General features: G+C 38.1%; 51 protein-coding genes and 1 pseudogene (2 of these 52 cut by a window edge). 17 read left to right on the forward strand and 35 right to left on the reverse strand.

The window, feature by feature from the left end:
• The 3 genes and pseudogenes from ACSBRB_RS03890 to opp3b (ACSBRB_RS03900) all read right to left on the reverse strand — a co-directional run.
• A protein-coding gene (locus tag ACSBRB_RS03890; RefSeq protein ID WP_435031698.1) for an ABC transporter ATP-binding protein crosses the window boundary here: on the reverse strand, positions 1-275 show its 5' portion. 676 nt of this gene lie to the left of the window's left edge; 275 of the gene's 951 nt are visible here — the first part of the coding sequence; it begins with the start codon at positions 273-275; its stop codon lies beyond the left edge, outside the window.
• Between the two features lie 17 nt (positions 276-292).
• Positions 293-1,354 (reverse strand): oligopeptide ABC transporter permease, encoded by a 1,062-nt coding sequence (opp3C, locus tag ACSBRB_RS03895; protein ID WP_435031699.1) that lies wholly within the window; start codon positions 1,352-1,354, stop codon positions 293-295.
• Positions 1,354-2,280 (reverse strand): annotated as a pseudogene (gene opp3b / locus ACSBRB_RS03900) (oligopeptide ABC transporter permease). The gene opp3C (ACSBRB_RS03895) and the pseudogene opp3b (ACSBRB_RS03900) overlap by 1 nt, the downstream one beginning before the upstream one ends.
• Positions 2,281-2,499: 219 nt before the next feature.
• Here opp3b (ACSBRB_RS03900) and ACSBRB_RS03905 point away from each other — a divergent pair.
• Positions 2,500-2,865, forward strand: coding sequence for a DUF3899 domain-containing protein (locus ACSBRB_RS03905; RefSeq protein WP_435031700.1), 366 nt, complete (start codon positions 2,500-2,502; stop codon positions 2,863-2,865).
• Between the two features lie 114 nt (positions 2,866-2,979).
• On the opposite strand, the gene ACSBRB_RS03910 is transcribed toward ACSBRB_RS03905, so the two are convergent.
• The 7 genes from ACSBRB_RS03910 to ACSBRB_RS03940 form a co-directional block, all read right to left on the reverse strand.
• Positions 2,980-4,641, reverse strand: a complete 1,662-nt coding sequence (locus tag ACSBRB_RS03910; protein ID WP_435031701.1) for a peptide ABC transporter substrate-binding protein — start codon at positions 4,639-4,641, stop codon at positions 2,980-2,982.
• An 18-nt stretch (positions 4,642-4,659) separates the two neighbouring features.
• On the reverse strand, positions 4,660-5,601 hold the full coding sequence (locus ACSBRB_RS03915) for an ABC transporter ATP-binding protein (RefSeq protein WP_435031702.1): 942 nt from the start codon (positions 5,599-5,601) through the stop codon (positions 4,660-4,662).
• Positions 5,591-6,673 (reverse strand): ABC transporter ATP-binding protein, encoded by a 1,083-nt coding sequence (locus tag ACSBRB_RS03920; protein WP_435031703.1) that lies wholly within the window; start codon positions 6,671-6,673, stop codon positions 5,591-5,593. Before ACSBRB_RS03920 ends, ACSBRB_RS03915 begins: the two co-directional genes overlap by 11 nt.
• 17 nt (positions 6,674-6,690) lie before the next feature.
• Positions 6,691-7,752: an oligopeptide ABC transporter permease gene (gene opp3C / locus ACSBRB_RS03925; protein WP_435031704.1), complete on the reverse strand. Its 1,062-nt coding sequence runs from the start codon at positions 7,750-7,752 to the stop codon at positions 6,691-6,693.
• Positions 7,752-8,678, reverse strand: coding sequence for an oligopeptide ABC transporter permease (opp3b, locus tag ACSBRB_RS03930; RefSeq protein ID WP_107392498.1), 927 nt, complete (start codon positions 8,676-8,678; stop codon positions 7,752-7,754). The genes opp3C (ACSBRB_RS03925) and opp3b (ACSBRB_RS03930) overlap by 1 nt, the downstream gene beginning before the upstream one ends.
• A 593-nt stretch (positions 8,679-9,271) precedes the next feature.
• Positions 9,272-10,516 (reverse strand): beta-ketoacyl-ACP synthase II, encoded by a 1,245-nt coding sequence (gene fabF, locus ACSBRB_RS03935; protein WP_435031705.1) that lies wholly within the window; start codon positions 10,514-10,516, stop codon positions 9,272-9,274.
• Between the two features lie 11 nt (positions 10,517-10,527).
• Positions 10,528-11,469, reverse strand: coding sequence for a beta-ketoacyl-ACP synthase III (locus ACSBRB_RS03940; RefSeq protein ID WP_435031706.1), 942 nt, complete (start codon positions 11,467-11,469; stop codon positions 10,528-10,530).
• Between the two features lie 305 nt (positions 11,470-11,774).
• On the opposite strand from ACSBRB_RS03940, the gene ACSBRB_RS03945 reads away from it, so the two are divergent.
• Complete coding sequence (locus ACSBRB_RS03945) at positions 11,775-11,963, forward strand: DUF2929 family protein (protein ID WP_059106455.1); 189 nt, start codon at positions 11,775-11,777, stop codon at positions 11,961-11,963.
• Between the two features lie 169 nt (positions 11,964-12,132).
• Here the strand turns inward: ACSBRB_RS03945 and clpB are convergent, their stop codons facing one another.
• The 3 genes from clpB to ACSBRB_RS03960 all read right to left on the reverse strand — a co-directional run bounded on the left by clpB (position 12,133) and on the right by ACSBRB_RS03960 (position 17,381).
• Positions 12,133-14,745: an ATP-dependent chaperone ClpB gene (gene clpB / locus ACSBRB_RS03950; protein ID WP_435031707.1), complete on the reverse strand. Its 2,613-nt coding sequence runs from the start codon at positions 14,743-14,745 to the stop codon at positions 12,133-12,135.
• A 240-nt stretch (positions 14,746-14,985) separates the two neighbouring features.
• Positions 14,986-16,791 (reverse strand): acyltransferase family protein, encoded by a 1,806-nt coding sequence (locus ACSBRB_RS03955; protein WP_435031708.1) that lies wholly within the window; start codon positions 16,789-16,791, stop codon positions 14,986-14,988.
• Positions 16,792-17,072: 281 nt separating this feature from the next.
• Positions 17,073-17,381 carry a metal-sulfur cluster assembly factor gene (locus tag ACSBRB_RS03960; RefSeq protein WP_435031709.1) on the reverse strand — a complete coding sequence of 103 codons (309 nt, stop codon included), beginning with the start codon at positions 17,379-17,381 and terminating at the stop codon, positions 17,073-17,075.
• A 111-nt stretch (positions 17,382-17,492) separates the two neighbouring features.
• On the opposite strand from ACSBRB_RS03960, the gene ACSBRB_RS03965 reads away from it, so the two are divergent.
• Positions 17,493-18,329 (forward strand): Cof-type HAD-IIB family hydrolase, encoded by an 837-nt coding sequence (locus ACSBRB_RS03965; RefSeq protein WP_435031710.1) that lies wholly within the window; start codon positions 17,493-17,495, stop codon positions 18,327-18,329.
• A gap of 51 nt (positions 18,330-18,380) precedes the next feature.
• The gene (locus tag ACSBRB_RS03970) at positions 18,381-19,703 is read left to right on the forward strand and encodes a CoA-disulfide reductase (RefSeq protein ID WP_435031711.1); all 1,323 of its coding nucleotides are present in this window, start codon (positions 18,381-18,383) and stop codon (positions 19,701-19,703) included.
• A 45-nt stretch (positions 19,704-19,748) separates the two neighbouring features.
• Here ACSBRB_RS03970 and ACSBRB_RS03975 read toward each other — a convergent pair whose 3' ends face one another.
• The 8 genes from ACSBRB_RS03975 to ACSBRB_RS04010 all read right to left on the reverse strand — a co-directional run bounded on the left by ACSBRB_RS03975 (position 19,749) and on the right by ACSBRB_RS04010 (position 32,037).
• Entirely contained in the window at positions 19,749-20,135 is a 387-nt protein-coding gene (locus ACSBRB_RS03975; RefSeq protein ID WP_107392357.1) for a YisL family protein, read from the reverse strand.
• Positions 20,136-20,357: 222 nt separating this feature from the next.
• Entirely contained in the window at positions 20,358-21,260 is a 903-nt protein-coding gene (locus tag ACSBRB_RS03980) for a fumarylacetoacetate hydrolase family protein (protein ID WP_435031712.1), read from the reverse strand.
• A 256-nt stretch (positions 21,261-21,516) separates the two neighbouring features.
• The gene (gene addA, locus ACSBRB_RS03985; protein ID WP_435031713.1) at positions 21,517-25,173 is read right to left on the reverse strand and encodes a helicase-exonuclease AddAB subunit AddA; all 3,657 of its coding nucleotides are present in this window, start codon (positions 25,171-25,173) and stop codon (positions 21,517-21,519) included.
• Positions 25,151-28,636, reverse strand: coding sequence for a helicase-exonuclease AddAB subunit AddB (addB, locus tag ACSBRB_RS03990; protein ID WP_435031714.1), 3,486 nt, complete (start codon positions 28,634-28,636; stop codon positions 25,151-25,153). Before addB ends, addA begins: the two co-directional genes overlap by 23 nt.
• Positions 28,637-28,784: 148 nt before the next feature.
• Positions 28,785-29,363, reverse strand: coding sequence for a signal peptidase I (gene lepB, locus ACSBRB_RS03995; protein ID WP_435031715.1), 579 nt, complete (start codon positions 29,361-29,363; stop codon positions 28,785-28,787).
• 10 nt (positions 29,364-29,373) lie between these two features.
• Entirely contained in the window at positions 29,374-29,898 is a 525-nt protein-coding gene (lepB, locus tag ACSBRB_RS04000) for a signal peptidase I (RefSeq protein ID WP_435031716.1), read from the reverse strand.
• A gap of 4 nt (positions 29,899-29,902) precedes the next feature.
• Entirely contained in the window at positions 29,903-30,481 is a 579-nt protein-coding gene (locus ACSBRB_RS04005; protein WP_435031717.1) for a TVP38/TMEM64 family protein, read from the reverse strand.
• Between the two features lie 224 nt (positions 30,482-30,705).
• Positions 30,706-32,037: a glucose-6-phosphate isomerase gene (locus ACSBRB_RS04010; protein ID WP_435031718.1), complete on the reverse strand. Its 1,332-nt coding sequence runs from the start codon at positions 32,035-32,037 to the stop codon at positions 30,706-30,708.
• 285 nt (positions 32,038-32,322) lie between these two features.
• Here ACSBRB_RS04010 and ACSBRB_RS04015 point away from each other — a divergent pair, with 285 nt between their 5' ends.
• Positions 32,323-33,339, forward strand: a complete 1,017-nt coding sequence (locus ACSBRB_RS04015; protein WP_435031719.1) for a glycerophosphodiester phosphodiesterase — start codon at positions 32,323-32,325, stop codon at positions 33,337-33,339.
• A 179-nt stretch (positions 33,340-33,518) separates the two neighbouring features.
• Here ACSBRB_RS04015 and ACSBRB_RS04020 read toward each other — a convergent pair whose 3' ends face one another.
• The 7 genes from ACSBRB_RS04020 to ACSBRB_RS04050 all read right to left on the reverse strand — a co-directional run bounded on the left by ACSBRB_RS04020 (position 33,519) and on the right by ACSBRB_RS04050 (position 41,021).
• A complete protein-coding gene (locus tag ACSBRB_RS04020) occupies positions 33,519-34,763 on the reverse strand; it encodes a Glu/Leu/Phe/Val family dehydrogenase (protein WP_107392350.1) in 1,245 nt (414 codons plus the stop codon).
• Positions 34,764-34,865: 102 nt separating this feature from the next.
• Positions 34,866-36,062: an ornithine--oxo-acid transaminase gene (locus tag ACSBRB_RS04025; protein WP_435031720.1), complete on the reverse strand. Its 1,197-nt coding sequence runs from the start codon at positions 36,060-36,062 to the stop codon at positions 34,866-34,868.
• Positions 36,063-36,244: 182 nt separating this feature from the next.
• Positions 36,245-37,789 carry an L-glutamate gamma-semialdehyde dehydrogenase gene (pruA, locus tag ACSBRB_RS04030; RefSeq protein ID WP_435031721.1) on the reverse strand — a complete coding sequence of 515 codons (1,545 nt, stop codon included), beginning with the start codon at positions 37,787-37,789 and terminating at the stop codon, positions 36,245-36,247.
• Between the two features lie 346 nt (positions 37,790-38,135).
• Positions 38,136-39,269: an NADH-dependent flavin oxidoreductase gene (locus ACSBRB_RS04035; RefSeq protein ID WP_435031722.1), complete on the reverse strand. Its 1,134-nt coding sequence runs from the start codon at positions 39,267-39,269 to the stop codon at positions 38,136-38,138.
• A 264-nt stretch (positions 39,270-39,533) separates the two neighbouring features.
• Positions 39,534-39,914 carry a S1 domain-containing post-transcriptional regulator Ygs gene (ygs, locus tag ACSBRB_RS04040; protein ID WP_435031723.1) on the reverse strand — a complete coding sequence of 127 codons (381 nt, stop codon included), beginning with the start codon at positions 39,912-39,914 and terminating at the stop codon, positions 39,534-39,536.
• Positions 39,915-40,144: 230 nt separating this feature from the next.
• Positions 40,145-40,402, reverse strand: a complete 258-nt coding sequence (locus ACSBRB_RS04045; RefSeq protein WP_435031724.1) for a DUF1871 family protein — start codon at positions 40,400-40,402, stop codon at positions 40,145-40,147.
• Between the two features lie 22 nt (positions 40,403-40,424).
• The gene (locus ACSBRB_RS04050; RefSeq protein WP_435031725.1) at positions 40,425-41,021 is read right to left on the reverse strand and encodes a peptidylprolyl isomerase; all 597 of its coding nucleotides are present in this window, start codon (positions 41,019-41,021) and stop codon (positions 40,425-40,427) included.
• A gap of 67 nt (positions 41,022-41,088) precedes the next feature.
• Between ACSBRB_RS04050 and ACSBRB_RS04055 the strand changes: the two genes are divergently transcribed.
• The 10 genes from ACSBRB_RS04055 (at position 41,089) to ACSBRB_RS04100 (ending at position 49,362) form a co-directional block, all read left to right on the forward strand.
• Positions 41,089-41,475, forward strand: coding sequence for a kinase-associated lipoprotein B (locus ACSBRB_RS04055; protein WP_435031726.1), 387 nt, complete (start codon positions 41,089-41,091; stop codon positions 41,473-41,475).
• 122 nt (positions 41,476-41,597) lie between these two features.
• Positions 41,598-44,012: a Na+/H+ antiporter subunit A gene (locus tag ACSBRB_RS04060; protein WP_435031727.1), complete on the forward strand. Its 2,415-nt coding sequence runs from the start codon at positions 41,598-41,600 to the stop codon at positions 44,010-44,012.
• Complete coding sequence (locus ACSBRB_RS04065) at positions 43,996-44,424, forward strand: Na(+)/H(+) antiporter subunit B (RefSeq protein ID WP_059106432.1); 429 nt, start codon at positions 43,996-43,998, stop codon at positions 44,422-44,424. The genes ACSBRB_RS04060 and ACSBRB_RS04065 overlap by 17 nt, the downstream gene beginning before the upstream one ends.
• A complete protein-coding gene (mnhC1, locus tag ACSBRB_RS04070; RefSeq protein WP_435031728.1) occupies positions 44,424-44,771 on the forward strand; it encodes a Na+/H+ antiporter Mnh1 subunit C in 348 nt (115 codons plus the stop codon). The genes ACSBRB_RS04065 and mnhC1 overlap by 1 nt, the downstream gene beginning before the upstream one ends.
• Complete coding sequence (locus ACSBRB_RS04075; protein ID WP_435031729.1) at positions 44,758-46,254, forward strand: Na+/H+ antiporter subunit D; 1,497 nt, start codon at positions 44,758-44,760, stop codon at positions 46,252-46,254. Before mnhC1 ends, ACSBRB_RS04075 begins: the two co-directional genes overlap by 14 nt.
• A gap of 1 nt (position 46,255) precedes the next feature.
• The gene (gene mnhE1, locus ACSBRB_RS04080; protein ID WP_435031730.1) at positions 46,256-46,738 is read left to right on the forward strand and encodes a Na+/H+ antiporter Mnh1 subunit E; all 483 of its coding nucleotides are present in this window, start codon (positions 46,256-46,258) and stop codon (positions 46,736-46,738) included.
• Positions 46,735-47,028 carry a Na(+)/H(+) antiporter subunit F1 gene (locus ACSBRB_RS04085; RefSeq protein WP_059106428.1) on the forward strand — a complete coding sequence of 98 codons (294 nt, stop codon included), beginning with the start codon at positions 46,735-46,737 and terminating at the stop codon, positions 47,026-47,028. Before mnhE1 ends, ACSBRB_RS04085 begins: the two co-directional genes overlap by 4 nt.
• Entirely contained in the window at positions 47,006-47,362 is a 357-nt protein-coding gene (locus ACSBRB_RS04090; protein WP_435031731.1) for a Na+/H+ antiporter subunit G1, read from the forward strand. Before ACSBRB_RS04085 ends, ACSBRB_RS04090 begins: the two co-directional genes overlap by 23 nt.
• 155 nt (positions 47,363-47,517) lie before the next feature.
• Positions 47,518-48,675: an FAD/NAD(P)-binding protein gene (locus ACSBRB_RS04095; RefSeq protein ID WP_435031732.1), complete on the forward strand. Its 1,158-nt coding sequence runs from the start codon at positions 47,518-47,520 to the stop codon at positions 48,673-48,675.
• A gap of 333 nt (positions 48,676-49,008) precedes the next feature.
• Positions 49,009-49,362 (forward strand): DUF3139 domain-containing protein, encoded by a 354-nt coding sequence (locus ACSBRB_RS04100; RefSeq protein WP_435031733.1) that lies wholly within the window; start codon positions 49,009-49,011, stop codon positions 49,360-49,362.
• Positions 49,363-49,409: 47 nt separating this feature from the next.
• On the opposite strand, the gene ACSBRB_RS04105 is transcribed toward ACSBRB_RS04100, so the two are convergent.
• The 6 genes from ACSBRB_RS04105 to ACSBRB_RS04130 all read right to left on the reverse strand — a co-directional run bounded on the left by ACSBRB_RS04105 (position 49,410) and on the right by ACSBRB_RS04130 (position 55,266).
• The gene (locus tag ACSBRB_RS04105) at positions 49,410-49,787 is read right to left on the reverse strand and encodes a PaaI family thioesterase (RefSeq protein WP_278926431.1); all 378 of its coding nucleotides are present in this window, start codon (positions 49,785-49,787) and stop codon (positions 49,410-49,412) included.
• 47 nt (positions 49,788-49,834) lie between these two features.
• Complete coding sequence (locus tag ACSBRB_RS04110; protein WP_435031734.1) at positions 49,835-51,151, reverse strand: Na+/H+ antiporter family protein; 1,317 nt, start codon at positions 51,149-51,151, stop codon at positions 49,835-49,837.
• 139 nt (positions 51,152-51,290) lie between these two features.
• Positions 51,291-52,763, reverse strand: a complete 1,473-nt coding sequence (locus tag ACSBRB_RS04115; RefSeq protein WP_435031735.1) for a M17 family metallopeptidase — start codon at positions 52,761-52,763, stop codon at positions 51,291-51,293.
• 129 nt (positions 52,764-52,892) lie between these two features.
• Positions 52,893-54,107, reverse strand: coding sequence for an NAD(P)/FAD-dependent oxidoreductase (locus tag ACSBRB_RS04120; RefSeq protein ID WP_059106422.1), 1,215 nt, complete (start codon positions 54,105-54,107; stop codon positions 52,893-52,895).
• 505 nt (positions 54,108-54,612) lie between these two features.
• The gene (locus tag ACSBRB_RS04125; RefSeq protein ID WP_435031736.1) at positions 54,613-54,972 is read right to left on the reverse strand and encodes a HesB/IscA family protein; all 360 of its coding nucleotides are present in this window, start codon (positions 54,970-54,972) and stop codon (positions 54,613-54,615) included.
• A gap of 57 nt (positions 54,973-55,029) precedes the next feature.
• On the reverse strand, positions 55,030-55,266 hold the full coding sequence (locus ACSBRB_RS04130; protein WP_059106420.1) for a YuzB family protein: 237 nt from the start codon (positions 55,264-55,266) through the stop codon (positions 55,030-55,032).
• A gap of 483 nt (positions 55,267-55,749) precedes the next feature.
• Between ACSBRB_RS04130 and ACSBRB_RS04135 the strand changes: the two genes are divergently transcribed.
• Positions 55,750-56,814: an NAD(P)/FAD-dependent oxidoreductase gene (locus ACSBRB_RS04135; protein ID WP_107392335.1), complete on the forward strand. Its 1,065-nt coding sequence runs from the start codon at positions 55,750-55,752 to the stop codon at positions 56,812-56,814.
• 92 nt (positions 56,815-56,906) lie between these two features.
• Here the strand turns inward: ACSBRB_RS04135 and ACSBRB_RS04140 are convergent, their stop codons facing one another.
• The gene (locus tag ACSBRB_RS04140) at positions 56,907-57,233 is read right to left on the reverse strand and encodes a YuzD family protein (RefSeq protein WP_435031737.1); all 327 of its coding nucleotides are present in this window, start codon (positions 57,231-57,233) and stop codon (positions 56,907-56,909) included.
• A gap of 217 nt (positions 57,234-57,450) precedes the next feature.
• Here ACSBRB_RS04140 and ACSBRB_RS04145 point away from each other — a divergent pair, with 217 nt between their 5' ends.
• On the forward strand, positions 57,451-57,671 hold the 5' portion of the coding sequence (locus tag ACSBRB_RS04145; RefSeq protein WP_059106417.1) for a NifU family protein. The gene runs 22 nt beyond the window's last position; 221 of the gene's 243 nt are visible here — the first part of the coding sequence; it begins with the start codon at positions 57,451-57,453; its stop codon lies off the right edge, out of view.

The raw sequence follows: 57,671 nt of genomic DNA on the forward strand, positions 1-57,671 counted from the left end.
TTACCCCGTAACTGCGTGAGTTCTTTTTCAGATTTAGTAGCTAAATCTTCCCCTAAAAAGAGAATCTCACCTTTCTTAATTCTACCTTCGTCTTTTTGGAACAGTTTGGTAATTGCTTTAGTCGTTACAGATTTACCAGAACCGGATTCCCCTACAATCGCTAAGGTTTCACCTTTGTTTAAGTAAAAGTCTACGCCGCGTACTGCTTGCACTTCACCTGCGTGAATATCAAAAGAAACATGTAAATCTCTCACTTCTAATATACGTTCTGTCATTTCCATTCACCCCTTTGTTATTTACGCATTTTCGGATCGAATGCGTCTCGTAAACCATCACTAAATAAATAGAAGAATAAGATTAATAAACTCAAAATAGTAGCTGGTATAAATAATTCATGTGGGTGAATTAATAACATTTGTCGACCATCGTTTACGAGTGAACCAAGCGATGTTCTTGGTGCAGGTACCCCGATACCAATGAAGCTTAAGAACGCTTCGAAGAATATTGCTCTTGGTACAGTAAACATTGATGTTACGACAATTGGACCTAAAGCATTCGGTAAAATATGTTTAAAGATTTGTTTTAATTTTGATGTTCCGAGTGTACGAGAAGCGAGTACAAATTCTTGGTTTTTCAACTTCAAGAACTCACCACGCACGATACGGCTCATACCAATCCATCCTGTAATAGACAGTGATAAGATAATCGTCCAGATTGATGGTTCGAAAATGATTACAAATAAGATAACAATAATCAAGTTTGGTATAGAGGCGATAATTTCAATAAAACGCTGCATGAAGTTATCTATTCGGCCCCCGAAGAATCCGGAGACGGCCCCATATACAACCCCTATAAAAATATCTAGTAAAGCTGCGATAATACCAATGAATAATGAAATTTGAGCACCCTGCCATGTTCTAGCCCATAAATCACGGCCTAGCTGATCGGTACCGAACCAGTAATTTTCTTTAGCGCCAGCTTCTTTATAAGCATCGACATCACCGTCGTGACCATTAAACGGAAGGAATGGCACTTTATCTAACACTGGTATTTTAGCTGGTAAGTTACGGTGTTCGATGTTTTGCTCATCATAGGTATGACTGCTAATTAATGGACCTACGAGTGCGAGTACAATAATTAATATAAGACCGATTAAACCAACAATTGCTAATTTATTCTGCTTTAACTGAATCCAAGCATCTTGCCAGAAGCTCTTACTCTCTCTTTGTAACTCCGGTTCGACCTCGATATCATAGTTACTTTGCACAAAATCAGCGTCAGTGATGGTATCCGCAGTGTGTGTCATCACGGCATTTGAGGGTTCGATGTCTTTGTTCAAATGTTTGTTAGTCATTAATTTTTACCCCCTTGAACACGAATTCTTGGGTCGATAAGACCATATAAAATATCCACGATGAAAATTGAAACGATAAATAATGTACTGAATAGCAATGTTGTTGCCATGATCACAGAGAAGTCATTCGTTTGAATCGATCTTACGAATTGGTCCCCGAGTCCAGGTACACCAAAGATATTTTCAATGGTTAACGTCCCTGTTAAAATTCCTGCTAACATCGGTACAATAATCGTAATGACTGGAATGAGCGCGTTACGTAAAGCGTGACCAAATAACACGCGTAACGTCGAGTTCCCTTTAGCTCTCGCAAGTAAAATATAGTCAGAACTCAACACTTCAATCATTTCCGCTCGAATATATCGAGTTACAGTCGCTAATACACCGGCTGATAAAGCAAGTGACGGTAATATGGCTGTAGATAGGCCTTCCCATCCTGCAACTGGAACCCATTGGAGTTTAACTGCAAATACATATTGTAATAACACCGCTAATACGAATGATGGTACTGATACAGCAACTACAGAAATCACTGTCGCTGTGTAGTCAACCTATGTATTTTGTTTCGTAGCAGCAGCTACACCGAGAATCACGCCGAGTATAACCCCGATAATCATCGCTGTAATACCCATTTCAATAGACGGTATTAAACGTGGACCAATCAAATCCCACACAGGCTGGTTGTTGTATTGGAAAGAGTTCCCAAAGTCACCGGTAACGACGTTCTTTATGTAATTGACGTATTGTACAATGACAGGATCGTTGAGCCCATATTTTTCATTTAAGATTTCAGTTTGTTGTGGCGTTAACTTTTCATCATTAAATGGTGAACCAGGCATGAGTTTCATGAGAAAGAATGTGATCGTCATGATGATTAACAGTGAAACTACCATGTATCCCAATCGTTTTAAAACATATCTAAGCATATTTCATCCCCCTTTTTTTTCAAAATTAACATTCTCTTTAAAATTTTCAGAAATATTTAATAATATTATAGCGGCACGGATTTCGATAATCAATATTGACTTTTTACTATTTTTGTAGTAATGAGGTGAACAACTGTATTTTTGGCATGGTTCATTATAGAAATTACACAAATCGCCCTTTTTGCGGTAAAATAAATCTAATGATTAGGGAGGTATCCTATGCAAAAAACCATCAATTGGATCATTCCAATCTTATTCACACCATTGCTTAGCCTGATCATTTGGCTAATGACTGATGCATTATTTATCAATATCGCGTTTTATGTTTCAATCATCTTATTTATCATTTCTTTTATCTTAATTATTATTCAAGATGGTGTGTTAGATGCGACAAGTTACGGCTTTAGACGCATTCGCTATCAACTCTCTAGCAAAAAACGTAGAACTGAAATTGAAAAAGATTCATTTTTCAATCCAAAAGAGGCTAAAAAGGCGCATTACCACGTCTATCCCATCTTTAAGACAGCGGCCATATGCAATGTCTGTTACTTAATCTTGAACCTGATTATCGCCTTAACATTGTAAATATTATGTGAATATAGTTGGTTACATAAACACAAAAAATCCCGTCTACCTTTACATAAGGTAAACGGGATTGTTCTTTTTTTAAACCCTCACAACTTGTGCTAACTTAGAGAATTATTCAGTTTTCTTCTTACCTGTTTCACGGTCGATAGACTTATCGATATAGACATTTTTAAGTATCAAGTTACCACCAATTTTGTGATATTTTAAACCTTTCACTTGTGGATTCGTTAAGTGCGTTTGGCCTTGTTGGAAGATCGGTGCAACGGCTGCATCGTCTAACATAATCTCTTCCGCTTCTTTTAATGCTGCATCTCGTGCATCTAGATCTGTGAGCAATTTACCGTTCGCATCTTTAACCAATTGATCATATTTTTTGTTGCTCCACTTACCGTAGTTTTGCGGATTATCTGAAGTCATGATTTCAAGGAAAGTTAATGGGTCAGCGTAATCCGGGCCCCAACCTGTCATACCGACTTCAAAATCACCAGTAAGCATCGCATTGATACGTTGTTTACCTGGCATCGTTTTAATTTTCATCGTCACACCAGGCAAGTTATTTTCTATTTGACTCTTCAAGTATTCTGCAGATACTTTATCATCAGGTGTTTCATTTGTTGTAAATGTGAACGTAATTTCATCTTTACCTAATTCTTTTTTCGCTTTTTCTAGATTTTTCTTAGCTGCTTTAGGATCATGTTGTAAATTAGATTCGATACCGTCTGTATAGTCTGAATCATCTGGAGATTTAAACGTTTCTTTTGAAGTGAATTGATCCATGGTCTTAGAACCATTATTTAACACTTCTTTAGAATACTGCTCTTTATCAATCGCTTGTGCCAAAGCGAGTCTAAATGATTTGTTTTTAAACTCTGGTTTTTCTTGGTTGAGTGTTAAGAACCATGTTGATGCAAGTAATTGTTTATCTAACGCTGGGCTATCTTTATATTTATCAACTTGTTCAGACGAAATGCCTGTGTCATCAATAGAACCTGTATCGAATAACGACGCACCTGCTTGTTGGTCTTTGATGATTTTATAGTTCACTCGTGTTAATTTTACTGCATCACTGTCCCAGTACTTGTCGTTTTTAACCATTTCAATTTTATCTTCTGGTGCCCAGTTTGTTGCTTTGAACGCACCGTTATAAATGACTTTATCGGCTGTGGTACCGTATTGTTCACCATATTTCTTGATGGCCTTTTGATTGACTGGTAAATATGTACCAAAGGCAAGTAGCTCATTGATATAAGGCAAGGGTTTCGTTAACTCGACTTGTAGTTTGTATTTGCCTAATGCTTTCACGCCGAGTGTTTCAGGTTTCTTCTTACCTTGGTTAATCGCTTCTGCGTTTTTTAAATCATACATGATATAGGCATATTCAGAGGCTGTGTCTGGATTAACGACTCTACGCCATGAATAAACGAAATCGTCTGCTGTAACTGGATCCCCATTCGACCATTTCGCATCTTTACGCAGATCAATCGTCAACGTTTTGCCGTCGTCACTTTTCTTAGGCATCCCTTTCGCTACACCTGGTTCAGCTTCGTCTTCTTCATTGAGCACGTATAAACCTTCAAACACTTGGTCCATGATTTCAAACGAGATGTTATCTGTCGCTAGTGCCGCATCAAAGGTTGTCATGTCTTGTGATAAGGCCTTACGGAACACTTGTCCTTTGTCATCATAGATGCTTTCTGCATTCGCACCACATGCTGTTGTGAGTAATACAGCAACCATTAAGATCGCTATGAGTTTAAACTGTTTAAATTTCATCGTCATCCCCCTTTCCCGTTAACTTAATACTTTGCTTTCTTCGTTTTTGAGTTGTTCCGCTTCTTCATCCGTTACAAATACATAATGTCCTGACGAAACCTCTTGTAGCGATCTATCTTTATTTTTCGTTTCGTCCTCTACATAAGTGATGCGTTTTCTTTTTTTCTCACTTTCCGGATCCGGTTGAGGTACTGCTGATAATAAAGATTTCGTATAATCATGTAATGGATGATTATAAATTTCATCTGCAGAACCAAGTTCCACGATTTTACCTTGGTTCATAACGGCAATACGGTCTGAGATGTATTTCACCATCGATAAATCATGGGCGATAAATAAAAATGTGATGTTATGTTCTTTTTGTAGTTTGAACAATAGATTCACGACTTGGGCTTGAATCGATACATCGAGTGCTGAGATAGGTTCATCAGCTATAATAAATTCTGGTTCAACTGCTAATGCACGTGCAATTCCAATACGTTGGCGTTGACCACCTGAAAATTCGTGCGGGTAACGGTTCGCATGTTCTTTGCTTAACCCTACTGTTTCTAACAAGTCATAAACCCGCTTCTTACGATCCTTTTTATTAGCCGCTAAATGGTGAATATCAATTCCCTCTGCTACAATATCCATCACTTTCAAACGAGGATTGAGTGAGGCGTACGGATCCTGAAAGATCATTTGAATTTTCTTGTTGAATTGAAGTGAGTCTTTACGATTTTTTATTTGTTGTATGTTGACCCCTTCGTATAATACTTCTCCCCCAGTAATGTCGTTTAGTTTCACAATAGCCTTACCTGTCGTTGATTTTCCACAACCTGACTCTCCGACTAAGCCGAGTGTTTCGCCTTTGTACACATTAAATGAGATGTTATCAATGGCGCGAACTTCGTTGTGTTTTCCTTCGTTAAAATATTGCTTTAAATGCTTCACTTGTAGTAAAACGTCATTATTTGTCATCGAACGTCACCCTCTCTACTTTAATCGGTTGATCGTAGTTATTTGGCATAGGTCTTAACCGTTTCTGTACCATTTGAGGCAACTTCACTTTAGGTGCTCGTTCGTCTAGTAACCATGATTTCACATAGTGAGTCGGAGAGACTCTAAACCATGGTGGCTCAACTTTGAAGTCTACATCTAAAGCATATTGACTTCGTTCTGCAAACGCATCACCTTTAGGCGGGTTCAACAAATCAGGCGGTGTACCAGGGATTGCGAGTAATTCTGTATTGATATCGGTTTCCATATCTGGCATTGATGATAATAATCCCCAAGTATAAGGGTGTTTTGGATCATAGAAGATTTCATCGACATCTCCTGATTCAATCATCTGACCCCCATACATTACTGCGACTTTATCTGCGACATTCGCAACCACCCCTAAATCATGAGTGATGAAAATGATGGATGTATCAATCTGTCCTTGCAATTCTTTCATCAAGTCTAGAATTTGCGCCTGCATTGTGACATCGAGTGCTGTCGTCGGTTCATCAGCAATTAAGATCTTCGGCTCACAAGCGAGTGCAGTTGCGATGACAATACGTTGACGTTGTCCTCCTGAAAATTGATGCGGATAGGCATTGAATCGTTCTTCTGCATGAGGTAAACCAACTAAATTCAAGATTTCTAATGCACGTTTTTTGGCATCTTTTTTACTGTAATTTCGGTGTTTGATCAAGGGTTCCATGACTTGCTTACCGATTTTCATTGTCGGATTGAGCGACGTCATCGGATCTTGGAAGATCATTGAAATCTCTTTACCACGTAATTGATTTAATTCTCGTTCAGACTTATCTGCTAAGTCTTCTCCCATAAACAAGATTTCGCCCTTTTTAATTCTACCTTCATCTTTTTGGAATAACTTAGTGATCGCTTTCGTTGTGACTGATTTTCCTGAACCAGATTCACCCACAATCGCTAAGGTTTCACCTTTGTTTAAGAAAAAATCTACACCTCGCACTGCTTGGACTTCACCAGCATGAATATCAAAGGAGACATGTAGATCTTTGACTTCTAATATACGTTCTGTCATTTCCTTTCACCCCTTTGTTATTTACGCATTTTCGGATCGAATGCATCTCGTAAGCCATCGCTAAATAGATAGAAAAATAGAATGAGTAAGCTTAAGATGGCTGCTGGTATAAACAATTCATGTGGATGAATGAGTAACATTTGTCTGCCATCGTTCACTAAAGAACCCAGTGATGTTCTAGGTGCTGGTACCCCGATACCGATGAAGCTTAAGAATGCCTCGAAGAATATCGCATTCGGTACGGTAAACATTGACGTAACCACGATAGGTCCTAGCGCATTCGGTAAAATGTGTTTGAAAATTTGTTTCATGTTAGATGTACCAAGTGTACGTGATGCGAGTACGAATTCTTGATTTTTTAATTTTAAGAATTCTCCTCGTACAACACGGCTCATACCGATCCAGCCTGTAATAGACATCGCTAAAATAATGGTCCAAATAGAGGGTTCAAAAATGAGTACAAATAAAATAACAATAATCAAATTCGGTATTGAAGCGATGATTTCAATGATACGCTGCATGATATCATCGAGCCGACCCCCGAAGAATCCAGAAATCGCACCATAGACGACTCCGATAAAAATATCGAGTAACGCTGCAATGACACCAATGAAGAGTGAAACTTGCGCGCCTTGCCAAGTTCTAGACCATAAATCACGGCCGAGTTGGTCTGTCCCAAACCAATAATTTTCTTTAGCTCCAGCCGCTTCATATGCGCCCCCTTCTGTACCTTCTCCGTTAAATGGCAAGAATGGTACTTTGTCTAAGACCGGTACTTTTGCTGGTAAGTTACGATGTTCAATATTTTGTTCTTCGTAAGTATGATTACTCAATAACGGACCCACTAAAGCTAAGATGATGATTAATACTAAACCGATCAGTCCTACAATGGCTAATTTATTTTGTTTCAGTTGTAACCAAGCGTCTTGCCAGAAACTCTTACTTTCACGTTGCATTTCTGGTTCCTTTTCAATATCATAGTCACTTCGCACAAAATCTGATTCAGTTAATGTTTCAGCCGTATGTGTCATGACTGCATTGGAGGGCTCCATTTCGTCGTTAAATTTATCTTTTGTCATTATTTTTTACCCCCTTGCAATCGAATTCTTGGATCAATCACACCGTATAAAATATCCACGATAAAAATAGATACGATAAAGAGTGTGCTGAAGAGTAGTGTCGTAGCCATGATGACTGGGAAATCATTCGTTTGTATAGATCTTACGAATTGATCCCCTAAACCAGGTACACCGAAAATATTTTCAATGGTTAATGTCCCTGTTAAAATGCTTGCGAGCATCGGTACGATGATTGTAATAACCGGTATCAATGCGTTACGTAATGCATGACCGAATAATACGCGCATTGTAGAGTTCCCTTTTGCTCTAGCGAGTAGTATGTAGTCAGAGCTGAGCACTTCTATCATTTCAGCACGAATATAACGTGCAACTGTGGCTAAGACGACCGCAGAAAGTGCCAGTGACGGTAGAATAGCCGTTGAAAAACCTTCCCATCCTGCGACAGGTACCCATTCTAATTTAACTGCGAACACATATTGGAGTAACACAGCTAACACGAATGATGGTACTGAAACAGCAATAACAGAAATCACTGTGGCTGAATAATCTACCCATGTATTTTGTTTGGTTGCTGCTGCCACGCCGAGAATAAGTCCTAATATCACGCCGATAACCATCGCAGCGATTCCCATTTCGATCGATGGTATTAATCTCGGACTGATGAGATCCCAAACAGGTTGGTTATTATATTGGAATGAGTTCCCAAAGTCCCCAGTCACGATATTCTTGACGTAATTCACATATTGAATAATGACTGGATCATTCAATCCATACTTTTCATTCACGATTGCTTTTTGATCTGGTGTTAACTTTTCATCGTTAAACGGTGAACCAGGCATCAATTTCATGAGAAAAAAAGTAATGGTCATGATGATAAATAGAGAAACCACCATATAACCTATACGTTTTAAAACATATCTAAGCATATATCCATCCCCCTTTTCACAATAAACATTCCTTTTAAAATATTCAGAAATATTTAATAATATTATACCTATTGAAAATCAGATAATCAATATTGACTTTTTTATTCTTTTGTAGTATCTAAAAATTTTATTTAAGTTTATTGATTAAGCTGAAACTACATTATTATAAATAAGTAAGGTAGATATAATAATATTTATTATATTGAGTGTATGTTTAAAAATTGTAAGGGTTTATCTGTTTATGTGCAATAACGGATGATTTTTTGAATATTCCTGCCAAAAGTATACTTAATTAGAGAAAAAGGGGAAATTCTTTCTTTACATTTTTATTTCAAAACATGTAAGTTCTCACTTAAATGATCACTTTCACTTTTTTCTAAAATCAAATATGATATCTATTCTTATAAATATTTAACCTAATGACGTGGGTTTTAAATAACAAAAGATACTTAAAATACATAGATTTTCACAAAAAATACCCCACTGCTGTCAGAGTAAATCTCTCACAACAGTGGGGATATTTGATTAATTTATATTAAAGTACATGCTTTGAATTCACATGACAACATGTCTTATTTTAAAAAACATAGCAATTAGTCTTCGTATTTTTTAAGTACCAATACGGCATTGTGACCACCAAAGCCAAGACTGTTACTCATCGCATAAGTAATATCTAAATCTTGGGCTTCATTTGGCACGATATCTAAATCACATTCAGGATCTTGATGATCTGCATGAATGGTTGGGGCGACTTTACTATCTCTAATAGAAAGTGCTGAGAAGATGGCTTCTAGACCACCTGTACCACCGAGTAAGTGACCTGTCATAGATTTTGTAGAACTTACTTTAAGTGATTGGGCCGCTGAGCCAAATGTATGTTTGATTGCTTGAACTTCGGTTAAGTCACCGACTGGCGTACTTGTACCGTGGGCGTTTAAGTATTGCACGTCTTCTGCAGTAATGCCAGCATCATCTAAAGCAGCTTGCATTGCACGTGCACCGCCTTCACCTTCTGACGCTGGAGCAGTGATATGATAAGCATCACCTGTTGAACCATAACCAACAAGTTCAGCATAAATGGTTGCACCACGTTTTTTAGCAGATTCAAGTGATTCAATGACTACGATACCGGCACCTTCACCCATGATGAAACCGTCACGTCCTTCTGAGAATGGACGGCATGCAGTTTCTTTGTCTTCATTTGTTGATAAAGCACGGCTCGCACTGAATCCTGCTATTGCCATATGTGTGATTGGTGCTTCTGTACCACCAGTAATCATCGCATCTGCATCACCGCGTTGAACGATTTTGAATGCTTCACCGATTGAGTTTGTACCTGTAGCACAGGCTGTAACTGTCGCACCGTTAGGACCTTTAGCACCTAAATCGATAGAGACTTGTCCTGTAGCCATATCTGGAATTAACATCGGTACGAAGAACGGACTCACACGACGTGGACCACGTTTTAATAATTGGTTGTGGGCATATTCAAATGTTTCCATGCCTCCGATACCTGAACCAATCCACACTCCGACACGGTCAGCTGTGTCTTCATTGATGTCTAATTTCGCATCTTCAACTGCTTGTCTTGCCGCAACAACTGCGTATTGAGTGAAACGGTCCATACGACGAGCTTCTTTTTTATCAATATAATCTTCTACATTAAAGTCTTTCAATTCACCTGCTAAGTGAACATTGAAATCATCTGTACTTACACGTGTGATGGTGTCGATCCCATTCACACCTTTTAATGCACTTTCCCATGTTGTGTGTGCGTCGTTACCAATTGGAGATAACGCGCCGACACCTGTGATTACAACACGCTGTTCTTTGCTCATGTCTTATCCTCCTATTTTCCCCATCTCAATGTTACGGCGCCCCAAGTTAGGCCACCACCAAAACCTACTAATACGAGTGTATCATCGTCTTTGATTTTACCGTTTTCGAGTTCTTGAGCAATACTTAACGGAATTGATGCCGCTGATGTATTACCATAGCGGTTCACTGACACACTCATTTTTTCTTCAGGTAAGCCAATGCGTTGGCGCGCAGATTCCATGATACGAATATTCGCTTGGTGAGGAATAAACATATCGATGTCATCTGGTGAGATATTTGCTTTATCGATCGCTTTAGATGAAGCTTCGTTCATAATGCGCACTGCGAATTTGAACACTTCCCGACCGTTCATAAATATTTTACCGTTTTCTGGATTTAGATATAAATGTTTACCGCCGCTGCCATCTGAGCCGAGTTCATAACTTAAAATACCGCGACCTTCTGATACTTCACCAAGTATGGCTGCACCTGCACCATCACCAAAGAGGACTGCAGTTGAGCGATCAGAAAGATCTGTGATTTTAGATAGTTTATCAGCTCCGACTACAAGTATATTGTGATAATCGCCTGATTGAATAAATTGTTTTGCGTTGATCAATGAATACATAAAGCCACTGCAAGCTGCAAGCTGATCCATTGAAGCTACTTTATCAATGCCTAATTTGTGTTGCAACATATTTGCTACAGTTGGGAACGCATAATCCCCTGTAGAAGTCGCAACGAGAATCATATCAATATCAGTTGCTTCAATGCCTGCGTCTTCAATTGCTTTCAAACTTGCTTTATAAGCCATGTCAGAAGTATCTTCGTCTTCTGCTGCCCAACGTCTTTCTTTAATACCGGTCATTTTAGAAATCCATTCATCTGATGTATCTAAGAATGATTCAAAGTAGGCGTTATCCACTACTCTTTCAGGTGCATATACGCCAAATCCTTTTATACCTATATTCACGGGTCGTACACCTTCTTAATTTAATATTTATTATTTAATACCAGGTATTAATTTAACATAAAAATTCTTTATAATACAAGAACTATCCCCCTTATAATGATAGGTTAACGCAAATGTTTCCAAATCTTTAGAGTCTCTTCTAACACTTTTCCCCCCACGATCACGGGAAGAGGTGCAATTCATATACATAATAATAAATGAGAAGGCACAAATTTGTTAAATTCCAACGGCTTGCGCACCTTGCTATTTAGCGTTCAGACTTTTATAATAATACTATATAGTATAAAAATTGGAGGCATATCCCTATGAAATACATCATGGTATTTGTTTGGGCTGTCCTTTTACTTGAAATGGTTGGTTTTGTTCTCAACAGTCTTAACGGTGGCGGTCCACTTAACCTAGTTGTGCCCGTAGTTATGGCAGTTGTTTTCACAATCTTTGTTGGATTATTCGATCTAGCCATTAAAGCTAAATCTGGCTCATATAACAAATAACGAATTTGACGAAAAAAGTAAGCACTTTAACGATGGATCTATATTTGAGATTACGTTAAAGTGCTTTTTTTATTGCTCACGAATATAAAAAACTGCCGGTAAACGAGATTCATTTACCGACAGCTTATATACTAAAATACTATTTAATTTTATGCACGATTCCGCTCACTTATTGCACAGTTTCTGGTTCGATTTGATCAAATGTTAAACCATCATCTGTTAAATCAATTTTGACCGTCGTACCTTCTGGCATATCTTCTCTAATCATACGACGTGCAAGTGGTGTTTCGATTTGGCGTTGTACAAAACGTTTCAATGGTCTTGCACCGAATTGTGGTTCATAAGCTTCTTCGCCCAACCATTTCTTCGCTTTGTCTGATACGTCGATAGAAATACGTTGATCCATCAAGCGAATGTTAAGTTGTGTGACCACTTTATCTACAATTAAGCTCATATCGTCTACAGTTAACGGTTTGAAGAGGACGATGTCATCCATACGGTTTAATATTTCTGGTTTGAAGTATTCGTTCACATTCGCCATGACTGCTTGTTCTGTATTTTCAGTAATTACACCGCTATCTTTCACATTTTCAAGTAAGATTTCTGATCCGATATTACTTGTCATGATAATGATTGTATTTTTAAAGTCGACGCTTCTACCTTGGGAATCTGTTAAACGACCTTCATCCAAGATTTGAAGTAGTACGTTAAACACATCCGTATGCGCTTTTTCAATTTCATCTAATAGAATGACTGAATATGGATTACGACGCACCGCTTCTGTTAATTGACCTCCTTCATCATGACCTACATAGCCTGGAGGCGCTCCGATTAAACGAGAGACAGAATGTTTTTCCATATATTCACTCATATCGATACGAATCATATGTTTTTCAGAATCGAAGAGTGTAGATGCGAGTGATTTCGCGAGTTCTGTTTTACCGACACCAGTAGGACCTAAGAAGAGGAAGCTACCAATCGGTCTATTTGGATCTTTGATACCTGCACGTGCTCTCACAACCGCATCTGAAACGAGGTCGACCGCTTTATCTTGGCCTACGACACGTTCGTGTAAAATATCTGAGAGATTCAATAGTTTTTCTCTTTCAGTTTCAACGAGTTTAGATACAGGGATACCTGTCCAAGAGCTGACGATATCGCCGATTTCTTCATCTGAAACTACTTCGCGAATGATGCGATCTTGACCATCAGGTTGTTCATCTTGGAACGCATCTTCTAATTCTCGTAATTCTTTTTCTAATTGAGGAATTTTACCGTGTTGTAATTCAGCTGCTTTTTCTAAATCATAGTTGTTTTCAGCGTCTTCTAATGCTTTTCTGCTTTCATCTAATTCTGTACGTTTATCTTGAAGTGCGCTGATTTTATCTTTTTCTTGATCTACGCGAGATTGAATTTCAGCTTGTTTTTCTTTTTCGTTTGAAAGTTCTTCTTGTAGTTCTTGTAAGCGTTGTTTACTTGCATTATCTGATTCATTTTTCAATGCACTTTCTTCAATTTGTAACTGCATGACACGACGGTTGACTTGGTCTAATTCTGTAGGGTTAGAACCCATTTCTGTACGGATCGTTGCACAAGCTTGGTCGACTAAGTCAATCGCTTTATCTGGTAAGAATCTATCAGTAATGTAGCGATCAGAAAGTTCAGCTGCAGCGACTAATGCACGGTCTTGAATACGTACACCATGATAGACTTCGTAGCGTTCTTTTAAGCCACGTAAGATAGAAATGGTATCTTCTACATTCGGTTCACTGACTTGAACTTTTTGGAAACGACGTTCCAATGCAGAGTCTTTTTCAATGTTTTCTCTGTATTCATTTAATGTTGTGGCACCGATACAGTGTAATTCACCGCGTGCTAACATCGGTTTCAACATGTTTCCGGCGTCCATAGAACCTTCTGTTTTACCTGCACCAACTAACATGTGAATTTCGTCGATGAATAAAATAATGCGTCCATCGGATTCTTTAACTTCTTTCAATACTGCTTTTAAGCGTTCTTCAAATTCACCACGATATTTCGCACCAGCAACCATGGCACTTAAATCTAATTCGAAGATTGTTTTATCAAGTAATGATTCTGGAACGTCTTTTCTTACGATACGTTGTGCTAGACCTTCAACAATGGCCGTTTTACCTACACCAGGTTCACCAATAAGGACAGGATTATTTTTCGTTTTTCGACTCAATATACGAATCGCATTTCTGATTTCTTCATCACGTCCAATAACGGGGTCCATGTTGCCTTGGCGAAATTCTTCGACTAAGTCACGGCCATATTTTTCTAAAGCTTCGTAATTCACTTCTGGATTTTGTGATGTCACGTGATTTCCCCCTCTGACTTTATTAATAATTTCTTTGACAACTTCTAATTTATTACCGATGTATTGTTTTGTTGTGTCATCGATATCATTTGCTGCTAGTAGTAAATGTTCCATTGAAATGTATTCATCTTCATAGGATGACATATAAGATTCGGCTTTATTAAATAATTCGTTTACTTTCGGACTGATATATTGTCCGTATTGTACGTTATCTACTTGTACGGTAGGATAATTTTTGAGTTTATCTGCATAGCTTTGGCCGAGTGCTTCGGTGTCTATATTCGCTCTTTCTAATATACTGTTAAATAAACTTTCATTTTCTTCTAGTGCAGCTTTTAATACTGCTTCGATTTCAATATTTTGATTTTCATAGGTTTGGGCAAGTCCAATTGCTTTTTGTAAGCTCTCTTGAACTTTGTAAGTCATTTGATTTACATCCAAATTGCTTCACCTCATTTATCAATCATCTGATCAAAGTAAATGGTATCTTTTGACTTTGACTTTCTTTGACCTTAATTATATTGTAGTCCTTTTTAGATGAAGAATCAACAGTTAAGCTTCATTTTTTCAAGAAAAATAATTAATAAAAGCGATAAGTTTGATAAACGGTGTAAACCTTGATATGACGCTTCTCAGTTTAACTACCGTATATCTCTTATCGCTTCTTTAAAAGTCCATGAACTAGTGTTTTTGTTGGGATTCTAAGGCTTTGACGATTTCATCAGTTAAAGCACGAACGCCACCTGGTTCCAAGTGAATACCGTCTGGTGCAAAGTATTCAGTGTGTCCTTCTGATCGTGCATACCAATCGACGACGTGCACATGATCATGTTTGTCAGCAGCTTCATGCATGAGTTGATTGACATGACTTTCATATTCACGTGGTACCCGCGTCGTTACAAGATAGATTTGTGCTTGACCAAATTGATCAATCAATTCATTTAACTGACCTTTCGTGAAGTCACCATTTGTACCAAGCTCTAACACTACTTGGTTTGACTTGCCGTGATAATCCTTGTAATGTTCGTTGACAATCGTTGGGACGTCGTAGAGATTTCTACCAACTTGACCATCAATTTTGGCTCTTGGAAGTTTATTCTTAACTTCGCTACCGATATCTACCATGACCGAATCGCCGATCATCAATGGTTGTAAATCCGTGTTAGGCTCTTCTTTCTTATCATGTTTGAGCCCTACCTTATCACGTACTGCATCATCAATAGGAATTGGTTTTACAATTCTATTTTCTATTTCTGACGTATTAAATGTCGTCGGTTTATTCGCAGTATCTTCTTTTCCTAAACTATCGAATGCGCCCGCAAATACGAAGATAGCTGGAACGAAAAACAACAATAATACTAGCGTTCTAAGTAACGGTGTTCTATATTGTCGTTTCAAGCTGAATGCTTTCAAACCGTGTCGACGTATCGGCGTTTCAACATAATGATAAGATAACTCTGCCATGACCACCGTAACTAAGATATCAATCACATACACATAGGCTGGTATTTGGCCACTTACATAGTAAGAATGAATGAAACTAATCACTGGGAAATGCCATAAGTATAAACTATATGAGCGTTTACCTATGTAAACAAATACCCGATTACCTAAGAGATGTGCAAATCCACCTGAAGGTAACACCGCACTCGCAATAATCAATAATGTCAGTGTAGAAATTAAATAAAAACCACCGTTATAAATCCAAGGTTGATCATCATTGACTACAAAGAACAAGATAATGAGTCCAGCTAAGCTACCAAGTCCAATCAAATCTAATCCCAATCTTAATCCATTGGGTACACGTGATTTCAGTCTAAATGGTGGCCATAAAAATGCTAAGATGACACCGAGTAACAACGTTTGTAAGCGCGTGTCAGTACCGAAGTAGACTCTGGAATGACCCGTGTGCGGTCCAGCTAGAATGATCATGATGAATAAAGAAATCAATGAAATCATCCAAAAAATCAACGTGATATTTTTAGGCTTTTTAACGAATATTAATAATAATACTAAGACTAACGGAAAAAAGATGTAGAATTGTTCTTCGATCGCTAATGACCAAAGATGTTTGAGTGGTGTAAATGCAAATTGGTCGAAATAATTTACATCTGTAGCGATATACCACCAGTTAGAAAGGTAGACGACTGCAGCGATGGCGTCGTGTTTAATGTTCACGATTTCTGCAGGTTTAAAAATAAGCGTTGCAACAATCACAACACCTACCATCACGAATACGGCTGGTATCAACCGTTTAACACGTCTTAACCAAAATGCTTTAAGTTGGATTGTACCAGTTTCCTGATATTCTTTTAATAACAAGCTTGTAATAAGATAAGCAGAGATAACAAAAAATGTATCTACCCCTAAAAATCCCCCAGTCAACCACTTTTTATTCAAGTGATATATAATAATCCCAATGACTGCAATTGCTCTTAAGCCATCGAGACCGGGCATATATCTCTTCGTATTAACCTTATTATTCATGTTTCACATACTCTCTTTTCTAAATTAATAATCTCCAATCTTTTTGGTGTAAATATGCTTTCAATCATTATAATTTTAATCCTTTTGTAACATAACTGCAATGATTTTAGTATATAGGGTCAAACATTTTGTGGTATGTATCTTCTGGCGAAACAGTGATATAGAAAGGCTTAGTCAAGGTTGGAGTTCATCCTCAAATTCATCAGACATAAAAAAGACTAAATGATCGATGACGTTCATCATCCCATCATTTAGTCTTTAATTAATAAATATACATTGTGTTAACCGATACCTAAAGCGATTTTAGCGTATCGTGACATCATATCTTTATTCCATGGTGGATCCCATACAATCTTCACTTCAGTATCTTGTATTTCAGGTATTTCTGCTAACACCATTTTAACTTGGTTAATGAGCTGTGGTCCGAGTGGGCAGCCTATTGAAGTTAAAGTCATTTCTACATTACATATACCATCATCATCAAGATTTACTTTATATACTAAACCTAAATTGACTATATCAATACCAATTTCAGGGTCAATTACCATCTCTAAAGCACCTAGAATGTTGTCCTTTAAAGCTTCCTCCATTTATTTCACCCCCTGGCAAAACATGTTAATAACAATATATCAAATATCTTACAAAACGCCAATAAAATGCTATGATATTCATACATCTAAAAAACAACGTAGGGGGCACTTATGAAACCATATTTGATTTGCCTTGACTTAGACGGCACACTTTTGAATGACGAAAAAACCATTTCTCCTTATACGAAAGCTGTATTACAGCGACTACGCTCAGAAGGCCATCAACTGATGATTGCTACCGGCCGCCCTTTCCGTGCTTGTAAACAGTATTATCAAGCCCTCAATATGACGACGCCGGTTGTTAATTTTAACGGGGCGTATGTCCACCACCCGCAAGATCCTTCTTTTGAAACGATGCATGAAACGCTCGATACGGGCATCGCTACCAGCATTATTGAATCGCTCAAAGATTTTGGTGTTTCAAATATCATCGCTGAAATTAAAGATCACGTATACATAGACAACTATGACCAACGTCTGTTTGACGGCTTTTCAATGGGAAATCCAAAGATTGAGGTTGGCAATTTGTTAACGAATATAAAACAAGCACCGACTTCTATATTAGTAGAAGCTGAAGAAAGCATCATGGTTGAAATCAAACGCATGCTGACACAATTTTACGCTGAAAATATCGAACATCGACGCTGGGGTTCTCCGTTCCCTGTCATCGAAATTGTTAATAAAGGAATCAATAAAGCACGTGGGATTGAATACGTCAAAGATTACTTAAATATCGATCGCAACCAAATCATAGCTTTTGGTGATGAAGATAACGATATCGACATGATTAAATACGCAAGACATGGCATCGTAATGGATAATGGTCTCGACTCTTTAAAAGAAATGGGAGATCACGTCACATACAATAACAATGAAGATGGTATCGGACGTTATTTGAACGCCTTTTTCGATTTAAACATGTCTTATGAAGAGCCGAAATATAGCTAACGTTTTGGCAGAAAAACAGTGTCAATAAAGTGAATGATTGGAGGATGAATGATGAATAGAATCGTAATCGTAGGTGCAGTTGCTGGCGGTGCGACCGTCGCGAGTCAAATTAGACGCATAGACTCAGAGAGCGAGATTATCATTTACGAAAAAAATCGTGACATGAGTTTCGCAAATTGCGGCTTGCCTTATTATATCGGTGACGTCGTTAAAGAACGCGATGACTTACTGCCACTGACGCCCGAAATATTCTACGATAATAAAGGTGTCAAAGTATATACTTATCATGAAGTCACTGGGATAGATACACACAACAATCGTGTTTCTGTGCATAATCGACAAGATGATGAAACGTTCACAACCACGTACGATACGTTGATTTTAAGTCCAGGTTGTAGCGCCAATGATCTCGGCCTCGATAGCGAGATGGCTTTTACACTCCGTAATATGGAAGATACAGACGCGATTGTGGATTACATCACGACCAACAATGTGAAAAACGCACTCGTGATTGGTGCTGGCTACATCAGTTTAGAAGTATTAGAAAACTTATACGCGCGTGGCGTTCAACCGACGATGATTCACCGTTCAGAGAATATTAATAAATTAATGGATCAAGACATGAATCAACCTATCTTAGATGCATTAGAAGAACGCGATATCCCCTACTATTTAAATGAAGAAGTCTCATCTGTTGAAGGCCATACGGTTTATTTCAAATCAGGTACTTCTGCACAATATGACATGATTATCGAAGGAGTCGGTGTTAAACCGAATTCCCAATTTATCCAGGATTCTGGTATCGAGATGGATGACAATGGCTACATTCCAGTCAATGAACGTTTTCAAACGAATATACCTAACATCTATGCGTTAGGTGATATCATTACATCTCATTATCGTCATGTTGATTATCCTGCACACGTTCCTTTAGCTTGGGGCGCACATCGAGCAGCCTCCATTATTGCGCAACAGCTCGCAGGTGACGATCGAATCACCTTTAAAGGTTACTTAGGAAGCAATATTGTGAAATTCTTCGACTATACTTTTGCGAGTGTCGGCGTTAATCCACAAGCTTTAGATGATTTTGACTATGAAGTTGTGGAAGTGAAGCAAGGGGCGCATGCTGGATATTACCCAGGAAATACTGAGATTCATCTACGTGTTTACTTTGAAAAAGGAACGCGTAAAATTATTAGAGCAGCTGCTGTTGGTGAAGAGGGCGTAGATAAACGTATTGATGTGTTGTCTATGGCTATGCAAAACCAAATGACGGTAGATGAACTGACTGAATTTGAAGTAACCTATGCCCCACCATATAGTCATCCAAAAGATTTAATTAATATGATTGGCTATAAAGCAAGCAATAAATAAAATAAGCGCAAGTATACGTGTTGGGTATACTTGCGCTTTTTCTTATTAGAGGCCGAACATTTTTGTGATTGGACCCCATGGTAAGATCACACCTAATGCAATAGTAATAATTGTCACAACAATGGAACTCCAGAAGAGTGCCATCGCATTTTGACCTTTTTTGCGTTTAGTAAGTGTAATTTCCATCAGTGCAACGACTGCTACACCGCCTACCATTTTCAGTGTAAGTAACATGTGCGTACCGCTTTGGCCCGTGAAAGCTTGAATCAATAGCCAGAATCCTGTAAACAGTACGAACACCATCATGAGTCTTGCAATCATATGTAAGATTGTTGCGACTTTTGATGCGCCATCTTTTGCTGAGTAGAAGTAATAACTTACTAAGAATAAGATAATTAATAAGACCCAGCTCGTAATGTGTAGATGTATCAATGTATTCCCCCCAGTCAATCTCATTTTCAACATGAACATCTAATGATTGAATTGCTCATACTAGTATAATCAATTTAGCGTTGATTTTCAAAAGAACGGCGTCTCTATCACGATAAGGCATTATTTCTCTCCTTTATTCAACTATTCAATGCTCCTTTCATATACCCATTTAAAAAGTGGAATGGTTTGCCCCATCCCACTTATATATAAATATATGATTGATTATTCAGCTATATAGTTCGTTAATGTACCGATATTATCGATCGTTACTTTGACTTCATCCCCAGGTTGAAGGTATTGGGGTTCGTCCATACCTGCGCCAACACCTGCTGGCGTACCTGTCGCAATGATATCACCTGGATGGAGTGCAACGTACTTAGAAATCGCTTCGATTAACTCATCAATTTTTAAAATCATTTGACTTGTATTACCATCTTGTCGGATGTCGTTATTGACTTTAGTCACGATATTCACATCTTCAGGTGTAGGGAGTTCATCTTTGGTTACGATGTAAGGACCCATAGGGCAACCCCCTATTAAACTTTTTGATAAGAAAGCTTGATCTTGTGCTTTTTGCGCTTTACGATCTGTAATATCATTGATGATGGTATATCCATAAACATAATCGAGTGCTAATCCTTTAGGAATTTTCTCACCAGACTTACCGATGACGATTCCAAGTTCACCTTCATAGTCTAATTGGTCAGTAATATCTTGATGGTTAGGGATTGTGGCATTATCCCCTGTTAATGATGAAGCTGCTTTTGTAAACACATAAAGTCGTTGTACCTCATGGTTTAACTCATCTGCATGGGCTTCATAGTTACGACCAAATGCGATCACATTGTTCGTTGGTGTAACCGGTGGTAAGAATTCGATGTCTGCGAATTGAACTTTATAATCTTCACCTTTACCGCTGCCTTCTGCTGCGACCACTGCTTTACGAACTTGTTCTTGAAAATCAATCAACTGATTTTGTTGTAAGCCTTCGAGTAAAGTTTTAGGATTGAATTCACCTTCTGCAAAATCTGCAAACACTTTGGTTAAATCCCAAGCCGCTTCTTCGCGTTTCACTTTTACTCCAAAAGATGTCTGATCATTATGTTTAAATGATAAGAATTTCATAAATTGTTTCAGCTCCTCATCTGTATATTATTCATATTATAACTATAGTTCTAGGTAAATCACAAATAAATAAGTACCGAAATTTCTAAAAATTCGTACGTCAAAGTGTATCAGAAGTACATATATTAAAAACAGCTCAATCAATAGGTTTTAAAAGGGTGAGATAAAAATGTCAGGTTTATCCCCATCGTTTTTATCTCGTCATTACAAAACTCGTGTTTTCCCTTTTTCTCCCTATCAATGAAATGTTTCCATCTTACTCATCAATCGATAACTGACCAAATTTGAAGAAGTATAAGTAACCATGAACTTCTTGACCTAGTATCGTTTCTAACGTATTGCGATAATACGTCATTTGGATTTGATAACGTTGACGCAGCTGTTCACCAATTTCTTCGTCTGTCATACCTCTTCTGCGGTTAAAGACGTCTGTCTTATAATCGACAAAGTTATATTTTCCATCTTCCACAAAGATAAGGTCAATCATCCCTTGAATAATAGAGACATCTCCACTTGTATCATCAAGTTGATCAACTTTCGCTTCATTGACGACAAATGGTAATTCTAGATAAATCGCATCACTATGAACGATGCGATCATAAAGTGAAGTATGTGTGAAATAAATAATATCTTCGTAACTAATATCTTTTTTATCCTCAGGTTGAAGCAATTGTCTTTCAATCATTGTATCGATATAAGCATCGAGTGATGATGCGTTATAACCACCTTCAACGAATGGTAAATGTTGCATGACAAAATGCATTAACGTACCGACTTCATTTGCTCGACGTCGTTTGTGCTGACTCATGAACTGAGGTCTTTCATATGACGCATACCCGACACGATATTGGCGCACACGATCGTAATTGGTGCCGGCTTCTTCTGTTTCTAATTGGCGTTTCAATTCTGACACTGACTGCTTAGAAGGCTTCACAGTATCTGATTCATATGGGTATTGATACGTTAATTGGTCGTTGATTTGTTGTTTTAACACATCGTCCCCATCATCAGCATGTTCAATATCTGATACTGTGCGTGTTTCGTTTGACGCTCCATCATCTGTTTGGTGCATATCTTCAAAATAAGCCGTTTGTATTTGAACAGCTGGTCGCATATGTGCATCGACATCATCGATATGTTGTTCAAAGCGTAACGACAGTGGTAATGAAGGGTTTTGGTGTTTAGCTAAAATAGGATAAATCATATCTATCGGACGTTTGGCTGTTAACCGTAAACTCACTGGAAGCTTATCTCTTGAGACCGGTTTTTTCACCCATTTATCAATTTCTTGTTCATCTTTGGTGCGCCCGACTAATATGAGCTGTTCTTTCGCACGTGTGCATGCCACATAGATGAGACGCATCTCTTCAGAAATCATTTCTTTTTCTGCAATGGCTTTAAAGGTCACTGAGGCGAGTGAAGGATACGTTAATTTCTGATCTACATCAAAATACTTCATACCCATTCCGTATTTTTGGTTCAGGATGATGGGTTTACTTAAATCCCTTCTCGTAAAGGACTTAGACAAACCACCATAGATGACAAATGGAAATTCTAATCCTTTACTACTATGAATCGTCATCATGCGCACGACGTCATCATTTGGACCGACCATATTTTCCTCACCGAAATCTTTCCCGCGTTCAATCAACTCATCGATAAAACGAATAAATTGATATAAACCACGGAAGCTAGAATCTTCAAATTCGATGGCTTTATTTAATAGGCCATATAGATTTGCTCGACGATTACGCCCACCGATGATTCCGCTGAAGTACTGAACCACGTAGTGATCATTGTAGAATCGCTCGATCAGACGATAGACCGGCATTTTCTGACTTAATTGTTGATAATGGTCAATGTCATCTAAAAATCGCTGTAATTTATCTACTAAGGTAGTGTTGGCTTGCTCACTTGCCATATAGTTAGCCATCGATTGATAGAAATACGCGTCATTCGGACTGACAATACGAATCGCTGCAAGCTCATCTTCTGTAAACTGATAAATGACAGAACGCATCAGACCCACGAGATAAATATCTTGTAATGGATTATCTATCGTACGTAAAAATGACAAGATCAATTGGACTTCAGGTTGTTCAAAGTAACCTGCCTTACTGTTCACATGAAATGGAATATTATGATCTTTAAACGCTTGTTGTAAATCACGGGCTTCACCGTAACTCCGTTCTAAAATGACGATATCTTTATAAGTAGGTTTGCGATATTGCTGTTGTTTCGTATCATAAACCGTGCGATTCGCCATAATATCTTCCACTTGTTGCGCAATGTAGTCTGCTTCTTGTTCTGCGCCAGTAAGATCATTCTCCTGATCTTCAACTAATAAATTGAGTTCAACCGGTCTCGCTGCATCATCAAAAGCTGCACTATAATAAAGTTGCGCTGCGTCATCATACTCAATCTCTCCAACCGCTGGATCCATCATGTGTTTAAATAAGTAGTTGGTTGTAGTGAGCACTTCTTTTCGAGAGCGGAAGTTTTGAGACAAATCAATGCGCAATCCTGATTGATCACCTTCTGTTGTAAAGCGATTATATTTTTCAATGAACAAACTAGGATCGGCTTGTCTAAATTTATAAATGGATTGTTTAACGTCACCCACCATAAATAAATTACCATCTGTTTCAGTGCCACGTTTAATACAAGACAGAATCTTTTCTTGCACACGGTTCGTATCTTGATATTCATCGACAAGCACTTCTTCAAAATGACTGCGATATTCCTCAGCAATCATTGAGGGTTCACCATCTTGCTTAGTGAGCACACTTAGCGCAAAGTGTTCATAATCCGAGAAATCTAAGATGTTGCGTGACCGTTTCTTCTGACCAAACTTACGAATGACATCTGTGGTTACGCGTGCGAGATAACGTACTCGGGGTGCCAAGCGTTGCATTTCTTCAATTAACGCATCCATAGAACGAGAAAAATAATCGACTTGTACTTTTTCAAGCCATTTTTTATAGTCATCAAAGTGTCCTTTCGCATCATCATACGTATCTAACATCGATTCGTTTGCTTCTCTAATTTTCTTCGTCTTCTGAGGAAAACGTCCCATCGTATGTTGCGCAATCCGTGCGCTATCTAAGACAGGCCCTTCCATCACTTGTTGCATAAAGGCGAGTTCTTCTTCGACGACAGCGATTTGTTTATCTGTTTCTTCTAACATGTGGAACAAATCATAGCTTTGTTTCAGTGATTCCATCGCTGCGTTCATAAATACCATTGCCGTATCATTTAATAATTGTCCTAGCTGTTGTTGCTGGTCGGCATTTTCATAGGGCTCCGACAGTTGCTCTAACCATTGAAATGGTGCAGGATTAGCTACACTGAAATAATACAGTGATTTAATCATCGATCTGAGTTGATCATCGTTACGGTCTGACGAAAGTTGCTCGGTTAAATCAACAAAGTCAGGATCTAGAAGATCATAATGATGTTCTAACACTTCATCGATGGTTTGTTCTAATAACAACACATTTTCTGCTTCACTACTCGTTCTAAAATTAGGATCAATATCCAACACATCATAATGTTGTTGGATCATTTTCAAACAAAAGCTGTGTAATGTAGAAATCTGTGCTTGATGTATTTTAATGCGTTGATTTTTTAAATGTTCATTATCAGGATGTTCTAATGAAGCCTGTTGAATTCGTGCTTCTACACGTTGTTTCATCTCACGCGCACTGGCATTCGTAAACGTCACCACGAGTAAACGTTCTACGTCTATCCCATCGTTAATAATGCGTTGAATAATGCGTTCTACAAGGACAGCGGTTTTACCAGAACCTGCAGCCGCTGCAACAAGTGTATCTTGACCTTTCGCGTAGATACTTTTCCATTGGTTATCAGTCCATTGCACATCTGCTGGCTTAGTTGGAATCGTGGGTGCCATCGTCTGCCTCCTCTCCTTCTAGTTTGATTTCTTGAATTGCTTTAAGTGGATCAATCGATTCGTCCACGGTGCGATAACGTTTACTATCGATCATGCCGTCCACATGACAAACCGGTTTAAAGCTACAAAATTCACACGGTAATTTATCGTCGTATTTCATTGGTGCCACTTCGGTATGGCCATCCATAATTTGTGATGCGATATCGATGAAATTGCGTTTATTGTGTTGAATTAATTTATAGATCGTTTGTTCATCTGTCACCTGACTGTTCGCATTCGCAGTACCATCTTTTTTCAACCCTACTGGTACGATGTCTGATTTGAAGCTTGGTTCTAGGCGCGTGTCTACCGCTTCTAAAACAGTCGGATCTTCATTCACCAAACCACTCAATTTGAAAGATTGGAGGAATTTTTGATTGCGTTTCGTCTCATCGAGCTCATTCCACGCTAAATCTAAACGTGGTTCATGGACATGGAAATACAACATACCTCCTGGTTTAGTAAAATCTCTTAAGCCAAGACGTTGTTTATTTTGTAGCACAATGTCCATATATGTCACCATTTGCATCTGTCTACCATAGAACACTTTTGTAAGGTCTAGTGATGCACTACCTGAAGATGATTTATAGTCAACGATATTGACGAAACTTTCATCTTGATCGGTATACGTATCAATCCTGTCAATTTGTCCTCGAATATTAATTGGAATACCTTGAGACGTTTTCAATGGGACGGACTGTAATTCTTGAGGATTGCGTGGTTTTCTTCTAAATCCAGTTTCAAAACGTTCAGGTTTAAATTTAGAATGACTGCCTTGATATTGTAATGCCGTTAACGTCGTCTCAACGATCGTACCGATTTTTTGTGATAGATAGCGATAATATGCGGATGAATTTAACAAATTAAATTGTACAGTCGGTAGGATCGTTTCTAATGCTTCAGCAGTAAGTTGTTGCATTTGTTTGCGCGTTAACTGTTTAAAGTTTCCTTCTACTTTTTCAGAAATGAAACGCAAGACTTGGTGGAAAATATCACCGAGATCAAAGTTTTCAAGCTTGTATTTCGTCCGTTCGTTTAATCGCAAACCATGTGACGCATAGTGTTTGAAAGGACATTCTTGGTAGCCTTCGAAACGAGACACACTGGCGTTCATCGTCTTACCATACAACTGTTCAGCCAAGTTGTTAGAAAGTCGAACAGTCTCATTATCATAAGTTAATGCGGTCAGTAGATAATCAAGCCCCTCATTGAGACGGTTATCATCACGCATCACTTGATACGTATCCAACCAACTATCAGCGACGATCTCTTCATCTAGCCATGCTTTCAATGCTTCGAATAATGCGATTTTTGTTTGATGCGGATGTTCCATTAGTGTTAGCGGGTTCGCTTGATGTTGGTGATTGATATTGTTTACAGTTAATCCGCTGAATAACTCAATGATTTGAGTTAAAAATGGACTGATTTCTTTTTCATCATTGCTGGTACCCATCAAACTATAGGAGAAAGTCACTGCATTTTTACTACGTGTCATCGCGATATAGCAGACAAAGGCTTCATCCATTTGTAAGACATCTGACGTTGGGCTCAATTCAATATCTGCATGCGTTTCAAACGATTTCTTCTCTTCATCTGTAATGAGACTAGAAGGTGTGACGGTTTGTGGGAGTACCCCATCATTCATACCTACAAGGTACACATGCGCTTTATTATCCACTTTAGCAAGATCCATCGTACCAATGCTGACCTGGTCTAATGTTTGTGGAATCATGTTGAACTCGAGCTGCTCTAAACCAATATCAAAGAGCTCTAAGAAATGTTGCTGTGTCATTTCTTGTTCACCAAAGACTGCAACCATATCATCAAGGGTTTGTATTAATCCATTCCAAATCTGATCGATTTCTTCTGCTTTCCGTGTTTCTCCTTCTAACTCATAACGATCACGTTCTGTCATCAATTGGTTCGGAAGTTCAAAATGTTCTAATGCTTCATAAAATGCAGTCGCAAAAGCTGTTGCATCATGACAATCCTTCATTTGGTTCTCTACATATAATACTTTTTGTATCACATCGTCTTTTAGCTGAATGACATGTTCATACGTGTTACGTAAGTCATCTGTTAACGTTTGTTGTTTTCTACCCATACGGTTAAATTGCTCGACGTTAAAGTAACGCTCATCTAGCCAGCGTGCACCATAGATACCACGTTCGAGCACGAAGTTTTCAAGCAAGTCTATGAGATACTGACTGTTAGAAAATTTTTGTGTCAGTACATCGGTTTTAAATAAGCGCATTAATGGGTCAAATTGCCATTTTGTCTGGATCACTTCAATGAGTGAACGTAACATTTCCATGACCGGATGGTACGTCATCGATTGTTTCACATCGATGTGATACGGGATATCATACTGCGGCAAAATGGATTCTAACAATTGCGCATAGGTGTCATCTCGGTACAATATCGCAATATCTTGATAACGACGTCCATATTCTCGATTTTCTTTCAAAATGCGTCTCGCAATTTCATTCACTTCTTCTCGCATAGAAGATGATTCTAACACCTGAACACCTTCATGTTGTGCAGAAGGTTCAAACTGTAATGCATCAAATGATTGTTCTAAATGTGTAAGGGCTTGTTGTTGAAAACGTTGTGGTGCTTTGAATCGCTTTGTATGTAATGGAATGCCGAGTTTATCCGCGATTTCTTCAATTTGTGTTAGTGTTTCTGTCGGTTTACGGAACAGACTAAATGGATCTTTGTCTCCATCTGTGGTTAAAGCAATCGTAACGCTTTTCGCACAGCGTGTCAGTTGTTCGATCATTTGATATTCCAATGTTGAAAAGTTATGGAATCCATCAATGTAAATTTCAGTATGGGCTAACCAATCTGATTTAGGCATCATTTCAATAAAGCGCTGTAAGCTATCTTCTGGAGATACATATTCCCCATCAATTCGCGCTTCTAAATATTGATAAATCAATGCGATATCTTGTAGTTTATCTTTCGTTCTCGTCTGTAGGGGTGTCTCTTCAGTAAAGGATTGGATCGCTTCAGGTGTCACAGCATAGCGCTTGAAATCTTGGATTTGTTCATATAATTTCTCGCTAAAACCATAATATTTCACTTGAGATTGATAGAGGTTTAATTCTGATTGATGTTGTTGTAATAAATCATAAATCATCATCTCAGTCGCAGCTTTAGTCAAGGGTTGTTCTGTTAATCCTCCCACCTCTTGGAAAATACGGTGACTTAATCGTTCAAAGTGGAGTACTTCTGTACGTAAGCTACCATTCAGTTCGGGGTTATTGACAAAATATTGTTCAAGCTGGAACGTATTTTGCGTAGGGGCGATGATGACAATGGGATCACCTAAAGGATCTTGTAACATTTTAGATGTAATTTCCTCGAGCATTTCATGGGATTTCCCAGTTCCTGCGCGCCCGAGATAGGCATGAAGTTCCATATAATTTCCCCTTTCTTAACTTTTATTTTAACACACGACAGGCTGTGCGAGATAACAGTTGGAATAATGAACGTGTTAACTTATTTAATCAGTTAGAAAAAAGGCTAGAACACTTGAATGTCCTAGCCTTCTACTTTAATTCTTATGATTAACTGCCGTAGTTCGTATCTGGATTGAAGTTCACTTTAAATTCGCTCAGTGGCCAGTATCTAAATGAAACTTTACCAACCACCTGGTCTTCATTAATTAATCCAAATGAGCGACTGTCTTTACTGACTTCACGGTTATCTCCGAGTACAAGTAATTTTCCTTTAGGAATTTTTTCCTCACCATTCGAATTAGGTAAACTGCTGACATCTAACTCATTTGCAGTAATGTACTCAACTTGTTTACGTTTCTTGTTGTAATCTAAGTATGGTTCTTCAACCTTTTTATCATTCACATAAAGTTGGTCTTTTTTGTATTCCACTTTATCACCAGGCATACCGATAACACGTTTCACATAATCAGAAGATTGATCCGCATGAAACACAATCACATTACCTTTTTCAAGTCCACCTAAGTTATAACCTATCATGTTGACGATAACGCGTTCGCCATCCTTCAATGTAGGATCCATAGAGTCCCCTTTGATGGTATAACTTTTCCCAACAAAATTGACTACTAAAGCTAAAATGATTAAGGCAACACCTATGGCGACAATCCATTCAGTTATTTCTTTTTTCACAATTCACACCTCATCTATTAAAATCAAACTTAAATTGTTCAAATGGGTAATAGCGTAATGTAACACTTCCCACAATATCTTTTCTCTGAATAAAACCGTATGATCTTGAATCTGCCTTACGACTTCGATCATCATTCAACACAAAATACGCATTCGGCTGCACGATATCGCCTTCAGAACCGGATAAATCTCTCAGCGCTAACGATTGAATGTTATTGTGATCGATATAAGGTTCATCTACCTGTTTATCATCTATGTAAAGTTGACCCTTTTCATATACCACTGATTCACCAGGTTTACCAATGACTCTACTCATTTTTAATTTTCCATCTTGTCTATAAACGATGACATCTCCAGTATCAAGCTGATTAATCAATACTTTTGCTTTATTGACTATCACGCGATCATCCTTCTGAAGTGTCGGTGTCATTTGCGAATTCGGAACGACCGCTCCACTGATTACCAGCGCTTGAAGTAACAGTACAATGATAAGCGCAATGATAATAGAAAGCAAATGTTTTATTATTCGTCTCACTTCGTCACTCCTCTGAAGCATGCATATAATGTTGTTCTATCTTACGTCCTACAATCCATACTGCGATGATCACAACAATAGAGATAATGAGTCGTGTCGGATCAGTAAAGAAGGTACGTATATCTTTACCCAAAAATCCAACGATACTCACCATGATCAATTTTGAAATACAAAGCGCCCATATATAATAATGTGACTTTATATGTGAAATACTTGCGACAATATTGATGAGCGAACTCGGGGTAAAAGGAAAGCTCAATAAGATAAAAATCGGAACAATCCCATTGCGATCAATAAAATGAATTAACCGTTTTACAGATTGTCGTTGTTTTAATTTTGTCATGAACTTACTGTTCGAGAACTTTCTAAATATCACAAAAACAATGTAACTCCCCGTGACAATACCGAGCCACGCAAGCAATACGCCGATCCAGAATCCATAGGCATTCACATTAAAAATGACAAATGCGATGATCGGTAGGATAGGTATAAAATTTTCTATAAAGGGTAATAAAAAGCCAAAAATATATTTCAATGGCCCAAGTTGTTCAAAATATTCAAACCATGTATTGATTGTGTCCATCTCAGTTCATCCTCGCTGTTCCATGTAAGTCATATTATATAGAAGTACCTACTCAATTGAAATACTATTGCATAAAATCAGTCTGAGGTACGAGAACATAAAATGAAGAAGAGCCTGAAACACTTCAAAGACTGACGTGGTGTCTTAAAAAGTGGTCTCAGACTCTTCTGTTTCAGTTTTTCAGTCAAACTGACAGACGTTCGAATCACATGACTTTATTGCGCTTAGAGGCGATCTTCTAACTCAGCTTTTAAGTCTTCGTAACCAGATTTACCGAGTAGCGCAAACATGTTTTGTTTGTATGCTTCTACACCTGGTTGATTGAATGGATTTACACCGAGTTGATAACCACTCATCGCACAAGCGAGTTCAAAGAAGTATACGAGATAGCCGAATGTTGTTTCATCAATTTGTGGAACATGAATGACTAAGTTTGGCACGCCGCCATCTGTGTGTGCGAGCAATGTACCTTCAAATGCTTTCGTGTTGACTTCATCCATTGTTTTACCAGCTAGGTAATTCAATCCATCTAAATCTTCGCTATCTTCTTCAATTGTAATTTCATGCTTAGGTGCGTCAACTTTCACTACAGTTTCAAATAGGAAACGACGACCTTCTTGTACGTATTGGCCTAATGAGTGTAAATCTGTAGTATAATTAGCGCTTGAAGGATAAATACCTTTGAAGTCTTTACCTTCAGATTCACCATATAATTGTTTCCACCATTCATTGAAATATTGCATAGATGGTTCGAAATTGATTAACATTTCTGTTGTGTAACCTTTAGTGTAAAGGATGTTACGTAATGTAGCATATTGATAAGCAATGTTGTCTGATAAGTTATCAGATGAAAGTTCTTCACGTGCTTGTGCTGCCCCTTTCATCATCGCATCGATATCAATACCAGCTACAGCTATAGGAAGTAAACCAACTGCAGTCAATACTGAGTAACGGCCACCGACATCATCTGGTACGACGAATGTTTCGTATCCTTCATTTGTAGCGAGTTGTTTAAGCGCACCTTTTTCTTTATCTGTTGTCGCAAAGATACGTTGTTTCGCTTCATCTTTACCGTATTTTTCTTCTAATAATTGTTTGAACACTCTAAATGCAACGGCGGGTTCTGTTGTTGTACCTGATTTAGAAATGACATTGACTGAGAAATCTTTGCCATCTAAGTAATCGATTAATTCAGCTGTATAAGATGAAGATAAGTGATTACCGACGAAGACAATTTCTGGGTATTCTGTGTTTGTTCTAAATGAAGGTGTCAACATTTCAATGGCTGCACGTGCACCGAGGTAAGAACCACCAATACCGATAACAACGAGCACATCTGAGTTTTGTTTTACACGTTGTGCTGCATCTTGAATGCGAGAAAATTCTTCTTTATCGTAATCCACTGGTAAATCAAGCCAACCTAAGAAGTCATTCCCTGCACCTGTACCATCATGAATTGTTTTATGAATTAATTTTACTAAATCTTCTTGTTGAGTGAGTTCATGTTCACCGATAAATGATAAGGCTTTACTGTAATCTAATTGAATGTGCGTCATAAAATACGCCTCCTGTCATGTATTAAGGTTCAGATTCATTTTACTAAGTTGTGACGCGTGATTCAAACGTCCAACTTATGAATATGATTCATTTTTTCCTTAATGTGTATGTTTCCTTACTCGATGTAAGGTATAACCGAATTTAAATCACGACAAACATCTTAACGCTAGGAAATAATATTTATTTCATTTTATATTTCTAAACATTGTGTAAATGATATTACCATAACCACAAAATTTTGATACTTTGGAGTTGTATTAAAAATAAAGGAGTGTAATTCATTTATGAAACCCAAACATTTATTATTTACTAGTCTTTCATTCACTACGATGCTCGGTTTAGGATTAGGACTTACAACTGATGCACAAGCAAGTGGCGGTGGCTTAGCTCCTGAAGAAGTTGAACAACAACAAGCACCACAACAAAATCAAAACGCACAATCTGAAATGAACGCTGCGATTTTACAACAACAACAAACTGGTCAAAAATTTGGTTATACACACAACTTAACTGGTGAACGTTTCACTACAGTCGCTCACCGTGGTGCAAGTGGTTATGCGCCAGAACATACATTCAATGCTTACGATAAAAGTCATAACGAAATCGGTGCTTCTTACATCGAAATCGACTTACAAATGACTAAAGATGGTCACCTTATCGCAATGCATGATGAAGATGTAGATCGCACAACTAACGGTAAAGGTCGCGTTGAAGACTATACATTAAAAGAACTTAAAAAATTAGATGCAGGTAGCTGGTTTAACGAAGATACACCTGAATATGCCAGCAAAGATTATGAAGGTGCAAAAGTCCCTACATTAGATGAAATCTTAGAACGCTATGGAACAGATGCAAACTACTATATTGAAACAAAATCACCTGATGTTTACCCAGGTATGGAAGAAAAATTAATCGACGTATTAGATAAACACAATATGTTAACAAATGATTCACTTCAAAATGGTCATGTACTCATTCAATCTTTCTCACCTGAAAGCTTAGAAAAAATGCATAAATTAAATCCTAGCCTTCCTTTAATTCGTTTGATGGATGAAGGAGAAATTGAAGATTTAACTGCGAAAGATATCGAATACTTACGTCAAACCGTTGTAGGTGTTGGACCTGAATATAGCGACTTAAACGCTCAAAATACACAAATGCTTAAACAAAATGGTTTCCTCATTCACCCTTACACAGTCAATGAAGCTGACGAAATGAGAGAAATGAATAACTTAGGTGTAGATGGTCTATTCACTAACTACGCAGATGTTTATCAAGGTGTCGTAAACGAATACGAATAAGACACATACTTGAACAGTTACTATCCTATTCAATTGACGACTGTCGGATAAGGTCTCATCCTTATTCGGCAGTTTTTTGTGATGATATCCACTTCTAAAATAAAACACATAAAAAGCACGGCAGTGAATCATTTATCACTGTCGTGCTTATACTGTCTATAACGTCTTGAGTGTAAGGCTTAAGCCCAACCGCGGTAACGTGCTGCTTCTGCTGTACGTTTAATACCAACAATGTAAGCTGCAAGACGCATATCAATTTTTCTATTTTGTGAAAGCTCATAAATAGTATCAAATGCGGTGATGAGTTTATCACGTAATTTTTCATTTACTTCTTCTTCTGTCCAGTAGTAACCTTCGTTGTTTTGTACCCATTCGAAGTAAGACACTGTCACACCGCCTGCACTTGCAAGTACGTCAGGCACGAGTAACACGTCACGTTCAGTTAAGATACGTGTTGCTTCAGGTGTTGTCGGACCATTTGCCGCTTCAACGACGATGCTTGCTTTAATGTCGTGCGCATTGTCTTCAGTGATTTGGTTAGCAATCGCAGCTGGTACTAAAATGTCACAGTCAATTTCAAATAATTCTTTGTTTGAAATCGTATCTTCAAATAAGTTTGTCACTGTACCAAAGCTATCTCTTCTGTCTAGTAGGTAATCGATGTCTAAACCTTCTGGATCATGTAACGCACCGTATGCATCAGAAATACCTACAACTTTAGCGCCCATGTCGTATAAGAATTTAGCTAGGAAGCTACCTGCATTACCGAAACCTTGAATCACTACGCGAGCATCTTTAACATCAATTCCGCGACGTTTCGCAGCTTGTTCTATCGCGATCACAACACCGAGTGCCGTAGAACGGTCACGGCCTTGAGAACCACCGAGTACAATAGGTTTACCAGTGATAAAACCTGGTGAATTGAACTTATCTAGTGAACTGTATTCATCCATCATCCAAGCCATGATTTGAGAGTTTGTAAAGACGTCTGGAGCCGGGATGTCTTTTGTCGGTCCAACGAATTGTGAAATCGCACGAACATAGCCGCGAGATAAACGCTCAACTTCGTGAATACTCATTTGACGTGGGTCACAAATGATACCACCTTTACCACCGCCATAAGGTAAATCGACGATACCACATTTTAAAGTCATCCACATAGAGAGTGCTTTAACTTCTTCTTCATTCACATCAGGGTGGAAACGTACCCCGCCTTTCGTAGGTCCTACTGCGTCGTTATGTTGAGCACGGAATCCAGTGAAAGTTTTAACCGTACCGTCATCCATACGGACTGGAATACGTACTTTCAAAAATCTTAACGGTTCTTTAATTAACTCATACATGCCATCATCAAAACCTAATTTGTGCAATGCTTCATTGATAATCGTTTGAGTGGAAGTCACTAAATTATTTTCTTCAGTCATGATCCATTTCGCCTCTTTTTCGTAACTAATGATTTCGCTTTCTTACTTAAATTGTAACATATGTTGACCCTTTTAAAAGGTCGCTGTTAACTTCTGTGCTAGTTATTTATTCTCAAAAACATTTTTCACTGTATCAATTGCGAAGTCTAATTCTTCTTTGCTGATAATTAAAGGTGGTGCAAAACGAATGACTGTGTCGTGTGTTTCTTTACATAACAATCCTTGATCTTTAAGCGCTTCACAATATGGACGTGCATTTTCGTTTAATTCAATACCGATGAGTAACCCGCGACCGCGAACTTCTTTGATTGCAGGGTGATCAATTTTTTGTAATTCCCCTTTGAAATATTCCCCTAATTCTTGAGAACGACCTGGTAAATCTTCATCGATAATGACATCTAATGCTGCGATAGATACTGCTGCAGCAAGTGGGTTACCACCAAATGTTGACCCATGAGAACCTGGAGTGAAGACGCCTAACACTTCTTCATCTGCAAGTACGACAGAAATTGGTAAGATACCGCCACCTAATGCTTTACCTAAAATGTATACATCTGGTTTAACATCATCCCAATCTGTTGCGAATAATTTACCAGAACGGCCTAAGCCTGCTTGGATTTCATCCGCGATAAAGAGTACATTGTGTTCATCACATAATGCTCTTATTTCTTTGAGATAACCTTCTGGTGGTACATTAATACCTGCTTCACCTTGGATCGGTTCGATTAAAATCGCTGCTGTATTATCGTTGATTGCTGATTTAACTGCTTCAATATCACCGAAATCGACTTTACGGAACCCGTCTAATAACGGACCATAACCGCGTTGGTATTCTGCTTCTGAAGAGAGTGAAACCGGTGCCATCGTACGTCCGTGGAAGTTACCATTAAACGCGATAATTTCAGCTTGATCTGGCTCAATTTTTTTCACTTCATACGCCCAACGACGTGCTGCTTTCAATGCAGTTTCGACTGCCTCAGCACCTGTGTTCATTGGAAGTGCTTTTTCTTTTCCAGAAAGTTTGCACACTTTTTCATACCAGGCGCCTAAGTTTTCGCTGTGGAATGCACGAGATGTTAACGTCACTTTATCTGCTTGGTCTTTTAATGCTTGGATGATTTTAGGATGTCTGTGCCCTTGGTTTACTGCTGAGTATGCAGATAACATATCCATATATTTATTGCCTTCAGGGTCTTTCACCCAAACCCCTTCAGCTTCTGATATAACAATCGGTAGTGGTACATAGTTCTGTGCCCCATAGTGATTTGTAAGTTCGATGATTTCTTCTGATCTTGTCATCTTATCTCCCCTTTGTTTTATTAAATTCTAAAAGTAAGCATTTACACCTATATCATAACTTATTTTAAGAAGATTAACACTATTTGCTCATTATTTCTTAAAATTTACGCCAAAAATATATCACAACGCATTTTCGTCTCTGTCAATATATCTTTGGCGTAAGTAAATCTATTTAGTTTATCTTATAGATGTTCTGAGACTGTACGGCCTTGCATGTGTAATACGAGGTAGTCTGGGCCACCTGCTTTAGAGTCTGTACCAGACATTTTAAATCCGCCGAATGGTTGGTAACCTACGACTGCCCCTGTACATCCACGGTTGAAGTATAAGTTACCCACTAAGAAGTCACGACGTGCTTGTTCAAGTTTCATGCGGTTGTTAGAAATCACGGCACCTGTTAAGCCGTATTCTGTATCGTTCGCATAGTCAATCGCTTGATCAAAATCTTTTGCTTTACTGAAGCCGACAACCGGTCCAAAGATTTCCTCTTGCATCACACGTGAATCATGCGCTAAGTCACCGAAAATCGTTGGATAAACGAAGTTACCTGCTGATTCGTCAACTTTACCTCCAGTCACTAGGCGGCCTTCTTCTTCACCAATTTCAAGATAATCTTTAATTTTATTGAGTGATTTTTCATCAATGACTGGTCCCATAAAGTTGTTGTGGTCTGCTGCATTACCCACTGTTAATTTTTCAGTCGCTGCTTTCACACGATCTAATAACTCATCATAAATGCTTTCAACTGCGATGACACGTGAACATGCAGAACATTTTTGACCTGAGAAACCAAATGCTGAATTAACAATCGCATCTGTAGCTGTATCTAAGTTTGCTTCATCATCTACAACGATTGTGTCTTTACCACCCATTTCAGCAATCACACGTTTCATGTGGTTTTGGCCTTCTTGAATTTTTGAAGCACGTTGCATAATATCTGTACCGACACGTTTTGAACCTGTGAATGAAATGAGTCCGACATCTTTATGCTCAACTAAGTAGTTACCGATGTCTGCTGAAGAACCTGGAATCCAGTTTACAACACCTTTTGGTAACCCTGCTTCTTCAAGTACTTCCATAAATTTATATGAAATAACTGGCGTATTTGATGATGGTTTTAATAATACAGTATTACCTGTAACAACCGGAGCCACTGTTGTACCTGCCATGATCGCGTATGCGAAGTTCCACGGAGAAATGACAACGCTTATACCAATTGGTAAATAATCGTATTGATTGTACTCGCCTGGACGACTTTCCACTTTTTTACCGTCTTTTAAGCGAAGCATTTCGCGACCGTAGTATTCCATGAAGTCAATCGCTTCAGCAGTATCCGCATCTGCTTCTTTCCATGGTTTACCGCCTTCTTTAGTTAACAATGCTGAGAATTCATGTTTACGTCTACGTGTAATCGCTGCTGCACGGAATAAAATATTCGCTCTCACTTCTGGGTCTACATTACGCCATGTTTTAAACGCTTCTTTCGCTGCTTCTACAGCTTGTTGCGCATGTTCTTGAGTTGCTTTTGAAACATAACCAATTGTTTCTTCTCTATCAGATGGATTATAAGAGCGTGTTGTATCGTCAGTGTAAATACGCTCTCCATTAATGATTAAAGGATACGTTTTGCCCAATTCGCTTTCTACCTTCTCGATCGCTTGTTGGTAAGCGTCTACGTTACTTTGTTGGGTAAAATCTGTAAATGGTTCATGTTTATATGGAATCATAATAATCCCCCTTTGTTTTATTTAGGAAAACCCTTACACATATAATGACACAGATATAGGTTTTGACACAAGATAATTATATTGTTTTCTTAAAAATATTTTCATTATTACTAAATTTACGTGTTTTCGTATATTCAACCATTTTAAAGTGCGTAGATAAGCGAATTATTAATTTTTTATACACGCTTTTTTCAGTATTAAAACGCATTTTTCACAATTGTGCGTCTTTTTAGAGGAAATGAGTGCCTCTAGTTCCTATTTTTTAAATAAAAATTATGTCAAAACATAAAAAAACACCTCAGTACATGTCTTGCACATGCACCAAGGTGCGAATTGTAATTAAAGATTATGCTTGATCATCTTTACGTGGAACGCGATAAAATCCTTTATTGAATTGTTCCCATAGTTTTGGAGGTAATTGGTGTAAGTCTTCTCGTTCTGGGTCGAACGTCACATCAATTTCATCTTCTTTACCTGCAGCTAATTTACTGATGAATTCTGCATCTAATAGAATGCCTCGACCTAACGCAACGAGTTCAATATCACCGCTATTAATCGCTTCTAATGCACGTTCTGCATCATAAACTTGACCGATACCGATGAGTGGCACACGTCCATTAATCCAATCATGGATGGTTTTAAGACGGTTTTCACCTTGATATTTACCTTCACGAGTTGTGGAATTCATGTTCCATAATGAGATGTGAATGTAATCAATAGGTCTTTCTAACAACATATTGACCAATGTTTCAGTAATCTCCATTGTGATACCTGGTTTTTCCGCTTCTTCTGGAGATAAACGGTAACCGATAATGAAGTCATCGTCTGCATATTTTTGAACCACATCAACAACTTCATCAACGACGCGACGAGGGAATAACAATCGATCTTCGCCCCATTGATCATCGCGACGATTATAATATGGGGACACAAATTGATGTAAAAGATAGTGATTTGCGCCGTGAAGTTCTACCCCATCAAAGCCAGCTTCGATAGCACGACGTGTCGCTTCACCAAAGTCGTGGATTGTTGCTTCGATTTCATCATGTGTGAGTTCACGTGCATGATGTTCAGGGTAACCGAAGCTTTCCATATCGACTGGGCTTGGTGCTGCAACATCACCATTCGGAGTAAACTCAGGTAAGCCTTGTGCACCACCGTGATGGATTTGTACGACAGCTTTCGCGCCATTCTTTTTCATTTCTTTTGCTAAACGCGTCATACCTTCAACGTCTAAATCATGTGCAACTGACGGTTCACCTGGGAAGGCTTTACCGATGTCAGTCACAAAACTAGCAGCCGTAATCGCTAAGCCTACATCTTTAGAGCGTAATGCCATGTGCTCGAGTTCTTCATCTGAAACAGTACCATCTTCATGAGAAGATACATGTGTTAAAGGGGCAAGGGCAAAACGATTCTTAAGCTTAGCACCGTTTGGCAAGGTTAAAGGATCAAAAAGCGGTTTGAATTTTTCGTTCATCGTAATAAAACCTCCTATATATAATAACTGGGTTTAGTTTAACTTAAGCATCAATGCATTATAAAATAATATGCCTACCTCAATTTTTTACGGGTACATCTATATTGCTGAATGTAAAATTACCTTCAACATATAAAAACGGTGTGCCCTATCAACTGTTATTGATAGCACACACCGTCATTTCTACTTGAATACGTATTTCTTTGAACGCATCTCTCTATCGTCGAGATACGTTGTTCTAGTCTATTGCTAGAACCAAACAATTTACGATTCTTTAATTGCTTGTTTGGACTGTTTAATCCAACCTGGCAAGCGTTCTTTAATTGTTTGAAACCCATATTTTTCGGTTTCTTTAATTTCATCCAATACTGAGCGTTTTTCTCTCTTACGTTCATAATTTTTAAAATAATCGTTATCCTTTAAAGACAGGTTTAATTTGCCTTCGTCATCAATAGATATAATCTTCGCTTTGACAACTTGTCCTATTGATAAAAATTTTCGTAAGTTATGCACATAATCATCCATGATTTCGGAGATGTGAATTAATCCACCAGTATTGTCAGGGGTTTCAACAAAAGCGCCATACGGTTGAATACCAGTCACACGTACTTTAATATGTTGACCTACTTTATATTGAAAATCCAACGTGATAACCCCTTGTACTTTTAATTAACAATATAATGATAGCACAAATGAATGCTGTCGACTAACATAAAGCAGGGAAAATATGGATTTAACCACAGTAACATGCGTCTCACATGTTATTTCACACGCTTTTGAATAAGAAAAAAGTGAAATCGCCCTACTGAAGACAATTTCACCTTGCTAAATCTTTCGATGCGGTTCAAGTCACCTATTTTCAACCACATTCAACACTATAGACTACAACGGGTCTGTAATTGCGTCGCTTCAACCGCTTTATCGTAGCATGCGTCAAAAGGCACTTCTTCTTCAAAAGTAAAACGATAAATGTCTTGGAAGCGATGTGCAATGAATTGAGGATCTTCATATTGATGAACGATGTCCATCATATCGTAGACTTCAGCATCACCCATGGATTGTTCAGGTAAATGCATCGGATTCCAATCAGCTAATAACTGATATAAACGGATGTTGACTTCACTGTTATCCATTTAACGTTCTCCTTTCAATATTTTACTTATCTTCGACGTCGATCGTTTCAATTACAACATCATGAACCGGTTTATCTTGAGCACCTACTTTTGTTGCCGCGATATCTTCTAATGTTTCTTCCCCTTCAATAAGTTGACCAAATACCGTATGTTTTTGGTCTAACCAAGGCGTGCCTCCGTGTGCACCGTATGCTTCGACGATCGGTTCAGGCCAGCCACCTTGTGATAATTGGCTAAGCATCGTTTCAGGCACTTCGTTCATTTGTACGACGAAAAATTGTGAGCCATTAGTATTCGGACCTGAATTAGCCATAGAAAGCGCACCATATAAATTGAATAATTGTAATGAAAATTCATCTTCAAACACGCCGCCATAGATACTTTCGCCGCCCATACCTGTTGCAGTAGGGTCGCCACCTTGGATCATGAAATCATGGATAACACGGTGGAATGTAATACCATCATAGTATCCATTTTTCGCATGAGTTACGAAATTTTCAACTGTTTTAGGTGCTAAATCTGGGAATAATTTAAATATCATATCGCCTTTATTCGTATGCATCGTTAATTTAATTTCATTCTCTTGGATTTCTTTATTTAATTGAGGATAATTCGTCATTTTCATTCTCCGTTTCATGTTAAGATATGATATATCATTTTAACACAAATAAGAGAGGATGTATTCAATGACATTATATCGATTTGCCCATAAAACGGGGGTTTACGGTGTGACGATTAAAGAAGAAACTGAGGATAAAAAAGTCCTCGTTCAAGTAGAACAAGTAATCAAGCATCCAAAACAAGGTGACCTGCATCATCCAACAGAAACGGAAAATGTTTTTTTCCATGAACGTCGTGCGCTCAGTCATTACGAAAAGCGTTATACACCTAAGTCAGCCCTTAAACCGTTCAACGTAGAAGTTATGAACTACGAAGATTCTTTACAACAAGCGATTACCGACTTAGAAAACAAACTCAAACAACAAGATACAAACCATGCGCAATTATCCCTCAAAAACTTGTCACAATTGAAAGAAGATTATAGTCGTCAATATAAACGTACCTTTGAATAGCCCTTTCTCTACCTATTTAATAGTGCTCAAAATTCCCTGAATGACACCTTTGCGTCGTTTTTCAGAATGGGGCGATTGATGTATAATGAAACTACATTAGCTTATTTAAGGAGGGGCAAAATATGAGCTGGTTACATATAGCGGTGCTCTTACCGCTAATATTCGCAGTTATCATCCCTATCTTGTATCGCTTCCAAAAACGCATACATTTAGGTTGGTTTGTATTGCCTGTCCCTGTCGTTTTATTTATTTATTTCTTAACTTATATTTCGACAACCATGTCAGGTAATCCAATTTTGCGACATCTAAACTGGATGCCTCAATTTGGCATGAATTTTGACTTATACGTGGACGGTCTAAGTCTACTATTCAGTCTTTTAATTACAGGTATCGGCAGTTTAGTCGTATTGTATTCAATCGGCTACTTGAGTAAAAAAGAACAGCTTGGTAACTTCTACTGCTACTTATTACTCTTCATGGGGGCAATGTTAGGCGTTGTATTATCTGATAACGTCATCATTTTATACTTATTTTGGGAGTTAACCTCATTCTCTAGTTTCTTATTAATTTCATTCTGGAGAACCAAACAAAAATCACTATATGGTGCCCAAAAATCACTGATCATCACCGTCTTCGGTGGGGTTTCCTTACTAGGTGGTATCATCTTATTATCCATCGCAGGAAATTCAACAAGTATTCGTGAACTCATTGCGAATGCAGATCAAATTCAAACGAGTCCTTACTTTATCTTAGCCATGGTACTTATTCTTTTAGGTGCAATGACTAAATCTGCACAAGTTCCGTTTTATATTTGGTTACCAGACGCAATGGAAGCACCAACACCTGTCAGTGCGTATCTCCACTCAGCAACAATGGTTAAAGCAGGTATTTACCTTGTTGCACGTATGACACCGATCTTTGCGGTATCACAAGGTTGGATTTGGGCAGTGACAGCAGTAGGTCTCATCACATTATTCTGGGCTTCATTAAATGCGACAAAACAACAAGACTTAAAAGGTATCCTCGCATTTTCTACCGTCTCTCAACTTGGTATGATTATGGCTATGCTCGGTATCGGTGCGGTAAGTTACCATTACCAAGGTGAAAACAGTCAGCTCTACGCTGCAGCATTCACAGCAGCAATCTTCCACTTGATTAACCACGCTACATTCAAAGGTGGTCTCTTCATGGTGGCAGGTGCTGTCGATCACTCAACAGGTACACGTGATGTTAAAAAACTGGGTGGTTTATTGACCATTATGCCAATCACATTTACCATCACTATCATCACAGCATTAAGTATGGCTGGTGTACCCCCATTCAATGGTTTCTTATCTAAAGAAAACTTCTTAGAAAGCATGCTCGAAGTGACAAATGCAGGTATCTTCTCACTTAATACAATTGGTATTTTGATTCCAATCATTGCGATTGTGGGTAGTATCTTTACATTTGTTTATTCAGTGCGTTTTATCGGTCAAATCTTCTTAGGTTCTTATAAACCAGATCAATTGCCGAATAAACCACATGAAGTCTCTATCTTAATGTTATTATCACCTGGGATCTTAGCCATTCTCGTTATTGTATTTGGCTTCTTCCCAAGCATCATCGCCAATACGATTATTTCCCCTGCAGTCAATGCAGTGAGCAAGACTCCAATTGGTCATGTTGAATTCCATTTCTTCCATGGCTTTACACCGGCGTTCTTCTCTACATTAGCTGTCTATGCTGTAGGTATCTTAATGATCTTAACGTTCAGCTATTGGGTACGTTTACTCAAAGCACAACCGGATGTATTAAAATTCAATCACTGGTACGACACCATTGGCGATTACATTCCTAGCACATCAAGCAAATTAACAAACAGTTATGTGACTGGATTTACACGTAATAACTTAATCATTATCTTTATCTCACTCATCGCAATTACAGCTGTGACATTACTCGTCACACCATTTAGTTTAAACTTTGACGATGTGAGTCAAATTCGACCATTCGAATTAATTATTATCGTTATTATTCTCACAGCTGCAACGATGATTGTCTTTGCACGTTCAAGATTGTTCAGCATCATCATGGCGAGTGCGGTAGGTTATTCAGTCGCGATATTCTTTATCTTCTTTAATGCACCAGACTTAGCTTTAACACAATTCGTCGTTGAATCTATTTCTACAGCATTATTCTTATTATGTTTCTATCACCTACCAAACTTAAATCGACATAAAGAAACGCCGTCATTCAAATTGACGAACTTCTTAGTCGCACTTGGTACTGGTGCTGTCGTCACGATCTTAGGTTTAATCGCATACAGCAACCGTTACTTTGACTCAATCAATTCATTCTATAAAGAACATGTCTTTGATTTAGCTCATGGTAAAAATATGGTCAACGTCATCCTCGTCGACTTCCGTGGTACCGATACATTATTCGAATCATCTGTACTTGGTATTGCAGGACTCGGTGTTTATACGATGATTAAATTACGTGCGAAACATAAACACGAATATGAAGGAGGTCAAGACGATGAACAGACAGAATAATAATTTAATCTTTCAGTTTTCAGCAGTCGTGATTTTCTTCCTCATCGTCATGTTTGGACTATCACTCTTCTTAGCTGGTCACTATACACCTGGTGGCGGCTTCGTTGGGGGTCTACTCTTATCAAGTGCACTCGTCATTATTACAGTTGCATTTGATATTAAAACGATGCGTAAAATCTTCCCTTGGGATTTCAAAATCTTAATCGGAATTGGGCTTGTCTTTTGTGCAACGACTCCAATGGCAAGTTGGTTGTACGATAAAAACTTCTTCACCCATACCCCATTTGAAATTCCGTTAGGTATCTTAGAACCTATGGAACTACATACGGCTACGTTCTTTGACTTAGGCGTTATGTTAGCAGTTATAGGGACTGTAATGACTATCATTTTAGCGATTGGAGAGAATGAGTAATGGAAATACTAATGATATTCGTATGTGGTATTCTCACAACGATGAGTGTGTATCTCATTCTTTCTAAAAGTTTGATACGCATCATTATTGGGACTACCCTACAAACACACACTGCCAATTTATTCATCATCACGATGGGTGGATTAAAAAAAGGTGAAGTACCTATTTTCGAAAAAGGGGTAACGGAATATGTGGATCCTATTCCACAAGCATTGATCTTAACCGCTATTGTTATTTCATTTGCGGTAACTGCTTTCTTCCTCGTACTCGCTTTTAGAAGTTATAAAGAGTTAGGTACGGACAACGTAGAAAATATGAGGGGAGTGTTAGACGATGATCGACAGTAATTTGATTGTAGGTTTACTACTCATCCCTATCTTTACAGCACTCGTATTACTCTTTATCGGTAAGCGACCACGAATTAAACGTTATGTCGCTTTAACTGGGACAATCTTAACGCTCATCGTCGCGATCATTAACTTCATCAATGTCTGGCGAGACGGCCCAATCAAACTAGAACTTGGTTCTTGGGACGCACCTTACAGTATCGTCTTTGTCGTAGACGTATTTAGTGGTTTACTCGTCATCACAAGTTTAATCGTAACGATGTTAATCATTCTTTATTCATACCGTTCTGTCGGTTTGTTTAGAGAAACATACTATTATTACTTCTCAATCATGTTCATGATTACAGGGGTTATCGGCGCATTCATTACAGGAGACATCTTCAACTTATTCGTATTCTTCGAAGTGTTCCTCATGGCGTCTTACATCCTATTAGTAATCGGTGGTACGAACATACAACTTAGCGAAACAATCAAATACTTACTCGTGAACGTGACAAGTTCAGCTTTCTTCGTCATCGCAGTCGGCATTCTTTACTCTGTCGTCGGTACGTTGAACTTAGCTGATATCAGCGATAAATTAAGCACACTATCTGCACATGATAGTCAGATAGTGAATATCGTATTCATCATGTTCATCTTCGTCTTTGCGACAAAAGCAGGTATGTTCCCAATGTTCGTTTGGTTACCTGGGGCTTATTACGCACCACCTGCTGCTATCATCGCGTTCTTTGGTGCCCTACTTACTAAAGTCGGCGTTTATGCAATGGCAAGAACAGTCAGTCTCTTCTTCAGAGATACCGCAAGCTTTTCATACTATGTCATCTTGTTCTTAGCGATTCTAACTATCATCTTTGGTTGTGTCGGTGCCATCAGTTATTACGATGCGAAAAAAATCATCCTTTACAACATCATGATCGCCGTTGGTGTTATTTTAGTCGGTGTCGCTATGATGAACGAAGCAGGTATGATGGGTGCCATTTATTACACCCTTAACGATATGTTAATCAAAGCTGCCCTCTTCTTCTTAGTTGGCATTATGTATAAAATTACGAAAACCAATGACTTACGGCAATACGGCGGACTTATCAAGCACTATCCAGTACTAGGTTGGACATTCTTTATCGCAGCGCTTAGCTTAGCAGGTATTCCACCACTCAGTGGTTTCTACGGTAAATTCTACATTGTCCAAGCAACCTTTGAAAAAGGCTTCTACATTACTGGTATCGTCGTGCTACTATCAAGTTTAGTTGTGCTTTACTCAGTGATTCGTATCTTCCTCAAAGGCTTTTTCGGAGAAGCCAAAGGTTATACGTATAATAAAAACAATCGTCACCGTGGCTTAATTACTGTAGCAGTGATTGCCGTAGCGATTACAGTTGTTTATGCGTTATCTGCTGATGCGTTATATCCTGTCGTTAAAGAAGCAGCTGAACCATTTATCAATCCTAGTGTTTACGTAGACAGTGTATTGGGGGGTAAATAATATGGCAGTACAAATCCTATTAAATCTCATATTATCCGTCTTCTGGTTATTCGTCACTGGAAGCTATACACTGAATAACTTTATCTTAGGTTACCTCTTTGCACTGATTTTAGTTTACTTGATGAGAGGTATCCTACCAGGTCGTTTTTACATCAAAACATTTTATAAAATCATCAAATTAATCGGTGTGTTCTTAATCGAGCTCATTAAAGCCAACATCGATGTACTTCGCATTATTTTAAAACCGAAGTTAAAACATGAACCTGCTTTCTTTGTGTATCACACAGATTTAACGACAGATTGGCAAATCGTATTACTTTCAAACCTCATCACGTTAACACCTGGTACCGTCGTCTTAGGTGTGAGTGATGATCGTACTAAAATTTTCATCCATTGCATTGATTTCAGTACAACAGAGGAAGAAACAGAAAGTATTAAATCGTCACTTGAAAAAGTCGTAAGAGAGGTAGGCGAATCTGAATGAATTACAATATTATCCTCATCATTGCGTTAGTTATTGTCGCGTTATCTATGTTAGGCATGTTAGTACGTGTCATCATTGGACCTACGCTTGCAGATAGAGTTGTCGCTATCGATGCAATGGGTATCCAACTCATGGCGATCGTTGCCTTGTTCAGTATCTTCTTAGGTACTGAGTACATGATTGTGGCAATTCTATTAATCGGTATACTCGCCTTCTTAGGTACAGCAGTATTCGCGAAATTTATGGATAAAGGTAAGGTGATTGAATATGATAACGACGATCATCATTAGTATCTCACTCATCCTCGTTATCCTTGGATCACTGATCAGTGCGATTGCTTCACTTGGACTTATCAGATTAAGAGATGTCTATGAACGTTCCCATGCAGCTGGTAAAGCAGCGACACTCGGAGCGATGTTACTGATTACAGGCGTCTTCCTCTTCTTTATTGGAAGAGATGGTTACGTCAACATGCAGCTCATCATCGGTATTATATTCATACTGATCACTGGCCCATTATCAAGTCACTTGATTATGAAGTCAGCTTATAACTTAAAATCACCTGCTTCTAAACATACAAAATATGACGGTGTGAAAGAAGATTTAAAAGATAAAAAAGTGTGAGACATATATAAAGGTCGGGACCCATTGAGGTTCCGACCTTTTTTTCGCATGATCACAAAATAATGACACTATCTTATCTTAATGTATATTGTCATGGGCGCCATGATATGATATATTAAATCGTAATAGTTACGATTTTAAAGAGGTGCATGACCATGACAAATTGGACAATCATAGGCGGTGGCATTCAAGCAGTTACTATCGCAATTAAATTGCGCACTGAAGGCCTCCCTGCCGCTTCACTTACAATGATTGACCCCCACGCGTCATTATGTGAACAATTTAAGAAATACACTGCGCGCATTGATATGCCGTTTTTACGCTCTCCTTGTGTACATCATTGTCATCCTGATCCCTTCCATTTGAAGAAATATGCGAAGAAAAATCAGTTTACCAATGCATATTTAGGCAAATACAAGCGTCCTCAGCGCGATATGTTTATGTATCATATTCATGATTTAGTTCATCAATATGATTTAAATGATACGCACATGCAAGGTTATGTCGAGCACATAGAACGTTTAGGTCAACAATGGCGTATTACCCTATCAGACCAACAACAGTTGATTACAGACTATGTCATCATCGCAGCAGGTTGTACTGAAACACCTAATGTACCTGAGATGTACCAAAATCAGCCTGACGTACAACATATCTTTGAAGACAGGGAAATCAATTACGATAATACATCACATGTCGTCGGCAGTGGTATCAGCGCAGCTCATTTATGTCATCGTCTACTAACTGAGCACCCTGAAAAGCAACTCCATTTATGGATGAATAAAGATATCGAAATACATGACTTCGATGCGGACCCTGGTTGGCTCGGACCTAAAAATATGACGCACTTTAGTCAAATCGAATCTTCTGAACAACGCATGCATATTCTAACTCGTGAGCGTCACAAAGGTTCGATGCCACAAGATCTTTATTTACGTCTCAAAAAACATATTGAAAAAGGACGTATTATAAGACATCAAATACCAATCAATGCGATTAAAGATCATCAAATACACACAGAAGATGGTAGCTATACCTATGACCATATCTTGTTAGCTACAGGTTTTAAAAATACGATGTTACAAGCACCATACATTAAAGATTTGATTTTAAACCATCATGCCCCAATGGCTCAATGTGGCTTACCAAGCATCACGCCAGAACTCGAATGGTTACCACAATTATTTGTCGCAGGTGGCTTAGCTAACCTAGAACTCGGTCCCTTCGCAAGAAATATTATGGGTGGTCGCGAAGCAGCCAATCGTATCGCAAGTTATTATACCGCGCAACAACTCCAAGTTTCTAACGCCTAATATAACGGGAAGGGAACGTCGAAGTATAATGTTGGGTAGTATTTCGACGTTCCCCTCCCTTTATATCATTAATATGTAATCAAAAAGTATAATATATTGAGAGGGAAACACCGAAATGATGATTTCGGTGTTTCCTTTTTGTATGACTTCGTTTCATCAAATTTTGAATTCCTATCCTCTACGTTCATGCTTACAGCTATTAAAAATTTACCCTTTAATAAATGTTATTTTTCATACTTACTTCTTCTATTATTTGACTTATTTTACGCACTAGCACATTATAAAAATATAATAATATGAATGCATCTTTAATTTTAATTTAAAGGAGTTTTGATGAAAAGAGTATTGAAAATTACTTTGATGATAGTAATTATTTTAACAATTATAATTTCATTGTTTTGTTTAGATAGGTATATGTATCAGAAACAAGAAGAAAAAAAGCTCAGACAAGAAGTTCATCAAATTTTTAAACAAAAAGGTTGGGAAGATAAAGTCAAAAGTGAAGAAAATATTTTTACATTCAATACTGGAGATAATTATTTGGAAGTAGTATTTAAGGACGAACACTATAATGTATATCAATATGATACTGAAAAGAATGGAAAAGTCACAGGAGATGCATTTTTAAATCTCCCACGCAATGCAAAGAAACCTAAAAATTTCAAAGAGTCATATGATATTAAATAAAAAAGCGCAATGAAGTAATCAAGTTCAACTTCACTGCGCTTCTTGTGTTATTTGCGAGGTTTGATAGCAACTGTTCCTCTCATGACACTAATTAAGCGGCCTGTATCATCTGTAATATCAATATTCCATACTTGTGTGGTTTTGCCTGCATGAAGTACTTTCGCTGTCGCATAGACCGTGCCTTCAGTCGTAGATGCAATATGATTGGCATTCATTTCTAACCCTAATGGAATGTATTGTGATGTATCAATCATCAATGCAGCTCCTAGCGAGCATGCCGTTTCTCCTAGCGCTAAATTCGCCCCGCCATGTAAATAGCCAAAGGGCTGTTTTACACGATCTGTCACTGGCATGGACATCACAACATAACCTTCTTTTTGTGTTTCAACTTCCATACCTAACGTTTCTAACATATTGGTATCCATTTCATTCATCCTCACTTCAACGTTATTCAATGTTTACTTACTATTCATTATAAGACCATTGCGGCAATTGTGCCAAAAATGATCAATGGAATATTAAAGAAGACAAAGTTTGGAATACAAGTATCTCTGATGTGGTCGTGTTGTCCGTCGGCATTTAGTCCTGCCGTAGGTCCTAATGTAGAGTCACTTGCCGGTGAACCAGAATCACCTAACGCACTCGCTGTACCGATTAACGCGATGAGTGCCATTGTGCTCAATCCTAATGTTTCACCAAGTGGAATAAATAACGCCGCAATGACTGGTATCGTCGCAAAGGATGATCCAATGCCCAATGTCACGATGAGTCCAACAACATACATGACGATGATACTAACTAACTTATGATCACCTGTCACTTGGCTTATGCTTTGTACTAAATGCTCAATATCTTCTGTTTCATTCATCACACCCGCAAAACCATTAGCAGTTAATATCACCACACCGATATAAGACATTAACTGCAGTCCTTCAACAAACTGGTGATCAATATTTTTCCATTTATAAACGCCTGAAATAAAGAAGATGAGCACACCTGCTAAAGCTCCAAAGATCATGGATTCTGTTAACATTTGAACGACAAAGGTACCAACAATTGCTACAATCGTTACCCCAATGACGTAAGGTTTCAATTCTACGACATTAGATGTCTCAGCCGGCTGTTTCGTCTCATAGTGACGACGTTTTCTGTAGAAAATTAATCCTAAAACCAAACCGACGATATAACCTAATGACGGAATAAGCATCGCTTTCCAAATCATATTAAATTCGATTGTATGATTCGCTTTGTCAAAACCATTTGCGATGATTTGGTGGAAAATTTGACCAAATCCATAAGGCATGAGTACATAAGGAAAACATAACCCAAAACCTAAAATTAACGCAATTTGGCGGCGATCCATTTGAAGTTCATTAAACAAACTGATTAAAGGTGGAATCACAATTGGAATAAATGCAATATGTACGGGAATTAAATTTTGACTCAAAATACTAAGGATAAGTAAAGCAACTACGAGAACCACTTTAACTTTAATACGAGATTGTTTACTATCTTCAGCATGGATGCCTTGAATCATTTTCCCTACTAAATAGTCGGTGATCCCACTATAAGAAATTAATGCTGCAAAGCCTCCGAGTAACGCATAACTTAACGCGACCTCTGCACCATCAACAATATTATCCGTAAAAACAGTCACGACTTCAGTGACATTCATGCCTGCGATTAAGCCTCCCACAATCGCACTGATAAACAAGCTGATTACGACGTTCAACCGAAGTAAACAGAGCACGACCATCAGTATGACTGCTATGACCACAGCGTTTAGCAAAGTTCCCACTCCTTTATCTCATTAGCGGACTAAAGTGTTAATAGAGCTAATGGTATCAATTCACGAAATAAATGTCAATACACGCTAATGAAGCTGTGGATTTATTTGACTACAATATAAAAAAGCACGGTTAAGTTCACTAAAGTGAACGTAACCATGCGACGATTGTACGTACTAAGATGCCTGTTGGCCCTTTAGGCCCATTATAAGATGCAACGGGTGTGGTAGCGGGTCCAGCCACATCAAAGTGTAAATGCGGTGTCTCACCAGCGAAGTGACCAATAAAGGCCGCTGCAAATAGTGCTTTCCCTTGTTTATTTGTATGATTCACTAAATCAGCCACATCAGATTGGCGTATACGTTGCTGCTCAGTTTGAGTCACTGGGAGTTCGAACAGTGCTTCACCGTATTGTTCCGCCAAGGTTAAAATGTCGTTCAATGGCGTCTCTGTATTATTTTTAAAGACTGCTGCTTTATCTTCACCAAGTGCTACAATCGCTGCTCCTGTAAGTGTCGCAAAGTCCATGATGACTTTAGGATTAAATTGGCTCGCATAATGCACTGCGTCACCTAATACTAAGCGTCCTTCTGCATCACTGTTTAATACCTCAACTGACTCACCGCTGTGTGCATAGAACACATCGTCTGGTTTCATGGCTGCATCACTGATCATATTTTCAGCAATCGCTAATACACCAACGAGATTCACAGGTAATTCAAGTTGACGTGCCGCTTCGATCATTGCGACAACATTCGCTGAACCACACATATCAAACTTCATCTCTTGCATACCTGTTTTCGATTTGATGGAATAGCCACCTGAATCATAAGTAATACCTTTACCTACTAGCGCAATCGGAGCCGCATCTTGTGGACCGCCATGATACGTTAGCGTCACAAGTGCAGGTTCATGCATGGAGCCTTTTCCTACTGCGTGGATGAGTCCAAAGCCTTCTCGTTCCAGTAATTCACCGTTTTTGATATCGACTTCGACCGCACTTTGAGCAAAATGTTGTTCGATGAGTTTGGCATAGTACGCAGGCGTTAAGATATTCGGTGGTAATTGACTGAAGTTGCGTGCTAAGTTAATACTTTGTCCGATAATTTGTCCTTGATTAATTGAATTGGTAAACGTTTGGTCCGAACCGATGATATTCACGTTCAGTTCGTAAGCTGTTTTTTCAGATGTTTTAAAACTATCAAATTGATAAATCGCGCGTTCACTTTGAATACCTATGACTTCAGCTATTTGTTCAGTAGAATCAGTTAAAGCTAACGTTTCATATAATAAGTCTGCATGTGTGATCTTTTCTTGTTTTAAAAATTGGAACAGATAACCAAATGCACGGGATAACGTCGTTTCAGTTGCTTCTTTTAACGCACCTAAGCCCACTGTTATGAGTCTTATCGGTTGTCCATTTAAATGATAAAGCGTTGAGTTGATGCGTCCAAAATCCGTCGTCACCATGTTTAAATCTTCTAATTCTGTTAATTCTTTAACAAGATTCTGTTGTTCGAGCTCGAGTTGAGATAGCTCCTCTAGTTCTTCTGACAATCCTAAAATCACGGTGTTAGAAATTCTTTTATTTTGATATGTAAACTGTGTTGTCATAGAGATCCCCCTTTTTGTTTAATAAAAAAAGAGCGAAACAGAAACCTAAGTTTACACTCGATCTCTGTCTCACTCCTTTTCAGTGATGACCCATTTGTATGGTCATTCTATTTTAAGTTTAGTTATGAATTAAAATTTACCTTTTTTGTAAGCTAAGCCGATACCGCCAAGTTTGAAGATAGAACGAGTATCGATAACTTTTTTCAAGAATGAAGCTTTTTTACCTTTGATATCTTTACCGTAAACAGTACCGATACCATCATGTTGACCTAGTGAGCAAACTGTACCACGGTTAACGAAGTTGAATGGAACTGTTGGTTGACCGTGTAATAAGAGTTCAATGTTTTTAGCAGTATGTTCACCTTGTTGCATAGCGATTTGAGCTGTTGTAGGTAATGGACGTTCTTCGCCTTCAGGAATGAATGCTGAGCAGTCACCGATAACGAAGATGTCATCGTAGCCATCGATTGTTAAGTCTTGGCTGTTGATGATACGACCACGTTTAACGCCTTCGAATGCGTCATCCATGATGTGGTTACCGCGAACACCAGCTGCCCATACAGTAGTGTTAGCTTCTAATTGTTCTTCTTTTTCATCGTCACCTACTTTAACTACGAAACCTTTTTCGTTAGTAGCTGTGATAGGTGTACCGATTCTGAATTCAATACCTCTTTCTTCTAAGTAGTTAACTGCGTAGTTAACAAGTTCTTCTGAGAATTGAGGTAAGATTTTAGACATAGCTTCTACACAAGTGATTTTAACTTTGTTAGGATCTACGCCGTATTTGTTGCAAAGTTCTGGAACACGTTCAGTTAATTCACCTAAGAATTCGATACCAGTGAATCCAGCGCCACCAACTAAGATAGCTAAGTCTTTGTCATCTTTGTCTTTAGAAGCTGCGTAATTCGCAAATTTATCTTCGATGTGACGAGATAATTTACGTGCAGTTAAGATGTTTTCGATTTGGAATGCATAGTCTTTCATTCCGTCGATACCAAATGTTTCAGGTTCGAAACCTAAAGCGACAACTAAGATATCGAAGTTGAATACACCTGCGTCTGTTTCAACTTTTTTAGCGTTGCGATCAATTTTAGTTACTTCACCTTTAATGAAGTTTACTTTATCTTCATTTATCGCACTGCTGATAGGATAAATGATATCTTCATAGCTTCTTGTACCTACTGAAGCTTCGTGAAGTAATGTTGATTCGTAGTGGTAATCGTTTTTGTTGATTAAAGTAATTTCTGCTTCATCTTTAGGAAGTTGTTTTTGTAATTTAGTAACTGTTTGTAAGCCAGCGTAACCTGCACCTAAAACTACTACTTTTTTACGTTCTTGAGCCATTATATTCACCTAAACTTTCGTTAATATTTTGTTGCACTACAGTCTTTCGCTATACCACATTACGTGATGTAGCCACCGCTAAGCGCTGTTGTTAACTGTTTGTCATTTGAGGCAATTCTCTATCAAACCGTAATAAACACACTACAATTCATGTTTATCCTGCACGACTTACGCAAATATTTAAAACTGTGTGACGTAAATAAAATCACTCCATTTTAATTAATGAAGTTAATATTATTATATGTAACACAGCTACGATATCTATATATATACCCCAATTTTTGCAAACTATTCACAGAAAAGACATTTTTCATCCACATCTAATTTTATAGTTTTTACCTTATCTTTTCAAGCACTAATCAAATGGTATAAGGATTTTCATAAATATTTTCATAAAAAAAGCAAGGCACCATCTAAATCAATCAGACGTCATGCCTTGCTCAATGTATTCATGTCTCAATCTTGTTTCATCAAATGAAAGTGTACACACTTGAAACAAAATGGATTAGCAATCTTCAGGTGTACCCGCTACTTTAGCTGTGCGGAAAGAACTTCCGCAACCACATGATGCAATGGCGTTTGGATTGTCAATTTGGAATCCGCCACCCATCAGTGATTGTTTAAAGTCGATGGTCGTACCATGTAGCACTGGAATATCATCTTTATCTACTAACACTTTTAAGCCGTAGAATTCGCTGATCTCGTCGTTTTCTCCTGGTGCTTCTTCTGCAGACATGCCGTAAGTTAAACCGGTACATCCGCCACCGTTTACTTTAAGTTTTAAGTAGCCATCTTCCATTTCATTTTGTTTCAGCATATCTTTCACTTCATATGCTGCAGCTTCTGTTAAGTTAATTGCAGACATGAAAATCTACTCCTTTATATCGTAAATTGAACTATCTATATCATCATGTTCATGTGATTAGAATATCCAAGTTTCTTTAATGTGATCGTATATGTTTTGTAGCAATTCTTCAGGTGTATCGCCTTTGACGAAATCGCCATTTACTAATGCATACAACGATGATGAGCAAAGCCCACAACATTGTAAGCAACCGTATTCTAACACATCAACATTCGGATCTTTGTCTAATTCATTATAAACGTAATCTCCGCCTTTTGCCATATTTGATATGCAGAATTCTACTATTGGATTCATTTGACACCCTCTCAATAAATTATCGCTTGTTGTATTATATCAAATCTACCCTACTTCTGCTTAATAAATTGCTTAAAAATATGACGTTGAATCTGAACTTTAAATCTTATGAAAACTTCAATACAATTTATGTTTCGATAGTAGGAAAATGCTGTCATTTCAGATGCTGTCACAATTTTATCAAATTTGTTTGTAGTCATATTTGAAAACGTTTATAATGAAATTGAACAAAACATAGTTTCCATGATACGCGATCGTCTTGTACATAAGTTGTCGTTCAATAAATAACATCACGTTTTGTGACGAGATAGCGACGGCATTGATACAACAAGACATCACGACGCTATGTTTCATTTTATATGTTAGGGGCTAGTGCATCACATTTCACGGTTAAATATGACGCACGTGATTAAAGGGGAATCAACATAACGTAATTAAATGAGCTAGCGCCAAGAATAATTCTAAATAAAGGGGTATTGAGAAATGAAGAACTTAGTATTACTTGGTGGAGGCTATGGTAATATGCGTATCTTATCTTGTATATTACCCAACGCCATACCGGATGACTATGTCATTACACTAATTGACCGCATGCCATATCACAGCTTAAAACCAGAATTTTACGAGCTTGCAGCAGGAACAAAATCAGATAAGGACTTAAGAATTGAATTCCCACAATCTGATCAACTTAACATCGTGTATGGTGAAATCACTGATATCGACTTGGATAACCAAATCATCACTGTGGGTAACAACAAGGTCGATTATGATGAGCTCATCATCGGTTTAGGTTGTGAAGACAAGTATCACAATGTACCTGGTGCAGAAGAACACACGCACAGTATTCAAACACTTTCTAAATCGAGAGATACATTTTTACATATCAGTGAACTGCCGAAAGATGCTTCAGTCGGTATCGTAGGTGCTGGACTCAGCGGTATTGAACTCGCGAGCGAATTACGTGAAAGTCGAAAAGATTTAAACGTCATTCTCTACGATCGTGGTGAACGCATCCTTCCCGCCTTTCCTGAAAAATTAAGCCGTTACATTGCAAAATGGTTCAAGAAAAACAACGTCAATGTCGTCGCAAATTCTAATATTACGAAAGTAGAACCTGGCGTTATTTACAATAATGACCAACCTGAATCACTTGATCTCGTCGTTTGGACAGCAGGTATTCAACCAGTTGAAATTGTTCGTCAATTGCCTATAGATACAAGTAAGAGTGGCCGTGTGATTCTGAACCAATATCATCAAGTGCCTACTTATCCTAATGTTTATGTCGTTGGTGACTGTGCGGAATTACCATTTGCGCCAAGTGCACAACTCGCTGAAAATCAAGGTGATCAAATCGCACACGTGCTCAAAACGCAATGGGAAGGCAAACCGCTTCCTGAAAAAATGCCTGAGATCAAAATCCAAGGTTTCTTAGGTTCTTTAGGTGACAAACAAGGTTTTGCTTATATCATGGATCGTACAGTGACTGGTCGCCTCGCCTCTATTTTAAAATCAGGGGTACTATGGCTCTATAAATATCACAATGGTTAATGCCGAACTTTTAACCATTAAAACGAATAAAAGCAGGATGGCATAATTGATGCCACCCTGCTCTTTCTATTTCACTTTCTCATTTTTTACGCTTAAACGGTATGACCTTGGTAATGATCTAAGAATCTTGTAATATCTTTTAATTGAATAAATCCATCCGCAACATATTCATCATCCATTGTGATGAGAGGATAGAATAATTCATCTTGTTCAATTTGTTCAATATAATGTTGATCGTGATCTGAAAGATTTTCTGTATCCTTTTCGATATCGATATACGTATATTCAAAGTCGATATCTGGATATTTTCTTTTGAGTAACGGTTGTAACCAGTCGTACGTATTTTTAGAAGTCGGTGCGTTGACACAACTTGCACACACAACGTCTGCTCCATAGACTACGACACTGATTTTTTTCATCTTTATATCCCCCTTGTAGCTTCACGTTTTACATCGCTGGTAGCGCTTCAAACATATCTAGCTTTACTGTAGCGCATCCCCCTTATTAAAGTAAAGTTAATCGCTTATCCTCATCTTTAATATTAAATAGAATGATGGATTTTTCTAGGTGTTTCTTTTATAATTAAATCATAATCATAACGAAACGAATTACTTAAGTTGAAAGGAGGCATCTTAAATGCCTACTGAAAATGCAACCATGTTCGACCAAGTGGCTGAAGTCATTGAAAAATTACGTCCATTCTTACTAAGAGACGGCGGTGACTGCTCACTCGTTGACGTTGAAGATGGTATCGTAAAACTACAACTACACGGTGCTTGTGGTACATGCCCAAGTTCAACGATTACATTAAAAGCCGGCATCGAACGTGCACTTCACGAAGAAGTCCCTGGTGTCAT

Origin of the sequence: Staphylococcus auricularis (assembly GCF_051172115.1) — a bacterium.
Classification (GTDB): Bacteria; Bacillota; Bacilli; order Staphylococcales; family Staphylococcaceae; genus Staphylococcus; species Staphylococcus auricularis_A.

Coding starts and splice junctions, on each gene's coding strand:
- opp3C (WP_435031699.1), bottom strand. CDS start 1,354: ATGACTAACAAACATTTGAACAAAGACATCGAACCCTCAAATGCCGTG.
- ACSBRB_RS03905 (WP_435031700.1), top strand. CDS start 2,500: ATGCAAAAAACCATCAATTGGATCATTCCAATCTTATTCACACCATTG.
- ACSBRB_RS03910 (WP_435031701.1), bottom strand. CDS start 4,641: ATGAAATTTAAACAGTTTAAACTCATAGCGATCTTAATGGTTGCTGTA.
- ACSBRB_RS03915 (WP_435031702.1), bottom strand. CDS start 5,601: ATGACAAATAATGACGTTTTACTACAAGTGAAGCATTTAAAGCAATAT.
- ACSBRB_RS03920 (WP_435031703.1), bottom strand. CDS start 6,673: ATGACAGAACGTATATTAGAAGTCAAAGATCTACATGTCTCCTTTGAT.
- opp3C (WP_435031704.1), bottom strand. CDS start 7,752: ATGACAAAAGATAAATTTAACGACGAAATGGAGCCCTCCAATGCAGTC.
- opp3b (WP_107392498.1), bottom strand. CDS start 8,678: ATGCTTAGATATGTTTTAAAACGTATAGGTTATATGGTGGTTTCTCTA.
- fabF (WP_435031705.1), bottom strand. CDS start 10,516: ATGAGCAAAGAACAGCGTGTTGTAATCACAGGTGTCGGCGCGTTATCT.
- ACSBRB_RS03945 (WP_059106455.1), top strand. CDS start 11,775: ATGAAATACATCATGGTATTTGTTTGGGCTGTCCTTTTACTTGAAATG.
- ACSBRB_RS03955 (WP_435031708.1), bottom strand. CDS start 16,791: ATGAATAATAAGGTTAATACGAAGAGATATATGCCCGGTCTCGATGGC.
- ACSBRB_RS03960 (WP_435031709.1), bottom strand. CDS start 17,381: ATGGAGGAAGCTTTAAAGGACAACATTCTAGGTGCTTTAGAGATGGTA.
- ACSBRB_RS03965 (WP_435031710.1), top strand. CDS start 17,493: ATGAAACCATATTTGATTTGCCTTGACTTAGACGGCACACTTTTGAAT.
- ACSBRB_RS03970 (WP_435031711.1), top strand. CDS start 18,381: ATGAATAGAATCGTAATCGTAGGTGCAGTTGCTGGCGGTGCGACCGTC.
- ACSBRB_RS03980 (WP_435031712.1), bottom strand. CDS start 21,260: ATGAAATTCTTATCATTTAAACATAATGATCAGACATCTTTTGGAGTA.
- addA (WP_435031713.1), bottom strand. CDS start 25,173: ATGGCACCCACGATTCCAACTAAGCCAGCAGATGTGCAATGGACTGAT.
- addB (WP_435031714.1), bottom strand. CDS start 28,636: ATGGAACTTCATGCCTATCTCGGGCGCGCAGGAACTGGGAAATCCCAT.
- ACSBRB_RS04005 (WP_435031717.1), bottom strand. CDS start 30,481: ATGGACACAATCAATACATGGTTTGAATATTTTGAACAACTTGGGCCA.
- ACSBRB_RS04010 (WP_435031718.1), bottom strand. CDS start 32,037: ATGACGCACATTCAATTAGATTACAGTAAAGCCTTATCATTTATCGGT.
- ACSBRB_RS04015 (WP_435031719.1), top strand. CDS start 32,323: ATGAAACCCAAACATTTATTATTTACTAGTCTTTCATTCACTACGATG.
- ACSBRB_RS04020 (WP_107392350.1), bottom strand. CDS start 34,763: ATGACTGAAGAAAATAATTTAGTGACTTCCACTCAAACGATTATCAAT.
- ACSBRB_RS04025 (WP_435031720.1), bottom strand. CDS start 36,062: ATGACAAGATCAGAAGAAATCATCGAACTTACAAATCACTATGGGGCA.
- pruA (WP_435031721.1), bottom strand. CDS start 37,789: ATGATTCCATATAAACATGAACCATTTACAGATTTTACCCAACAAAGT.
- ACSBRB_RS04035 (WP_435031722.1), bottom strand. CDS start 39,269: ATGAACGAAAAATTCAAACCGCTTTTTGATCCTTTAACCTTGCCAAAC.
- ACSBRB_RS04045 (WP_435031724.1), bottom strand. CDS start 40,402: ATGGATAACAGTGAAGTCAACATCCGTTTATATCAGTTATTAGCTGAT.
- ACSBRB_RS04050 (WP_435031725.1), bottom strand. CDS start 41,021: ATGACGAATTATCCTCAATTAAATAAAGAAATCCAAGAGAATGAAATT.
- ACSBRB_RS04055 (WP_435031726.1), top strand. CDS start 41,089: ATGACATTATATCGATTTGCCCATAAAACGGGGGTTTACGGTGTGACG.
- ACSBRB_RS04060 (WP_435031727.1), top strand. CDS start 41,598: ATGAGCTGGTTACATATAGCGGTGCTCTTACCGCTAATATTCGCAGTT.
- ACSBRB_RS04065 (WP_059106432.1), top strand. CDS start 43,996: ATGAACAGACAGAATAATAATTTAATCTTTCAGTTTTCAGCAGTCGTG.
- mnhC1 (WP_435031728.1), top strand. CDS start 44,424: ATGGAAATACTAATGATATTCGTATGTGGTATTCTCACAACGATGAGT.
- ACSBRB_RS04075 (WP_435031729.1), top strand. CDS start 44,758: ATGATCGACAGTAATTTGATTGTAGGTTTACTACTCATCCCTATCTTT.
- mnhE1 (WP_435031730.1), top strand. CDS start 46,256: ATGGCAGTACAAATCCTATTAAATCTCATATTATCCGTCTTCTGGTTA.
- ACSBRB_RS04085 (WP_059106428.1), top strand. CDS start 46,735: ATGAATTACAATATTATCCTCATCATTGCGTTAGTTATTGTCGCGTTA.
- ACSBRB_RS04090 (WP_435031731.1), top strand. CDS start 47,006: ATGATAACGACGATCATCATTAGTATCTCACTCATCCTCGTTATCCTT.
- ACSBRB_RS04095 (WP_435031732.1), top strand. CDS start 47,518: ATGACAAATTGGACAATCATAGGCGGTGGCATTCAAGCAGTTACTATC.
- ACSBRB_RS04100 (WP_435031733.1), top strand. CDS start 49,009: ATGAAAAGAGTATTGAAAATTACTTTGATGATAGTAATTATTTTAACA.
- ACSBRB_RS04105 (WP_278926431.1), bottom strand. CDS start 49,787: ATGGATACCAATATGTTAGAAACGTTAGGTATGGAAGTTGAAACACAA.
- ACSBRB_RS04115 (WP_435031735.1), bottom strand. CDS start 52,763: ATGACAACACAGTTTACATATCAAAATAAAAGAATTTCTAACACCGTG.
- ACSBRB_RS04120 (WP_059106422.1), bottom strand. CDS start 54,107: ATGGCTCAAGAACGTAAAAAAGTAGTAGTTTTAGGTGCAGGTTACGCT.
- ACSBRB_RS04125 (WP_435031736.1), bottom strand. CDS start 54,972: ATGTCTGCAATTAACTTAACAGAAGCTGCAGCATATGAAGTGAAAGAT.
- ACSBRB_RS04130 (WP_059106420.1), bottom strand. CDS start 55,266: ATGAATCCAATAGTAGAATTCTGCATATCAAATATGGCAAAAGGCGGA.
- ACSBRB_RS04135 (WP_107392335.1), top strand. CDS start 55,750: ATGAAGAACTTAGTATTACTTGGTGGAGGCTATGGTAATATGCGTATC.
- ACSBRB_RS04140 (WP_435031737.1), bottom strand. CDS start 57,233: ATGAAAAAAATCAGTGTCGTAGTCTATGGAGCAGACGTTGTGTGTGCA.